The sequence below is a fragment of the Pseudomonas sp. Sample_10 genome, from assembly GCF_004321495.1.
In the GTDB taxonomy this organism is placed as follows: domain Bacteria; phylum Pseudomonadota; class Gammaproteobacteria; order Pseudomonadales; family Pseudomonadaceae; genus Aquipseudomonas.
On record NZ_RCOE01000085.1, the window covers coordinates 1 to 55114 of the forward strand.

The window sequence follows — 55114 nt, forward strand, 5'->3', positions numbered from 1 at the left end:
ACTCATCGTTGGTCTTGGTCGTTTTCAGCTTGTCGACCAGGAACTCGATGGCAGCAACTTCGTCCATCGGGTGCAGCAGCTTGCGCAGGATCCACATGCGCTGCAACTCGTCGTCGGCGGTCAGCAACTCTTCGCGGCGGGTGCCGGAACGGTTGATGTTGATGGCCGGGAACACGCGTTTTTCAGCGATGCGGCGATCCAGAGGCAGTTCCATGTTGCCGGTACCTTTGAATTCCTCGTAGATCACTTCGTCCATCTTCGAGCCGGTTTCAACCAGCGCGGTGGCGATGATGGTCAGCGAGCCGCCTTCTTCGATGTTCCGCGCAGCACCGAAGAAACGCTTTGGCTTCTCCAGGGCGTGGGCATCGACACCACCGGTGAGCACTTTGCCGGAGCTCGGGATCACGGTGTTGTAGGCACGGGCCAGACGGGTGATGGAGTCGAGCAGGATCACCACGTCTTTCTTGTGCTCGACCAGGCGCTTGGCCTTCTCGATCACCATTTCGGCCACCTGTACGTGACGGGTTGGCGGCTCGTCGAACGTCGAGGCAACCACTTCGCCGCGCACGGTGCGCTGCATTTCGGTCACTTCTTCCGGACGCTCGTCGATCAACAGCACGATCAGGTGAACTTCAGGATTGTTACGGGCGATGTTCGCTGCGATGTTCTGCAGCATGATGGTTTTACCGGCTTTCGGCGGTGCAACGATCAGACCGCGCTGGCCTTTGCCGATCGGGGCGCACAGGTCGATAACACGACCGGTCAAGTCTTCGGTGGAACCGTTGCCGGCTTCCATCTTCATGCGCACGGTCGGGAACAGCGGGGTCAGGTTCTCGAAGAGAATCTTGTTTTTCGCGTTTTCCGGACGGTCGAAGTTGATCGTGTCGACCTTGAGCAGCGCGAAATAACGCTCGCCTTCCTTCGGAGGGCGGATCTTGCCAACGATGGTGTCACCGGTGCGCAAGTTAAAGCGACGGATCTGGCTCGGCGAGACGTAGATATCGTCCGGGCCGGCGAGATAGGAGGCGTCTGCAGAGCGGAGGAAGCCGAAGCCGTCCTGGAGAATCTCCAGCACGCCATCACCGGAGATTTCCTCGCCGCTTTTCGCGTGCTTTTTCAGCAGGGAGAAAATCACGTCCTGCTTGCGCGAACGGGCCATATTTTCTATGCCCATCTGTTCGGCCAATTCGAGCAGTTCGGTAATCGGCTTTTGCTTGAGTTCAGTCAGATTCATATAGGAATGACGTAATCATTTATGGAGGGGGGAAAATTAAGCTTTTGGCTTAATGAGGCCGCGCCGCGGAGAAGGCGACAGGATCGCGTACTTATTCGAAAAGGAGAGCGTCGGCGACGGCTAGCAGGGGGCACTGGAGAAACCAGCGCGGGGCCGAATGTAACACCTGAGTTTCGGAGCGTCTAGCCCTCATAACGAAAAAGGCCCCGCGAATTGCGGGGCCTTTATTTGACACGCTGCGACGACGCTTAGATGTTGGCGTCGAGGAAGGCTGCCAGTTGCGACTTCGACAGTGCGCCGACCTTGGTCGCTTCAACGTTGCCGTTCTTGAACAGCATCAGCGTCGGGATACCACGCACGCCATGCTTGGCCGGGGTTTCCTGGTTTTCGTCGATGTTCAGTTTGGCAACGGTCAGCTTGCCTTTGTAAGTCTCGGCAATTTCGTCCAGAACAGGAGCGATCATTTTGCAAGGGCCGCACCACTCAGCCCAGTAATCGACCAGTACAGCGCCTTCAGCCTTGAGTACGTCGGCCTCGAAGCTAGCGTCGCTAACGTGTTTGATAAGATCGCTGCTCATGGAATTCTCCAGGGTTGTAAGCAAAAAAACGTGGCCCATCATAGCTGCCCTTCCCGTGTTCAGGAAGGTGCAGATGATTGAGTCTCGCTATGGTGGTCCATGAGTTTGGGTATAGCCCAGGTCACGCTGTGGCGGGAGCGACGAAGGCGATTCCGGTGCGCAAGGCGGCATTGCGCACATGTTCGTGCATGGCTTTCTGTGCGGCCCCTGAGGCTCGGCGTGCCAGTGCGCGAAGGATTTTGCGATGTTCCTGCCAGGTTTCCATGGCCCGTTCGGCCCGGATGAACGGTAGCTTCTGGCTCTCCAGGAAGATGTCGGCGCTGGCGGTGAGGATGCTCAGCATCGCCTGATTGCCGCTGGCCAGCAGAATTCGACGGTGAAATTCGAAGTCCAGGCGCGCCGCCGCTTCAAAGTCGCCAGACTTCAATTCGTTGCGCATGGCGGCGACATTGTCTTGCAGCGCATCGAGCTCATCGGTACTCAAGGTCACGGCCGCCAGCCCTGCGGCAAACCCCTCCAGCGCATAGCGCAACTGAAAAATGTCCAGCGGCGAAGCCTGCGCCGCGAATGGCCAGCCCGGCGCCGCATCGCCTCGCGGCAGCTCCACTGGTGATTGCACAAACACGCCTTTGCCCGGCTGGATACTGATGACCCCCAGTGCGCTCAGGGACGACAACGCCTCGCGCAACGATGCCCGACTGACCCCCAATTGCACCGCCAGATCCCGTTGCGAGGGCAAGGCATCCCCGGGCCCGAAGCCCTGTTCGGTGATCAGTTTGCGGATGGCTTGCAGCGCCACTTCGGGTACGGCACGGGAGATCGAGTTCATGATTTTCCAGACGAACCAGGCCAATGTGCGGCCAGTTGTAAAGCTATTCGCGGCGTCCGGCAAGTCGTGCCCCATGGGGGTTCGGGAATTTTAACGGGTGCGCTATCGAGGTGCGAAACGCGACTCGACTGTTCAGACCAGTAAGACCTTCCGACACCAGTAAAACCGCGCGCTGGCACCCCCATGGCCCGAGGTTGGCATGGCCCATGCTCTGTCGATCCGCAGACATTCCTTCTCGTCGATTCGGAGATCTGCCATGACCCAGCGTTACAGCGCACTCATCAAAGTCTTGTTCGCTAGCCTGATGCTGAGCCAGGCACCCGCCCACGCCGACGGTCTGGAGGATGTGGTCAAGCGCGGCGTCCTCAAGGTTGCCGTGCCCCAGGACTTCCCGCCCTTCGGCTCGGTCGGCCCGGACATGAAACCTCGCGGCCTGGATATCGATACTGCAAAACTGCTGGCCGACCAGCTCAAGGTCAAACTCGAACTGACTCCGGTCAACAGCACCAACCGCATCCCGTTCCTGACCACCGGCAAGGTCGACCTGGTGATTTCCAGCCTTGGCAAAAACCCCGAGCGGGAAAAAGTCATCGACTTCTCCCGCGCCTATGCACCGTTCTACCTCGCCGTGTTCGGCCCGCCAGAAGCCGACATCAAAGGCCTGGACGACCTCAAGGGCAAGACCGTCAGCGTCACCCGTGGCGCCATCGAAGACATCGAGCTGAGCAAGGTCGCGCCCGAAGGCGTGACCATCAAGCGCTTCGAAGACAACAACTCGACCATCGCCGCGTACCTGGCCGGGCAGGTCGACCTGATCGCCAGCGGCAACGTGGTCATGGTCGCCATCAGCGAAAAGAACCCGAAACGCGTGCCGGCGCTGAAAGTGAAGCTCAAGGATTCGCCGGTCTACGTCGGCGTGAACAAGAACGAGCCGGCGCTGCTGGACAAGGTCAATCAGATCCTCGTGACCGCCAAGAGCGACGGCGCATTGGAGAAGAACGCATTGACCTGGCTCAAAGAGCCGCTGCCGGCCGACCTCTGACACGGCGCGCAGGAGACACGCTATGGCTTATCAGTTCGATTTCTTGCCGGTGGTTCACAACACCGATCTGTTGCTGCGCGGTGCATTGTTCACTCTGGAGCTGACGGCCATCGGTGCGGTGCTCGGCGTGGGGCTGGGCATTGTCGGCGCCCTGGTGCGGGCCTGGAACATTCGCCCGTTCGCCGGGATCTTCGCGGTCTACGTCGAATTGATCCGCAACACGCCGTTCCTGGTGCAGCTGTTTTTCATCTTTTTCGGCTTGCCGTCGTTGGGCGTGCAGATTTCCGAATGGCAGGCGGCGGTATTGGCGATGGTGATCAACCTCGGTGCCTATTCCACCGAAATTATCCGCGCGGGCATTCAGGCGATCCCGCGAGGTCAACTGGAAGCCGCGGCGGCATTGGCGATGACGCGTTTTGAGGCGTTCCGTCACGTGGTGCTGTTGCCGGCCCTGGGCAAGGTCTGGCCGGCCTTGAGCAGCCAGATCATCATCGTGATGCTCGGCTCGGCCGTCTGCTCGCAGATTGCCACCGAAGAGCTGAGCTTCGCCGCCAACTTCATCCAGTCGCGCAACTTCCGCGCCTTCGAAACCTACGCCCTGACCACGCTGCTGTATTTGTGCATGGCCCTGTTGATTCGCCAGCTCTTGAACTGGATCGGAACACGCTACATCTCCAGGAGCAGCCGATGAGCGATTTCACTTTCTGGGACATCCTGCGCAACCTGCTCACGGGCCTGCAATGGACGCTGGCGTTGTCGCTGGTGGCGTTCATCGGCGGTGGCGTGATCGGCCTGCTGATCATGGTCATGCGCATTTCGAAAAAAGCCCTGCCGCGCAGTTTCGCCCGCACTTACATCGAACTGTTCCAGGGCACGCCGCTTTTGATGCAACTGTTTCTGGTGTTTTTCGGCGTGGCGCTGGCCGGGGTTGAGATTTCGCCGTGGATGGCGGCGGCGATTGCGCTGACGCTGTTCACCAGCGCTTACCTGGCAGAGATCTGGCGCGGTTGCGTCGACTCGATTCCCAATGGCCAGTGGGAAGCTTCGGCGAGCCTGGCGCTGAACCCGTTGGAACAGCTGCGCTACGTGATCCTGCCGCAGGCGCTGCGCATCGCCGTGGCGCCGACCGTGGGCTTCTCGGTGCAGGTGGTCAAAGGCACGGCTGTGACTTCGATCATCGGCTTCACCGAACTGACCAAGACCGGCGGCATGCTTGCCAACGCCACTTTTGAACCGTTCATGGTCTACGGTCTCGTCGCCCTCGGCTATTTCCTGCTCTGTTATCCCTTGTCCCTCAGTGCGCGCTACCTGGAAAGGAGACTGCATGCCTCTGCTTAGAATTTCCGCCCTGCATAAATATTACGGCGATCACCATGTGCTCAAAGGCGTCGACCTGAGCGTGGAGGAAGGCCAGGTGGTGGCGATCATTGGACGCAGCGGCTCGGGTAAGTCGACCTTGCTGCGTACCCTCAATGGCCTTGAGTCCATCAACGATGGCGTGATCGAAGTCGACGGTGAATACCTCGATGCTGCCCGTGCCGATCTGCGCAGCCTGCGGCAGAAAGTCGGCATGGTGTTCCAGCAGTTCAACCTGTTCCCGCACCTGACCGTCGGTGAAAACGTCATGCTTGCACCGCAGGTGGTGCAAAAAGTATCAAAAGCCAAAGCGATCGAACTGGCGCGGCAAATGCTGGAAAAGGTAGGGCTGGGTGAGAAGTTCGATGCCTTTCCCGATCGGCTGTCCGGCGGACAACAACAGCGGGTGGCAATTGCCCGGGCGCTGGCGATGTCGCCGAAGGTTTTGCTGTGTGACGAAATCACTTCGGCGCTGGACCCGGAGCTGGTCAACGAAGTGCTGAGCGTTGTTCGGCAACTGGCCAAGGAAGGCATGACGCTGATCATGGTCACCCATGAGATGCGTTTTGCCCGGGAGGTGGGGGATAAGTTGGTGTTCATGCATCACGGCAAGGTGCATGAGGTGGGGGACCCGAAAGTCCTGTTCGCCACCCCGCAAACGGCGGAACTGGCGAACTTCATTGGGACAGTGGCAGCATCAAGCTAAATCCCTGTGGCGAGGGAGCTTGCTCCCGTTCGACGGCGCAGCCGTCGCAAAATCTGAGGACCGGTTTTTCCTGACTCACCGCGTTGGATGGTTTTAGGGCCGCTACGCAGCCCAGCGGGAGCAAGCTCCCTCGCCACATGGACCCCATGTAGTCCATGCGCTGGATCAAGGCTTTGAACCGAACGCGTTGGCGCCAGCCTTTGATCGTGGCACGATGTCGAGGTTATCGACCGAGACCCCCAGACCATGCCGCAATCCCAAGCCAAGAATCTGTCCCTGATCGCCGCAATCGACCTGGGCTCCAACAGCTTTCACATGGTCGTGGCCAAGGCCCAGAACGGCGAAATCCGTATTCTCGAGCGTCTCGGGGAGAAGGTTCAGCTGGCGGCCGGCATCGACGACGAGCGTAAACTCAGCGAAGAATCCATGCAGCGCGGGCTCGATTGCCTCAAGCGTTTTGCCCAACTGATCAACGGTATGCCCCTCGGCGCCGTGCGTATCGTTGGTACCAACGCCCTGCGTGAAGCTCGTAACCGCGCCGAATTCATCCACCGCGCCGAAGAAATCCTCGGCCACCCGGTGGAAGTCATCTCCGGCCGAGAAGAAGCGCGCCTGATCTACCTCGGCGTGTCCCACACCCTCGCCGACACCCCGGGCAAGCGCCTGGTGGCGGACATCGGCGGCGGCAGTACCGAATTCATCATCGGCCAGCGTTTCGAACCGCTGCTGCGCGAAAGCCTGCAAATGGGTTGCGTCAGCTACACCCAACGCTATTTCAAGGACGGCAAGATCACCCCGGCCCGCTATGCCCAGGCGTACACCGCGGCGCGGCTGGAGATCATGAGCATTGAACACGCCCTGCATCGCCTGACCTGGGATGAGGCCATCGGCTCCTCGGGCACCATCCGCGCCATCGGCCTGGCGCTGAAGGCCGGTGGTCACGGCACCGGCGAAGTGAACGCCGAAGGCCTGGCCTGGCTCAAGCGCAAGCTGATGAAGCTCGGCGATGTCGAGAAAATCGACTTCGAAGGCATCAAGCCCGATCGTCGGGCGATCTTCCCGGCGGGCCTGGCAATCCTCGAAGCCATCTTCGACTCCCTCGAACTGCAACGCATGGACCACTGCGAAGGTGCCCTGCGTGAAGGCGTGCTGTATGACCTGCTCGGCCGCCATCATCACGAAGACGTGCGCGAACGCACCCTGACCTCGCTGATGGAGCGTTATCACGTCGACCTGGAACAGGCGGCGCGGGTCGAACGCAAAGCCCTGCATGCCTTCGATCAGGTGGCAAGCGACTGGGACCTGGAAGATGGCGTCTGGCGCGAACTGCTCGGCTGGGCGGCGAAGGTCCATGAGGTGGGCCTGGACATCGCTCACTACCAGTACCACAAGCACGGCGCCTACCTGATCGAACACTCGGACCTGGCCGGGTTCTCCCGCGAAGACCAGTTAATGCTCGCGCTGCTGGTGCGTGGCCACCGTCGCAACATTCCCAAGGACAAATTCGCCGACTTCGGCGATGACGGCATCAAGCTGATACGCCTGTGCGTGTTGCTGCGCTTCGCGATCCTGTTCCACCACATCCGCGGTACTCAGCAAATGCCTCAGGTCGAGCTCAACGCCATGGGCAATCATCTTGAAGTGGTGTTCCCGGAAAACTGGCTGGATGAAAACCAGCTGACCCAGGCCGACTTCGCTATCGAAGCGGAATGGCTGACCCGAGTGGATATCGTTCTCAGCGTGCGCTGATACGCATTGCTCCTGTAGGAGCACGGCTTGCCGGCGATGGCAATTTTAGAGACGCCATCGCATGTGGCGGGAAACAAAAATGGCGATCCGCAGGGATCGCCATTTTTACTGCCCGACGTTTTAACGCACAGTCAGAATAGGGCTGCCCAATCGCTCCAGCAACGTCGCCTGGGCGCTGCGCGGGTTCTGGTTGCCGGTCGGCGTGTTGCGGATGTAACGACCGTCCGACTGCAGGCTCCAGCTGTGGGTGTTATCGGTCAGGTACAGCTCCAGCTCCTTCTTCACCCGCATGATCAGCTTCTTGCCCTCGACCGGGAAGCAAGTCTCGACGCGCTTGTCGAGGTTGCGCTCCATCCAGTCGGCACTGGACAGGAACATCTGCTCATCGCCGCCGTTGAGGAAATAAAACACCCGGGTGTGTTCCAGGAAACGCCCGATGATCGAACGCACGTGAATGTTGTGCGAAACCCCGGCAATGCCCGGCCGCAGGCAGCACATGCCACGCACCACGAGGTCGATGCGCACGCCCGACTGGCTGGCCTTGTACAACGCACGGATGATCTTCGGATCGGTCAGTGAGTTGAACTTGGCAATGATGTGCGCCGGTTTGCCATCGAGGGCGAACTGGGTCTCGCGGGCAATCATGTCGAGCATGCCCTTCTTCAGGGTGAACGGCGCATGCAGCAACTTCTTCATGCGCAGGGTCTTGCCCATGCCGATCAACTGGCTGAACAGTTTGCCGACGTCTTCGCACAAGGCGTCGTCGGAGGTCAGCAGGCTGTAGTCGGTGTAGAGGCGAGCGTTGCCGGCGTGATAGTTACCGGTACCGAGGTGCGCATAACGCACGATTTCACCGGCCTCGCGGCGCAGGATCAACATCATCTTGGCGTGAGTCTTGAAGCCGACCACGCCGTAGATCACCACCGCACCGGCCGCTTGCAGACGGCTGGCCAGTTGCAGGTTGGACTCTTCGTCGAACCGCGCGCGCAACTCGATCACCGCGGTAACTTCCTTGCCGTTACGCGCCGCATCCACCAGCGCATCGACGATTTCCGAGTTGGCGCCGGAGCGGTACAGGGTCTGGCGCACCGCCAGCACGTGCGGGTCCTTGGCAGCCTGGCGCAGCAAGTCGACCACCGGGGTGAACGACTCGAACGGGTGCAGCAGCAGGATGTCCTGCTTGCTGATCACACTGAAAATGTTCTCGCTGTTTTGCAGCAGCTTCGGGATCTGCGGGGTGAACGGCAGATATTGCAGCTCGCGCTGGCTGTCCAGACCGGTGATGCTGAACAGACGCGTCAGGTTCACCGGACCGTTGACCTGGTACAACTCGGTCTCGCTCAGGTTGAATTGCTTGAGCAAGTAGTCGGACAAGTGTTTCGGGCAGGTATCGGCGACTTCGAGACGCACCGCATCACCATAGCGACGCGAGAACAGCTCACCACGCAGGGCGCGGGCAAGGTCTTCGACGTCTTCGGAATCCAGCGCCAGGTCGGCATTTCGGGTCAGGCGGAACTGGTAGCAGCCCTTGACCTTCATGCCCTGGAACAGGTCATCGGCGTGGGCGTGGATCATCGACGACAGGAACACATAATTGTCGCCGGCGCCGCCGACTTCCTCCGGCACCTTGATGATGCGCGGCAGCAGGCGCGGGGCCGGGATGATCGCCAGGCCGGAGTCGCGACCGAAGGCGTCGATGCCTTCGAGCTCGACGATGAAGTTCAGGCTCTTGTTCACCAGCAACGGGAACGGGTGCGTCGGGTCGAGACCGATCGGGGTGATGATCGGCGCGATCTCGTCGCGGAAATAACGGCGCACCCAGGTTTTCAGCTTGGTCGTCCAGTGACGACGACGGATAAAGCGGACCTGATGTTTTTCCAGCTCCGGCAACAGAATGTCGTTGAGAATCGCGTACTGGCGGTCAACGTGGCCGTGCACCAGTTCGCTGATGCGCGCCAGGGCCTGATGCGGCTGCAAGCCATCGGCCCCCGCCTGCTCACGGGCGAAAGTGATTTGCTTCTTCAGGCCGGCGACGCGAATTTCGAAGAACTCGTCCAGGTTGCTGGAGAAGATCAGCAGAAACTTCAGCCGCTCCAGCAACGGATAGGTCTCATCCAGCGCCTGTTCCAGTACGCGGATGTTGAACTGCAGTTGCGACAACTCGCGATGGATGTACAGGCTGCTGTCATCCAGGCCGGGAATGGCAATCGCCGGCGCCGCCGGGGCGGGCTCGGTTACCGCCGCGGGTGGAGCAGGCTCCAGCTCCGGCGGGGTCTCGGCGATTTGCTCGACCACAGGTTGAGCGTCTTGTACGGCAACTTCCGTGAGTCCTTCGGTATTCATCACATGTTCCTGGGAGGGCTATTTTTGCTCTCGTAACAATTGAGCGGCACGAACGGCAAAGTACGTCAGGATGCCATCAGCGCCTGCACGTTTAAAGGCGGTCAGGGATTCGAGGATAACCCCTTCGCTCAACCAGCCGTTCTGGATCGCGGCCATGTGCATGGCGTACTCGCCGCTGACTTGATAAACAAAGGTCGGCACTTTGAACTCTTCTTTGACCCGGCACAGGATGTCCAGGTACGGCATGCCTGGCTTGACCATGACCATGTCTGCGCCTTCTGACAAGTCAGCCGCCACTTCGTGCAGGGCTTCGTTGCTGTTGGCCGGGTCCATCTGATAGGAGGCCTTGTTGGCCTTGCCCAGGTTCAGTGCCGAACCGACCGCATCGCGGAACGGGCCGTAGTAGGCGCTGGCGTACTTCGCCGAGTAGGCCATGATCCGCACGTTGACGTGACCGGCCACTTCGAGCGCTTCGCGGATCGCCTGGATGCGCCCGTCCATCATGTCCGACGGGGCGACCACCTGCGCACCGGCTTCGGCATGGGACAAGGCTTGCCTGACCAGTGCATCGACGGTGATGTCGTTCTGCACGTAGCCTTCTTCGTCGAGGATACCGTCCTGGCCATGAGTGGTGAACGGGTCCAGAGCGACGTCGGTGATCACACCCAGCTCAGGGAATTGCGCACGCAGGGCGCGGGTGGCGCGCTGGGCGATGCCTTCAGGGTTCCAGGCTTCGGCGGCGTCCAGCGACTTCAGCCCTGGCGGGGTCACCGGGAACAGTGCCAGCGCCGGAATTCCCAGCTCGACCCACTTGGCCGCTTCTTCGAGCAACAGATCAATGGTCAGGCGTTCGACGCCCGGCATCGACGCCACCGCTTCACGACGGTTTTCACCGTCCAGCACAAATACCGGCAGAATCAGGTCATCGACGCTCAGCACATTTTCACGGACCAGTCGGCGCGAGAAATCATCGCGACGGTTGCGGCGCAGGCGGGTTGCAGGGAACAAACGGTTGGCGGGGGTAAAGCTCACGGCAGACTCCTGAGCCCGCAGGCGTGCGAGCGTGACAGTTATAAGCGGCCATTATGACGAACGTGTGACAGTTGTGCGCACACCGCGACATGTAGCCGCATTCCATTGTCCTTGTAGGAAATGTTCACGTCGAGACACATTTGGACACTTTCATGAATGTGCCCGAAGGGTTAGGCTGCGCGTTCATTTCGCCAGCACCCAGACAATGCTCCAACAATTTCTGCATGACTTCGGCTACTTTGCCTTGTTCCTCGGCACGTTTTTCGAAGGCGAAACCATTCTGGTGCTCGCAGGCTTCCTCGCGTTCCGTGGATACATGGACATCAACCTGGTGGTGGTCGTGGCGTTCTTCGGCAGTTATGCCGGCGATCAGCTGTGGTATTTCATGGGGCGCAAGCATGGGCGCAAGTTGCTGGCGCGCAAACCACGCTGGCAAATGATGGGTGATCGGGCGCTGGAACACATCCGCAAGCACCCGGACATCTGGGTCCTGAGCTTCCGTTTCGTCTATGGACTGCGCACAGTGATGCCGGTGGCGATCGGCCTGTCGGGCTATCCACCGGGACGCTACCTGTTGCTCAACGGAATTGGCGCGGCGATCTGGGCCACTGCATTGGCGGCGGCCGCCTATCACTTCGGCGCGGTGCTGGAGGGCATGCTCGGCAGCATCAAGAAATACGAACTGTGGGTCCTCGGCGCCCTGCTCATCCTTGGCCTGGGCTTGTGGTTGCGCCGGCGCTTCAAGAACGCCCGCCTGGCCAGACAGGTCTACGCCGACGAGCAGGCCCTGAAAGCCGAACAGGCGAAAACCGGCGAAACTAAGCCAATCGAGTGAAGCGGTTTCGACAGCAGTAAAGACCGATTCCGCTCAGCAGGCTGTAACTGAGCAGGCCGATCCAGCCCACCGCGCTGGCCGGCCACAGCCCCACCCACGGCGCCAGCCACACCAGCGGCACGTTGGACGCCAGCCGCAACAGTTCCACCTTCAATGCCCAAGGGCGATTCTCCAGGGCCACGCCCAGCACGAACAATCCCAGCGCCACAGCGCCCCAGCCAAGCACCAGCGCAGTCGTCGGCAGGCTCGGCTCAAGGTTCATCAAATAGCTGCCCAGCGCGACGTAGACGCAGAATTGCAGCAGCACATAGAGCTGCTGACGCCCGTCCAGCGGCACTTCGAACTTACGGAACTGGCTCAGATCCGGCTTGTTCATCGGGTATTTGGCGGCCACGTCCGCCGGCCGCCAACCGGTGCGCATGAACCAGATCCGCAGCTTGTCCCAGGTGCTTTCGGCACGCCGCGCGTCGGCCCACAACTGCGCGTAGAACTGCACGTTCGCCCACAACGGATTCCAGCTCGCCAGCGGCGTGGTCACGCCGAAAATCACCGGCTCGTTGTCGTCCTCTTCCTGGAACGAGCCGAATAGACGGTCCCAAATAATGAACACCCCGCCGTAGTTGCGATCCATGTAGAGAGCGTTCTGTGCATGGTGAGCCCGATGATTGGATGGCGTGACGAAGAACCACTCGAACCAGCCGAGTTTGGGAATATGCCGGGTGTGCACCCAAAACTGGTACAGCAGGTTCAGCGCCGCGACGCTGACAAACACCAGCAACGGCACGCCCGCGACGGCCATGGGCAGGTAGAAGATCCAGCTCAGCAGAAACCCGGTACTGGTCTGGCGCAGGGCGGTGGAAAGGTTGTAGTCCTCGCTCTGGTGATGCACCGAATGCGCAGCCCAGAGAATATTGCGTTCATGGCCCATGCGGTGAAGCCAGTAATAGCAGAAGTCATAGAACACGAAAGCGAACACCCAGACCCAGACACTGTCGGCCGAGAGTTCGAACCGTGCCAGGTGCTTGAGGGCAAATGCGTAAGTCAGCAACCCCACGCCTTTGGTCAGCAGACCCGTGGTGGTGGACAGCACGCCGGTGCTGATGCTGTTGATGGCGTCTGCCAGCCGATAGTTGCTCACCCCGCGCCAGCGGTCGGCCGCCAGTTCGATGGCAATCAATACAAAGAAAAACGGCACTGCATACAGAATGAAGTCCATGACGCGCCCTGGTCGGAATCCTGAGGACAGATGCTAGGTGTACCCGCGAATTAACCCTATGGCAACGAGTGACAAATTAGTGGACATTTAACGCCATGAATCTGGAGAAAAAGCCCATGAGCAAAAAAGTTGCAGTGATCCTTTCCGGTTGTGGTGTGAACGACGGCGCCGAGATCTACGAGAGTGTGATTACCCTGCTGCGCCTGGACCAGCGCGGCGCGCAGGTGCAGTGTTTCGCGCCAAACATTGCACAACTGCATGTGATCAACCACCTGACCGGCGAAGAAATGCCCGAATCGCGCAATGTGCTGGTGGAGTCGGCGCGCATCGCCCGCGGCGAAATCAAGGACATCCGCGAAGCCGACGCCGAAGACTTCGATGCGCTGATCATTCCCGGCGGCTTCGGCTCGGCCAAGAACCTCTCCAACTTCGCCATCGAGGGCACCGGCTGCACCGTGCAGCCCGACGTGCTGGCGTTGACCGAAGCCTTTGCCGAAGCCGGCAAACCAGTGGGGCTGATCTGCATCTCGCCAGCCCTGGCGGCAAAGATTTATGGCCCCGGCGTGACCTGCACCATCGGCAACGATGCCGACACGGCGACGGCGCTGAACAAGATGGGCGCCACCCACCAGGAATGCGCCGTCAGTGACATCGTTGAAGACAAGGCGCGCAAACTGGTGAGTACCCCAGCCTACATGCTGGCGCAATCGATCAGTGAAGCGGCTTCAGGGATCAACAAACTGGTCGACCGCGTCCTCGAACTGACCCACGAAAACGACGCTTGACCCGTCGCGGCGATTGACTCCTGTGGCGAGGGAGCTTGCTCCCGCTCGACTGCGCAGCAGTCGCAAAACCGATTGCTGCGATTTTTCTGAAAACTGTCGCGGCAGGTTTGGGGGTTGCTTCGCAACCCAGCGGGAGCAAGCTCCCTCGCCACAACGACTGCATTCGCTCAAGACTGGCGCGATAGCCGCGTCAAGATCCGGTCCAGCGCATTGGCAAACGCCTGTTTCTCGCGCTCGCCAAACGGCGCCGGCCCGCCGCTCATCTGCCCTTGCTCGCGCAAGTCGGTGAACAGGTTGCGCACCGCCAGCCGGTCACCCATGTTCTGCGAGTCGAATTCCTTGCCTCGCGGGTCCAATGCCGCAACGCCCTTTTTCACCAACCGGTCGGCCAGCGGCACATCGCTGCAAATCACCAGCTCACCGGGGACTGCATGCTCCACCAGATAGTCGTCGGCGGCATCCGGGCCGCTTGGCACCACGATCAACTTCACCAGCGCCAGGCCTGGCTTGATCTGCGGCTGTCCGGCCACCAGCACCACTTCGAAACGGCGCTTGAGGGCAAACTTCACCACCAGATCCTTGGCCGCCCGCGGGCAGGCGTCGGCATCGATCCAGACACGCATTGTGTTTTCCTCGTTAAAAGCATCGCGGGCAAGCCATGCTCTACAGGATAGCGCCGTCTGTAGGAGCAAGGCTTGCCCGCGATCATGAGCGCAGCGAATGCTGTTTAAGAAACCGCCAACCGACGCTTCTCGACTACCCAGCTACGACCATACAACACGACGATCGCAATGATCGCCACAGCCTGCGCACTCAACGAATACGCATCGGCATGAATACCCAGCCAGTCGAACTCAAAGAACGGCACCGGTCGCGTGCCGAAGATCCCGGCCTCCTGCAACGCCTTCACGCCATGCCCGGCAAACACCACCGACAACGCACACAACAAAGCGGCATTAATGCTGAAAAACAGCGCCAACGGCAGTTTTGCCGAGCCGCGCAATATCACCCACGCCAGGCCCACCAGCAGCACCAGTGCCGTGGCACCACCCGCCAGCACCGCATCATGGCCAGCAGGACCTGCCTGCAACCACAGGGTTTCGTAGAACAGAATCACCTCGAACAGCTCGCGATACACCGAGAAGAACGCCAGGATCGCAAAGCCGAAACGCCCGCCACCGCCCACCAGGCTGCTCTTGATGTAATCCTGCCAGGCCGCGGCGTGACGACGATCATGCATCCACACCCCGAGCCACAGCACCATGACGCTGGCAAACAGCGCCGTCGCGCCTTCGAGCAATTCACGCTGGGAACCGCTGACATCAATCACATACGCCGCCAGCGCCCAGGTGGCCAACCCCGCGACCAGCGCCAGCCCCCAACCGACGTTGACGCTGCGCACGGCCGATTGCTGGCCGGTGTTACGCAAGAAGGCGAGAATCGCCGCCAGCACCAGGATCGCTTCCAAACCTTCGCGCAATAGAATCAGCAGGCCGGAAATGTAGCTCAGGGACCAGCTCAAGCCATCGCTGCCCAACAAACCGGCGGAGATTTTCAGTTTGGCCTTGGCCGCCTCCAGACGCTGCTCGACCTGCTCTACCGGCAAGCCATCCTGCAACGACTGACGGTAAGCCATCAGCGATTTTTCCGTGTCTTTGCGCACGTTGGCATCGACGTTGTCGAGGGAGCTTTCGACCAGTTCGAAGCCTTCCAGGTAGGCCGCCACCGACAAGTCATAGGCCTGATCGTGTTCGCCGGCACGATAGGCTGCAACGCTCTTGTCCAGGGTCGCGGCGGTGTAATCGAGCAATTGCGCCGGGCCACGCTTGACCTGCGGCGGTTGTGCCCGTTGGGCACGGAATAGCGCCGCCGCTTGCGCACCGTCCACGGCCTGCACTTCGGCCGGAGTCTGGCGGGCCAGATCGGCAATGTTGTAGGACTTGTCACTGCTGACGGTCGCCGGATCGGCGCTGAAGCTGGCGATGTACGTGGCCAGGTCCCAACGCTGACGATCATCGAGTTGATCGCCGAAGGCGGGCATATCGGTGCCTTCCACCCCCAGATTCAAGGTGTTGTAGATCGCGTAAAGACTCAGGTGATCCAGGCGCGCGTTATCGCGCAGATTGGCGGGTGGCGGGGTCAGACCGACGCCCGCAGGACCGTCACCCGCGCCGGTATCGCCATGGCACACCGAGCAATGCTGGGCGTACAGCGGCGCCCCTCGGGTCGGATCCGGAGTGATGATCGGTGCCTGGCTGACCTCATAGGCCACTGCCAGTTTTGCCCCCAGTTGCCGCGCCAGACGGGCAACCTCGGCCCCCTCCTGACGCGCAGCAATGGCGCTGTGCAGCTTGCCGATGCCCTGCACCAGCTCAGCCTTTTCCGGTTTCGCTGGCATGGCCGCCACCAATCCTTGCAAGACCTGGACGAATTCCAGCTGCTCGCGGTACTCGGATTCGCTGACGACGTTGCCTGCTTGTACCGCACCCGGGTAGTCCGCACCGATATAGTCGAGTAAATGCAGTGCTTGCGGTGCGCCTTCCACCGTGTCCGCCAGCAGATTGAAACTGCACAGGGCAAACACAGGCGCTATCAGCCAGGCCAGGAAACGGGACGGGGCACTCATGAATGATTCTCAGCTGGAAATACGAAGTAACATATTGTTCCCTCCCAATCACTTTCACTCAAGCTTTGTTGTGCTGTTTTGACAAACATCCTGCGCGAGCCAGCCCCTGACAAGCGTGTCGCGGGTACCGAATCCCTGAAACGAAAAAGGCGACCCGCAAAGGTCGCCTTTTTTGTACTGACGGGTGTCTACACCGCTGTTTTACGCAAGGTGGCCATGAACGCCGCCGCGCCAATGAACAGTCCGGCAAAGGTGCGGTTCATGCGCTTCTGCTGTTTTGGTGTACGCAACAGACGCAGCACTTTGGAGGCCAGCCCGGTGTACCCGGCCATGACGATCAGGTCGACGCAAATCATGGTGACGCCAATGATCACGTACTGGATCAGTAGCGGCGCGTGCGGGTCGATGAACTGCGGCAACACCGCGAGCATGAACACCAGCGCCTTGGGGTTGCTGATGTTTACCAGAAACCCGCGGAACACCAGCGCCATCGGTTTGCCGATCTGCCGCACTGCCGCGTCATCGCTCATGTCGCTGGGCAGCGCGCGCCATTGCTTGATGGCGAGATACACCAGGTACGCCACGCCAAACCATTTGATTGCGTAGAAGGCTGTGGCGGAGGCGGTGAGAATCGCGCCGACACCGGCGCCAACAATCGCGATCTGCACCGCAAGACCCAGTTGCAGGCCCAAGGCGTTCCAATAGCCGCGCCAGAAACCGTATTGCAGGCCGCTGGACATCGACGCAATGGCGCCGGCGCCCGGTGACAGGCTGATCACCCAGCAGGCGGCAAAAAACGCCAGCCATGTTTGAAGCTCCATTGCACACCTCGACTCGAACTCGTGACAGACGTCTAAGCTAATGCGGCTTTGGGCTGGTGACTACCGATTTTTTGCATGTGAAAAGGCTGCGATCCCAAGCCGGCTTACTTTTCGAACCCGCTCGAAGGGAACATGTCGGTCCCCCGCCAACGCCGAACCGAACGCTGGAAGAACAAACTGTTGGGCACCTGCACCATCGCGCTGCCGGTGCCGAGCTCTTCGGATTCGATCAATGTGGTGTAGAGCAGATTGATCGCCACGACACGGCCCTTGACCCCGGGTTTGTCGGTGGTGTCCACCAGCTCGACCACATCGCCCAGGCGAAACGGGCCAACGGTGAAAATCAGGATCGCGCACAGCAGGTTCGACAACACACTCCACATGGCGAAAAACGCCACCGCCGCTACCGCGACAAAACCGGACAACGCCGTCCACAGCACCGTGGCCGACACTCCCAGGCGTTCCAGTACGAAAATCAGGGCACTGCCCATGATCAGCCAACGCAGGCCACCGCGTAGCGGCATCAGCAACTGTGGCGGGAACGGGTAGCGCTCGCCGAGGCGGGTCAGGCACTTGGCGACAAAACGCTGGGCCAGGTAACCGGCCAGCAGGATCAGCAGGATTTGCACGCCGAGCCATATCGGTTCGGCCCACATGGCCGGCAACGGAAGTCTGAAGGCCTCCATCAGGACAGCGCCTCCAGCTCCGCCTGCATGCTTTCCAGCAGTTCCAAAGCTTCCATCCAGGCCTCTTCCAGCTCCGCTTCGCGTACTTTGAGCTTGGCTTGTTCGGCCAGCAGATCACGCAAGTCGTTCTTGCGCGCCGGCTCGTAGATGTCACTGTCACCGAGGCTGGCATCGATCTTCGCCAGTTTCTCGTGCAGCTTGCCCAGCTCGGCTTCGAGCTTTTCCGCTTCACGCTTGTGCGGCGCCAGTTGCTGACGCAACGCGGCTGCAGCCTGACGCTGGGCCTTCTTGTCGGTTTTGTCCGGATTGACCGGCGTATTGCTCACCGGCGCATTGCGCTGGCGGTAATCCACCAGCCAGCGGGTGTAGTCTTCCAGATCGCCGTCGAACTCTTCGACCTTGCCGTCCGCCACCAGATAAAAATTGTCGGTGGTGCTTTTGAGCAGGTGACGGTCGTGGGAAACCACCAATACCGCGCCACTGAATTCCTGCAAGGCCATGGTCAGCGCCAGGCGCATTTCCAGGTCCAGGTGGTTGGTCGGCTCATCGAGCAGCAGCAGGTTCGGCCGATCCCAGGCGATCAACGCCAGCGCCAGGCGCGCCTTCTCGCCACCGGAGAAATTCAGCACCGGCTCGTCGATTCGCGCGCCTCGGAAGTCGAAACCACCGAGGAAGTCGCGCAGGGTTTGTTCGCGTTCGGTGGGTGCCAGGCGCTGCAAATGCAGCAACGGACTGGCTTTGGAATCCAGCGAGTCCAACTGATGCTGGGCGAAGTAACCGACCACGGTGTTCTCACCACGGGTCAACCGACCCGCCAGCGGCGACAGCTCGCCTGCAAGGTTCTTGATCAGGGTCGATTTGCCGGCACCGTTCGGCCCGAGCAAACCGATCCGTGCACCGGGGGTCAGTTGCAGCTTGACCTTCTCCAGCACCGCTTTGTCGCCGTAACCCAGGCGAGCATCAGACAGGTCGATCAGTGGGCTGGAAATTTTCTGCGATTCGCGGAACACAAAATCGAACGGCGAATCGACGTGAGCCGCGGTCAGCTCTTCCATCCGCTCCAGCGCCTTGATCCGGCTCTGGGCCTGACGGGCCTTGGTAGCCTGAGCCTTGAAGCGGGCGATGTAGCTTTCCATGTGCGCACGTTGCGCCTGCTGCTTCTCATAGGCCTGCTGTTGCTGGGCCAGGCGTTCGGCGCGGGCGCGTTCGAAGGCACTGTAGCCACCGCGATACAGCGTGATCTTGCGCTGATCGACGTGGGCCACGTGATCGACCACGGCATCGAGGAAATCCCGGTCGTGGGAAATCAGCATCAAGGTGCCGGGGTAACTTTTGAGCCACTCTTCGAGCCAGATAATGGCATCGAGGTCCAAGTGGTTGGTCGGTTCGTCGAGCAGCAGCAGGTCCGATGGACACATCAAGGCCTGCGCCAGGTTCAGACGCATCCGCCAGCCACCGGAGAAATCCCCGACCTGACGATCCATCTGCTCGTTAGTGAAGCCCAGACCGGCCAGCAACTTGCGCGCCCGGGCATCGGCGGTGTAACCGTCGGCGCTGTCGAGCTCGGAGTGCAGGCGGGCCTGCGCGGCACCGTCATGGGCCGCTTCGGCTGCCGCCAGGTCTCGCTGTACCTGGCGCAGGCGCAAGTCGCCATCGAGCACGTAGTCGACCGCCAGGCGATCGAGCGTGTCGACCTCCTGGCGCATGTGGGCGATACGCCAGTCGCCCGGCAGCAAGCAATCACCCGAATCCGGGTGCAGTTCACCCCGAAGCAAGGCGAACAGGCTCGATTTGCCGGCGCCGTTGGCACCGATGAGGCCGGCTTTCTGGCCGGCGTGCAGGGTCAGCTCGGCGTCTTCTAGCAGACGTTGCGGGCCACGCTGTAAAGTCAGGTTCTGAAGTCGAATCATAATGGCGGCGGAGTCTACCAGCTTCGCTCGCAACTGGCGCGAGTAGCACTATGTCCTCTGACCTGTGGAGCTTTTCCCTCACTACCTACGCCCGCCCGGGTGTCGAGCAGGCGTGCCTGCAATTGCAGGCGGCGGGAGTCAATGTCTGCCTGCTGCTGTGCGCGGCTTGGCTGGAGGAGCGAAGAATCAGCTGTAACGAACAGCGCTTGCAGCAACTTCGAGAGATAGCCCGAACCTGGGATGCGGATGTCGTGCGACCGTTACGGGCGCTGCGCATGCAATGGAAAGACGCTGCAGCAAGAGACGCCGGGTTGCATACGTTGCGCGAGCAAGTGAAGACGTTGGAGCTGGAAGCCGAACGGCATTTGCTACAGCGACTGGAGCAAACGACCCAAAACTGGCCGCAGGAAGAGACGGCCGATCTATCGGCCTGGCTGGAAGGCGTGACGGCAGACGCCGCCCACCTCGACCGCAACGCGCTGCATCAGCTGCGCGTCGCGGTAACCGGCACTTAGGAAGCGCTGGTAGGCGTGGAGGTTGCTGCGCTCGGAACAGCGGCCGGCGTTGGTGCTGGCGCAGTTGTCGAGGTGCTGGCCGTCGAAGCAGGTGCTGCAGCGGGAGCCGGAGTGGCTGGCTTGGCAACAGGTGCGGTCGCGGGCTTGGCGGCAACCGGTTTTTTCACTGCTGGTTTGGCGGCTGGTTTAGCAGCAGGTTTGGCCGCTGGTTTTGCTGCAACTGGTTTGGCAGCGGGTTTGGCGGCGGCCGGTTTGGCGGCGCTGGCAGTTGCCGGTTTGGCGGCAGTGGCAGGTTTTGCCGCAGCCGTTTTAGCGGCCGGTTTGGCAGCGGGTTTAGCCGGTGCTTTCGCCGCAGGTTTTGCTGCAGGTTTTGCTGCTGGTTTAGCCGCAGGCTTGGCTGCGGTTTTGGCCGCAACCGGTTTGGCTGCCGGCTTGGCAGCAGGCTTCGCCGCGGCGGTTCTGGCAGCAGGTTTTGCAGCGGATTTAGCGGCTGGTTTTGCGGCTGGTTTAGCGGCAGTTTTTACCGCCGGTTTTGCGGCTGGTTTTGCTGCAGCGGTTTTTGCCGGGGCAGGTTTTGCAGCCGCTGTTTTTGCAGCAGCCGGCTTGGCAGCGACAGGTTTGGCAGCAGCAGTTCTCGCAGCAGGTTTTGCAGCTGGTTTGGCAGCCGCCGTTTTAGCGACAGGTTTGGCGGCAGGTTTGGCCGGTGCTTTTGCGGCAGCCGGTTTGGCAGCGGCTTTCTTCGCAGGGGCCGCGGCTGACTTGGCCGAACGCAGGGTCAACGCCTTGCCGACAGCCTCTTGTACACGACCAATGCCCTGAGCCAGTTTCAGGCTCTCTTGAGCGTCGCGCTTGAGTTGCAGAATGTAGCCACGAGTGTCCGACTGGCGCTCTTTGAGAGCATCAAGCAGGTCTTCGAGTTCCTTCACTCCTTCCTTGGCTTTGGCTTGCGCCTTGGCCTTGCCGGCTGCCGCGGCGTCCTGCAATTTGGTGCGGGATTTATGCAATTTTTCCTGCGCTTTTCCGCGCTGCTTTTCCAGCTTGGCGAGCAGTTTTTCAGCATCAGCCAAGGCTTCGGAACAAGCGTTTTCCAGATGCTCGAGCAAGCTGCCCGAGAGTTGTTGAAGCAGGTGCAACGGAGTGTTTACTGGCTTCTTGGTGGCCGACATGGTTTACCTCCTGGCTGAAGTGAGTTGCGGCTCATACTAGACCTCTGCTGCAACCGCCGCTAGGGCATGTTGACACTATCGAAAGCGGTGCGTTGCAAACCAGCGAAAATCTTCTTCGTCGACGCAAAAAGCAGTTCACCTTTCAGTCTCTTCACACTGGCATAATCGCCCGCATTCCAGGTTGGAGAGTGCCCATGTCGCGCTACCTTTTTTTATCGCTGTGGGTAATTTTTTCGGCGGCTCATGCTGCTGAAAAAGCCCAGGAAAATGACGCCCACGATCTCGCATACAGTCTGGGCGCGAGCCTGGGCGAGCGCTTGCGCCAAGAGGTTCCCGACCTGCAACTCAAGGCGTTGGTCGAAGGCCTTCAACAAGCCTACCAAGGCAAACCACTGGCGTTGAAAGAGGAGCGAATCGAGCAGATTCTCACCGAGCACGAAGCCCGGGTCGCCATGCAATCGCCTGCGCCGCAGAGCGAACTGGCACTGGAAAACGAGCAACGATTTCTCGCCGATGAAAAAGCCAAACCCGGTGTTCGCGAATTGGCCGATGGCATTCTGCTGACCGAGTTGGCACCCGGGACTGGCGTCAAGGCCGGGCCGAACGGCAAGGTGCAGGTGTTGTACATCGGTCGCCTTCCCGACGGCACAGTGTTCGACCAGAACAGTCAGCCGCAGTGGTTCAGTCTTGATAGCGTGATCAGTGGCTGGCGCACTGCGTTGCAGCAAATGCCGGTCGGCGCAAAATGGCGCCTGGTGATTCCTTCGGCACAAGCCTATGGCGCCGAGGGTGCTGGCGACCTGATCGCGCCTTTCACACCACTGGTCTTCGAAGTCGAGTTACGCGGCGCTACCGGTTGAAAGCAGAAATGAAAACGGCGTGCCTTGGCACGCCGTTTCGGGTTTTGCACGAAGCGCTTCAGGCCTGGACCGAATCGGCTTCCTTGTGAGCGGTGTGCAGCACTTCGATCAGGCAGTCTTCCAGTTCGAAGCGTTCATGCAACAGGCCGCCGAGCTCCTTGAACTTCTCTGCGACGCACTTGCCTTCATCGCACAGGTCGTTGAACGCGAGGAGTTTCTCGGTGATGACATCGATGCGTGGGTAGAGGGTCTCGGCAAGCTCCAGACCACGCTTGTCGTTGAAGGCCTTGGCCTCGCCGGTCAGCTGTTCGTAGATCTCGAAGTGCCCGGCAGAAACGTAGTCGACCAGCACGCCGCAGAATTCCTGCAAAGGTTTTCTGTTTTCGCCCAAAGCTTCAGGCTTTGCACCGAGCTTGTCGTAGGCGTCGATCAGCTCCTTGCGCTCCTGCAACCAGCGATCGATCAACAGGTGCACTCCACCCCAGCGTTCCTGAGCATTCTGACAACTTTCGAGCATGGTGATCTCTCTTCCCTTGTGGGTCAGCTGCTCTATGCCTGTTCGCCTCTTGTAATGGGCGGTCAGGCAGAGCGTCATCGAGCAACATAATTCCAATGACACGTGCGGGCCAGATTATGCCCGCACGACTGTGGCTTCAAGGTACGCACGCGATAAAGTTCATACAAGTGTTTAATCGCGTGCCAGGGCGTGATGCGACGAATCGCCGCCGAGTGGTCGCCGCACGCTGATCCGCACAAGTCGCAACAGCTGGTAAACCGCGAGAATCATCATTGCCACGAAGAACAGCAAACTCCATTCAGGAAGGCTCAGGTCGAACAAGGTCCAGGCGACTTGTCGGCAATCGATCGAGCCGTTGAACATCAGGCGCAGGATGCACGTCCAGGGCGCATTGGCGAATACCTCAGGCAGATCCGGAACACATGTCGAGAGCTGATGCGCCGGATCGCTCTGGAGCAAAACCTGCCGCCACGCAGTCACGGTACCGGCCAGGCTGCAGACAAGATTCAGCAACCAATAGAGGAATGCCCCGAGACGGCCCGGCCCATGCACCGCCGCGATCAGGCAGACGCCCGTCAGCAACGCCAGGCAGAGTCGCTGCAACAGGCACAACCCGCAAGGCTTCAGACCCACGGCATATTGCAGATAGTAAGACACGCCCAGCACCAGGGCGCCCGCAATGAAAAGTGCAAAAAACAAGGAGCGTGAGCAGGCCAACGACATGGCTTTTCCGTAACAATTAAGGACAGATAGCTACGGTAGAGGAAAGCGCGCAAGCCTTTCAAGGCAGGTGGACAGCGACACTTCAGCAAGGACGTAGGGAATTCCCGACAGAAGCTAGAAGATTAGGTGTAGTCCTTTGTAGGACTATGCTTAAGATGCGATAGGAAGACAAAAACAGACTGGTTTTCGCCATTCTGTATTGCCTTCCATGCAGAATTCGCCAACGGACAAACGCGACAACTCCCCGCCATCAAGCGTGAGCGAGTACCGGTAACGGCGCTGCCAGCAAGCGCTCGTCCAGCAAGCCCAAGCCCTCCTGGAACAACTGGTTGCTGCGTTCGGTGTCGCCCATTTGCGCCAGCAGCCGCGCCAGCTCGGCGCAGGCTTCCGGATTGCGCTGCACACGCAGGCTGCTCTCCAGATAATCCCGCGCCTTGCCCCACAGGCTGGATTGCAGACACAGACGCCCCAGGGTCAGTAACAGGCTCGGGTCGGCGGGATGATCCTTGAGCCAGCCTTCGGCGATTTGTAGCTGACGCGCCGGATCATTGCCACGCACCAATCCGTAGAGACGCGCCAAGTGGCTGTCGTAGCTGCGCTTGAGCGCCGTGCGCAAGACCTCTTCGGCCTCAGCCTGAGCGCCCAACTGACGGAGTTGCTCAGCATAGGCCAGCACCAGCTGCGGCTCCTGGCGTTGAGCAGACGTCAGTTGCTGCCAGGCGCGTTCGAGCGCTTGCAAACCGACGGTTCCATCCGCTTCCCGATGCGCTGCCAGGGACAGGTTTTCACCCCAGGCACGACGCTCCAGTTCGGCCAGTTCAGCCTTGGGCAGGACTTTATCCTTGCGCAACTCCGGCAACAGGCGGATTACCGCCGACCAATCGCCTCGTTGCTGGTGCAGGCGCTGCAACTGGCGCAGCATCTGTGCGTTATGCGGATGGCGCTCATGCATCGCTTGCAGGGTGGCCAGGGCACCCTCGGTATCACCACGGTCGGTCTGCAATTGCGCGTGATTCAGGGCAATCGCCAACTCGGCCTGAGGTTGACGCTCCAGAGCGCGCTCCAGCAGGTTGTCGCTCTCTTCATATAAGCCTTGTTCGTTGGCTGCGCGGGCAGCGCCGAGGTAGTACAGCAACGGTTGGCGCTCGGCCTCCGCGGCGCGATGCAAATGCCGCTGCGCACTGGCCCAGCGACCTTCGGCCAGATCGAGTTGCCCGTGCTCGATAGCGACCTGCACCCGACGACTGCGATTGCGTCGCGACCAGGGATTGACCACGCCACCGGAAGTCGTCACCAACTCGATCAACGCCTTGATGCCCCAGAACACCAGCCAGAGCACCGCAATCAACGCCAGCGTTGCCCACAGGCTCGATTCGAAGCGGAAGCTCTTGTAGGCAATCAGCACGTAACCGGAATGTTCGGCGATCGCCAGTCCCAGCGCAGCGGCGGCAGCGATGACCAGAAACACGATCACATAGAGACGCTTCATGGCGTAGCCTCCTGCGCGGTATTCGCGGCAGGTTTGGCCAGCGGCTTGATCGAATCTTCGGCATTGACGTTACGTCGCTGCAGGTAACCCTGCACCGCACTCAGGGTCCCGGTCAGATCCGGGGTGACCACCGTGACGGGCTGCGTACTCAGTTCGGCCACCTGTTCGAGCATCACTTTGCTTTGCGGGTTGTCCGGGTTGAAATTGCCCTTGAGCACATCCCGCGCCTCGTCCAGCGCCTGGCTGTAAACCGCGGCCTGGCCATTGAGCGCAGCCCATTGTGCCTGTTCAAGTGCCAGGCTCAGCGCCAGGCGCACCTGGCTCAGGCTCTGGCCTGCCAGCAACGGACGAACATTCTTGTCGGCGTTGAAATCGATGCGGATGTAGCGCGAGATCTGATCCCACCATTGCGCCCAGCGACTGGCGCCGTCGCCATCTGCAGTCAGCCCGAGCAGGGATTCGCCGCGGTCCTTGTACTCGGGTGCGAGCTCGGTGAGGCTGATCACTTGATCGCGCAATGCGCCCAACCGCAGGAACAAACCGGTGCGATCGGGCTGCTCAGTGCTGCGCAAGGCCACCAGGGTTTTCGCTACTTGTTCGCGCGCGGCAAACGAACCCGGATCATTCTGTTCGCGGAGAATCTCATCGGCACCCTCCACCAGCGCCTGGGCACTGCTGATGTCCTGCAATGCCGACAGCCGCAGGCTGGCCAGGCGCAACAAGTGTTCGGCTTCGGCCAGACGCCAGTCCTTGCGACTGGCACCGAGAACCGTTTCCAGACGTTGATTGAGTCGCTGTTGATCACCCTGCAACTGAATCACCAGACGGCTGCGCTCTTCCAGCACATCGGCGCCGGGCAGTTGTTCCAGACGCGCGCTCAGGCGCTGTTCATTGAGCTTCAGGCTCTGCGCCTCGTCACTCAACGCCTGCACCTGGCTCAGTTGTTGTTGGTTGGTCGCCTGCAGGTGACGCACCTGCCAGACACCCCAACCACCTACCGCAATGCCGGCGGCACCCAGCAGTATGGCGACGATCGCCAGTCCATTGCCTCGGCGCGGCTCGGCAGCAGGAGGCAGCGCTTCATCAAGAGGAGTATCAACCGGCGCATCTGGCACAGGCCGCGAGTCATTTTTTGGCAAGGCTGTTTCGCTCACGTATCCATCCTTTGCATTAGAGAACGGGCACGGGATGCTCCCGTAACGCCGTCAGCAAAGCCGCGGCGCTCGCACCACGACAATCCACAACTTTGAGGGCTCCGGCGGCACGTGCCAGCTCGGCGACCCTGGGGCTTGGTACAAACAACGGCAACTGCGCCAATTGCGGCCAGGCATCGCCAGCCAATTGATGCAGGTGCTCAAAACCCTGTCCACTGCTGACCACCAGTGCGTTCAGGCGTTCCGCTTCGATCCGGTCCTGCAGCGCTGCCGACGGGTACATCGGCAACTGGCGGCGGTACAACTCCAGATACTCGACACTAGCACCTCGCTCACGCAAGCGCTCGGCCAGCAGTTCGCGCCCGCCCTCGCCGCGCAGGATCAGAACCTCGGGATCCGGCCGGGCAAGAGCCTCGCGCAGCGCTGCAAGCTCAAGCAAGGCTTCGCTGTCATCCCCTTCATCCGGGAAGCTCACGTCCAGGCCTTGATCTTCAAGGATCTGCGCCGTCGCGGCACCGACACTGAACCACTTCACACCCATTGCTTGCGAGCCGGAGCGTTCGAGCAATTCGACGCCGATTCGCGCAGCAGGCTTGCTGACCACGATCACCGCGCAAAATCGTTCGAGGTTCTGAATCACGCCTAGCATTGTGTCAGAGGCAGGGATCGGCACGATGTCCAAAAGCGGCAAGCTGCTGCTGAAAATCCCCTGCCCGGCCAGAAAACGGCTCAGGGCTGCCGACTCATCCGCTGGACGCGTCAGCAGCAAGCGCCAGCCAGTCACTCGTGACCTGCCTCGCCGTAGACCGCTTTGAGAATGTCGGCGGCGCCCTGGCTCAAGAGATCCTCGGCCACTTGCACACCCAAGGCTTCGGCAGCACCACGTGGCGCACGCGCCTGGGCGCTGAGCAGCAGGCCACCGCTCGGATCGCCCACCAGGCCACGCAGCCAGACCTGCTCGCCTTCAAGCACGGCGTAACAGGCGATAGGCACCTGGCAGCCGCCATTGAGGTGTTTGTTGAGAGCACGCTCGGCGGTCACGCGGGTGGCGGTGTCCTGGTGATGCAGCGGCGCCAGCAGCGCATGAATTTCGCTGTCGGCAGTCCGGCACTCAATGCCCACGGCGCCCTGGCCACCGGCCGGCAGGCTGTCGTCGACGCTGATGGCCGAGGTGATGCGATCTTCAAAGCCCAGCCGGATCAACCCGGCAGCGGCGAGAATAATGGCGTCGTATTCGCCGGCATCCAGTTTGGCCAGACGCGTATTGACGTTGCCACGCAGGAAACGGATTTCCAGGTCCGGACGACGGGTCAGCAACTGAGCCTGGCGGCGCAGGCTCGACGTGCCGACAATGCTGCCTTGCGGCAACTCGTCCAGGCTGGAATAGGTATTGGAGACGAATGCATCACGCGGGTCTTCGCGTTCGCAGATGCAGAAAAGGCCGAGCCCTTCGGGGAAGTCCATCGGCACGTCTTTCATCGAATGCACAGCGATGTCGGCTTCGTTTTCCAGCAGGGCGGTTTCCAGTTCCTTGACGAACAGGCCCTTGCCACCGATTTTCGACAATGGCGAGTCGAGAAGCTTGTCGCCTCGACTGACCATCGGCACCAACGTCACGAGCAAACCCGGGTGGGCCTGTTCGAGACGGGCTTTGACGTATTCGGCCTGCCACAGGGCGAGAGCACTTTTGCGGGTGGCGATGCGGATTTGGCGAGAGGACATGGATCAATCCGTACTGAAAAGATACGACGGATAATAACAGCTCAGCCAAATCCACTTTGACTTGTATCAGAAACTACTCGGCCTCCCTGGCCCCGGATATCCGGCAATCGGGTGTGAAACTCGCCTGCGAACAGCGAATCAAAGCTGTTGCATCATTTTCCGCACGCCGGCCACATGGCGTCGACTGACGATCAATGCGTCACCGTTCAGGCCTTTGAGAAACAGCTGGAAATGCCCAAGCGGTGTGCGTTGCAAGCGTTCGATGCGTTCACGGGCAACCAGCGCGTTACGATGGATCCGCACGAAACGGTCACCGAATTCGTCCTCAAGCGCTTTGAGCGGCTCATCGAGCAACACTTCGCCCGCTTCATGGCGCAAGGTCACGTATTTGTGATCGGCGATGAAGTAGACCACCTGGTCCAGCGGAATCAGCTCGATCCCTTTACGGGTGCGGGCGCTGATGTGGCTGCGGGGACCACTGCCGCTTTCGGCAGCCGGACGGGTCAGGGCCGAGAGTTGAACACGATTGGGGCGCTCGGCTTTTTTTAATGCGTCTTGTAAATGTTCAGTTCTCACAGGTTTCACCAGATAGCCTACGGCGCTGGCCTGTAAGGCTTCCACGGCAAATTCATCGGGCCCGGTGCAAAACACCACGGCGGGCGGAGTTTCACGTTCGCACAATCGTGCGGCCACCTGCAGGCCATCGAGGCCCGGCATACGGACATCGAGCAGCACGATGTCCGGTTTGTGGCTGTCGATCAGTGCCAACGCTTCTTCGCCATTCGTGGCGCTGGGCTCCAGGACACTGTATCCCTCGAGTTCGCCAACCATTCGGCTCAGGCGCTCGCGGGCCAGGGGTTCGTCATCAACGATCAGGACATTCATATTGCGCTGGATTCCTGCGTGAGTCTCGCACAAGGATAGCGTAGACAGGTGAAGTGACGTCCGTCACCGCGATCCACGCTAAGACTAGCGCGAGCGTCAAAAAGTGCCGCTTGTCGGGCAGCTAAATTTTCATCTGCCGGGCGATTGGCGGCCCAGGCCCGCTTTGGCGACACATCGCCACAGGGTTTGCTGATACGCAATACGGACACCCCTCTTCTTATAGTCAGCTTTGGCACCAGGAAGTGCGCTGATCCTATTGTCCAACTGTAGACGGTTGCCGAGACGATATTGCTCAATTGAAAAATATCGTTGTGCAATTCGTCCAAGGCTTGACCTGACACAACTCACGACATGAAAAACCAGTCGACCAGTGTCACCGACACGATTGGCAACCCTGTTATTATCCGCGCCAGTTTCAACGCCATTTTTCTTCAGCCGATACGAGCGAATTCATGAGCACTGACAAGACCAATCAGTCCTGGGGCGGCCGCTTCAGTGAACCCGTCGACGCCTTCGTCGCCCGCTTCACCGCCTCCGTCACCTTCGACCAGCGCCTGTATCGCCACGACATCATGGGCTCGATCGCCCACGCCACCATGCTGGCCAAGGTCGGCGTGCTGACCGATGCCGAGCGCGACAGCATCACCGATGGCCTGAAGACCATCCAGGCTGAAATCGAGGCCGGCCAGTTCGACTGGCGCGTCGATCTCGAAGACGTGCACATGAATATCGAGGCGCGTCTGACCGACCGAATCGGCGTGACGGGCAAAAAGCTGCACACCGGCCGCAGCCGCAACGACCAGGTCGCTACTGACATCCGTCTGTGGCTGCGTGACGAGATCGACCTGATCCTGAGCGAAATCACCCGCCTGCAAAAAGGCTTGCTGGAACAGGCCGAGCGCGAAGCCGGCAGCATCATGCCCGGTTTCACCCACCTGCAGACGGCTCAGCCGGTTACCTTCGGGCACCACATGCTGGCCTGGTTTGAAATGCTCAGCCGCGACTATGAGCGCCTGGTCGACTGCCGCAAGCGCACCAACCGCATGCCGCTGGGCAGCGCTGCGCTGGCGGGCACCACCTACCCGATCGACCGCGAGTACACCGCGCAACTGCTGGGCTTCGACGCCGTCGGCGGCAACTCGCTGGACAACGTGTCCGATCGCGATTTCGCCATCGAATTCTGTTCCGCCGCGAGCATCGCGATGATGCACCTGTCGCGCTTCTCCGAAGAGCTGGTGCTGTGGACCAGCGCGCAGTTCCAGTTCATCGATCTGCCGGACCGTTTCTGCACCGGTAGCTCGATCATGCCGCAAAAGAAAAACCCGGACGTGCCAGAGCTGGTACGCGGCAAAAGCGGCCGGGTATTCGGGGCGCTGATGGGCTTGCTGACCTTGATGAAAGGCCAGCCGCTGGCCTACAACAAGGACAACCAGGAAGACAAGGAGCCGTTGTTCGACGCCGCCGATACCTTGCGCGACTCATTGCGCGCCTTTGCCGACATGATTCCGGCGATCAAGCCCAAGCACGCGATGATGCGTGAGGCGGCGCTGCGCGGTTTCTCCACCGCCACCGACCTTGCCGATTACCTGGTGCGTCGTGGCCTGCCGTTCCGGGATTGCCACGAAATCGTCGGCCATGCCGTGAAGTATGGCGTTGAAAGCGGCAAGGACCTGGCGGAAATGAGCCTGGAAGAATTGCGCAAGTTCAGCGACCAGATCGATCAGGATGTATTCGCCGTGCTGACCCTCGAAGGCTCGGTCAATGCGCGCAACCACATCGGCGGCACCGCGCCGGCGCAGGTCAAGGCAGCCGTGGCACGCGGTCAGGCATTGCTCGCCAGCCGCTAAAAGTATCGCGGGCAAGCCCGCTCCCACAGGATTGGCGCCGAGTCACCATCTGTTGACCGACACAATACTGTGGGAGCGGGGCTTGCCCGCGATGGCTGACTCAGGAGCGCTGCAAATCTACTTCTTGGCTGCAATCATCGCCATGAACGCCGGCATCGCCGCGTCCTTGTCCGCAGCAATCCGTTGCACATTCGGATTCTGCTCCAGCCGCTGCAACAGTGCCTTCGCTGCCGGCAGCTCGGCCAACAAATCGATATCGAACAGTTTCTTGGCGACCCCGCACGCCAACGGCACGCTGTACAGGAAATACAGATCCGCCACGCTCAAACTGTCGCCCGCCACGTAAGGGCTGAATTTGCCGTGTCGGCCCAGGGACGCCATGCCCAGCAGCAGCTCGGTGCGGGTCTTTTCCTTGATGGCATCCGGCAATGTCGTGCCGAAAAACGCTTCGCCATAGCAGGCACGGCCCGGCAGTTCGATATACAACTCGATCTCCTTGGCCAATGCCAGCACCTGCGCCCGCTCGTAAGGATCGCTGGGCAGCAGCGGCGTGCCTTTCTGGCTTTGCTCGATGTATTCGAGAATGACGCTGGTTTCATTGATGAAACCCTGCTCGACGGCCAGCACCGGTACTTTTCCACGCGGGCTGATGGCGAGCGCTTCCGGGGTTTGCCCGGCGTAAAACGGCACTTCTTCGAAGGGCAGGCCTTTTTCCAGCAGAGCCAGTTTGACCATGTTGTAGTAGTTGCTGACAGCAAATCCGTAAAGCTTGAGCATCACATAGCCTCCAGGCCGTGCGGGGTGGGCAGTGCCTGTTTATAGAACGCTGCGGCGTTTCTTGCCAGCAGCATCACGGGCATGAATGCGGGTAAACTGGCCATCTTTCCCCAAGGAGCCTGCCATGAGCGAGCCAACCGATATCGATGCCGACGAAGAAGAGTTCGCCGAAAATACGCTGGTCGAAGCTATCGAAAACCAGATCGAAAGCGACAACCCGCCAGCAGCCAAGGCAACGTTCAACAAGTTGACCCTGGTAGGTTACGAGCGCGAAGAAATCCTCAATCTGATGGCTCACGTTCTAGCGGTAGAAATCGACGCAATCCTCGAAGAAGACCGCGCATTCAACACCCAATGGTATGAAGCAGCGCTGCGCGCATTGCCGGAACTGCCACCGGAAAAGAAATAAACCAGCGTGTGTGCCCGTGTAAGCCTCGCCGCGGTTTATCTGAAAACCTCGTCACGGCTCTTCGCGGGCAAGCCTCGCTCCTGCGGCACCCCGCAGCCGGGGAAAGCCGCCCCAGGCAAAAAAACCCTGCCGCCAGCACTGGACATGCCGCACGAGTGAGATCACCTTAGGGGCGCTGTCGTCCAATTCCTAGAAAGTCTGGAGTCCTTATGTCGCTTACCCCTGAGTTGGTTGCCGAACTGGAAGTCCTCGCACTCTTCAACCTGGACAGTTCCCAGGAAGGTTTGAAAATTCATCAGACCGCTGCCCCGAAACACATTGCCGCTGCCAAACGCCTGCATGAAAAAGAATTGATCGACCAGCCCGATGGCGGTTATCTGACCAGCCTGGGCCGTGATGCCGCTCAAAGCGTACAAACAGTCCTGACCATTCTGAGCGTCCAGGAAACAGCCTGAATCGCCCCTTCGCCCACGGAAACCCCTGCCATGGGATTTCCGCGGGCCAGCCGGGTTGCCCGTTTCTGCCGAGCGCTGTCGCCAGGCGATAGAAATCTGACGTCAAAAAACAAATTCAGCTTAAAAATCCCGTGGCCGAGGCGCTAAACTGCCCCTCACCCGAGAGCCCCACACCCGAGCCCCGCGAGCCGGTTTGAGCTGACATGACCCGCACCCATGAAATCCGCCCCGATCTGGAAGAGGGAATCGACCGAAAGGTTCTCAGCCAGCTGCGCGCACGTTTTCTGAAGCTCAATGACGGCCGCCTGGCCCGTGCCATAGAAGGCTTGTCCACTCGCCAGCAATTGGTATTGAGCCTCTTGCCGTTGTTCTTCCACGTCAATCATCCACTGTTGCCAGGCTACGTTTCCGGCAACACGCCGGCCGGCGTGTCGAATTACGAGCCGGACACCCACGTCCTGGCCGAAGCCCAGCGCCTGACCCGATCGTTTTCCTACAAGCCGCGCCACGGCAGCAATCCGCCCAGGCCGATTCACGGATTGTTTCTGATGGGCAGCCTCGGCACGCTGGCCCAGGCGGATCAGAGTGATATGGACGTGTGGGTGTGTCACAGCCCGGACTTGACCGAAAACGAACTCATTGAGCTGCGCAAGAAGTGCCAGCTGCTTGAAGCCTGGGCGGCGAGCCAGGGTGCGGAGGCGCATTTTTTTCTGATTGATCCGGTTCGTTTCGTTCGCGGCGAGCGCGATACACAGCTGAGTTCGGAAGACTGCGGCACCACCCAGCACTATCTGCTGCTCGACGAGTTCTATCGCACTGCCATCTGGTTGGCAGGGCGCACACCGATCTGGTGGCTGGTGCCGGTCTACGAAGAGGCGAGTTACGACCGCTACACTCACACGCTGCTCTCCAAGCGCTTCATCCGCGCCGACGAAAGCCTGGACTTGGGGCATCTGGCCTTTATTCCACCCGGCGAGTTTGTTGGCGCCGGCCTGTGGCAGCTGTTCAAGGGCATCGAGTCGCCGTACAAATCGGTGCTCAAGCTGCTGCTGACCGAGGTTTACGCCAGCGAACACCCCAGGGTCCAGTGCCTGAGCCTGCGCTTCAAGCAAGCGGTGTTCGCCAATCAGCTCGATCTCGATGAGCTGGATCCATATGTCGTGGTTTACCGGCGCATCGAAGAATATCTCGTCGCCCGAAATGAACCGGAACGCCTGGAACTGGTGCGTCGCGCGCTGTACCTGAAGGTCAACCGCAAACTGACCGGCAGCGGCGGCCGCACCCAGGGCTGGCAACGCTCGCTGCTTGAACGCCTGGCCCATGAATGGAAGTGGGACCAGCGACAACTGGCGCTGCTCGACAGCCGCAGCCAGTGGAAAGTCAGGCAAGTTGGATCGGAGCGCCGCGCCCTGGTCAACGAACTGAACTACAGCTACCGCTTCCTGACCCAGTTCGCCCGCAACGAACAAACCGTCAGCCTGATCAACAAACGCGACTTGAGCGTGCTCGGCCGTCGTCTCTACGCGGCGTTCGAGCGCAAGGCCGACAAGGTCGAGTTCATCAATCCGGGCATTGCCCCCGACCTGGCCGAAGACACCCTGACGCTGGTGCACTCGCCCGACAAGAAAGAATCCGGACAAAGCCAATGGGGCTTGTACAACGGCAGCCTCAATGCCCTCGAATGGGAGCATTTCGCGCCGATCAAGCGCAGCCGCCATCTGCTTGAATTGCTCACTTGGTGCCACCGCAACGGCGTGATCGACAGCAGTACGCGCCTCGCCTTGCACCCCGGCAGCAGCGATATGAGCGAATTCGAACTGTTCAATCTGCTTGGCAGCCTGCAACAAAGCATTCCCTTGCCGCTGCCAACCGTTGCCGAAGAGCCTTTGCTGCGCGCCAGCGTGCCCAGCGAAGTGCTGATTCTGGTGAACGTCGGCATCGACCCGCTCAAGCATCACCGCGACTTGAACATCCTGATGACTACCGAGCGCACCGACTCACTGAGCTATGCAGGGGTCCGCGAAAATCTGGTGTTGACCCTTGACCAGGTCACGCTCAACAGCTGGAACGAAGTGCTGGTCAATCGTTACGACGGCCCTCACGCCCTGCTCGACTGCCTGCGCGATTACCTCAACAACCTGCCGGATGGTCCGTTGCAGCCAACGTTGCGCGTACGTTGTTTTTGCCATAACCGCGCGCAATTCATAGCCCAGCGCGTCGAGGAAATTCTCGACACCGCGCAGAACTTGCTGCTCAGCCAACTCAATTTGCGCTACCTGATCCAGGTCCAGCAGCATTACCACGCTCTGGAGCTGGTGCCTGGCAAGGTTAAACATGCCGCCCTCACATCGATGCCGGCCCTGTTCGAATACCTGGCACAGGAGCAATCCGGTTACAGCCCGCTGCAGCTGGACCCGATGGCGCTGCAAGACCATGATCTGTCACTGCTGCTGCCCATGGGCCAGCCTGACAGCATTCAGGTGTTCTACCGGGTGAATGAAGGCTTGGCTGATCTGTACGTCCTCGATGAATTCAATGCCATGTGGCATCAGCGGTTGCCCTGGCATGACGAGCAGAGCCTGCTGGTGCCCTTGCAACGGTTTTTGCTGTCGATCCAGTACCGGCGCGACGCTGCACTGCCGATGGATTCGGCGCAACCGAAGAACCCGGACATCCTTTACTACCAACTCTCGCCCCACGGCCAGGGTCGGGCGCGCCGGGTCGAAGCCCGGCCAGCACCGCAAACCCCGGCCAACAAACCGTTCTATGACGTACAGGCGATCGTCGGCAAAGCCGCACCGGGCGAGGTGCAGGTCACGCTGTATTGCAATCAACGGGAGTTTTCAGAGCTGGAATACGGCGACCAACTGTTCAGCGTGGTCGCCCGGGAAATCGTCGAGCAGCGCCGCGAGAGCGAACGGTACCGTTGCTACATCACCGACCTGGATCTGTCGGGCCTGCTCGGTGATGGTCACGGCTCAAGCAATCTTTATTTGCGCTACAAGGCCGACCTGGAGCGTGCATTGAACGCCGCGCTCGAGCAGGTCTGAGACGCGGTCAGATGTTGTAATCGCCACCGTTGGCCGGTTGCGATTCGACTTCCAGCAAGGTCAGCTTCAATGTCTTGCCGCCCGGTGCCGGCCAGTCGATATGTTGACCGACCTTCAACCCCAGCAGCGCACTGCCGACCGGCGCCAGGATAGAGATTTTGCCTTCGTCGGCATTGGCATCCTTCGGGTACACCAAGGTGAGGTGGTAATCCTTGCCACTGCTTTCTTCGCGGCAGTGCACACGGGAGTTCATGGTCACGACATCGGCGGGCACTTCATCGTGGCCGACCACGGTATCGGCGCGATCCAGTTCGGTTTGCAGCGCGATAACGCCCGGCAGCGTGTCATCCAGGCTGTCGATCAGGCGCTCCAGACGTTGTACGTCCAGACGGGTAAGGGTGATGGAAGGTGCGGTCATGATCAGGGCAGACTCCTTTCTTCTGCACGAAAAAAGCAAAACCCCGCCAGAAGAAGGCGGGGTTTTCACGAGCCTCGATGGGTTGAGGCGTACCCGGACACTATCACAGCTCAAAAAATATACAAGCTGGGCGATCCGGCTTCCGTGCGGTCCATTGTGGCGAGGGAGCTTGCTCCCGCTGGGCGCAAAGCGCCCCCAAAAGCATGCGGCTGCTTCGCAACCGAGCGGGAGCAAGCTCCCTCGCCACAACAGCCTTTATCCCGAGGATTTGCGGTGAGCAGCCTCGGCGCAAATCACCCGCCGGCGCTGATCATCCGCCGAGCGCCATTCACGGATGTCTTCGACATGGCGAAAGCAGCCCAGGCAGACTTTTTGCTCATCCAGACGGCACACACCGCTGCACGGCGACGGCACCGCTGGGCTGACATTGCTGTAGAGCGGCTTTGGCGGACGGACGGGCGCTGGCTGTGTCACGCTTTTACAGACCTTCGAAATCGAGTTCGACGTCTGCCTGCGCCTTGACGATGCGCTCAAGCATTTCACCCAGTTGCTCCTCGCTCTTGTCGCACATCCAGCGCTCGCTCTCTTCGTCGTAGTCGAAGTGGAAACCACCGGAAACAGCCGCCAGCCACAACTGACGCAGCGGCTCCTGGCGGCTGAAGATCAGCTGAGTGCCATTCTCGAACTTGACGGTCAGCACACCGGCCGAGCTCTCCAGATCGATATCCAGATCGCTTTCGTCAAAGATGTCTTCCAGCTTTTCCTGGGTTTCATCGACCAGATCGTGAAAACGGGCTTCGGACAAACTCATTGCGGCAACCTCAAAAATTGTCTGATCAGGCTCAAGCGCCGCAAGATACGGGCGAGCCCTGTCGATTGCAAAGGATAACGACCAAGCGATGCCATAGGTACATCAAACACTGTTCCTGTGGGAGCGAGCTTGCGTGGCGAGGGAGCTTGCTCCCGCTGGGTCGCCAAGCGCGCCCAAAGCATTGCGTCTGCTTCGCGGCCGAGCGCGAGCGAGCTCCCTCGCCACACAAGCCCTCTCCCACAATGCATTCACACGACTTGCCTGCAGCAAGCCAAGCCCCGCCGGACGGGAGCCCCCTCGCATAGGCAAGCTGCCGGGTGGCCGGTATACTCCGGCGCAATTAATGCATTTTCAAGGATTTCGCCATGAAGCGCCTGATCTCTTCCCTTGCCGCGCTCCTCGCGGTCGCCTGCCTCGTGTCGGCCTGTGGTCAAAAAGGCCCGCTGTACCTGCCGGACGATAGCCAGGACCCTGCAGAGCAGGCACAGTCCTCGCAAAAGCAGCCGTCCAAGTCGCACAAGCACGACGTCTACCAATAAGGGAACCTCATGGACGCTTTTAACTACCGTGACGGTGAACTGTTCGCGGAAGGTGTTGCCCTGTCTGCCATCGCAGAGCGCTTCGGTACACCGACCTACGTTTACTCGCGCGCGCACATCGAAGCCCAATACCTGGCGTACGCCGATGCGCTGGCCGGCATGCCGCACCTGGTGTGCTTTGCGGTCAAGGCCAACTCCAACCTGGGCGTACTGAATGTCCTGGCGCGTCTGGGCGCCGGTTTCGACATCGTTTCCCGTGGCGAACTGGAACGCGTACTGGCTGCCGGCGGCAGTGCCGACAAGATCGTGTTCTCCGGCGTCGGCAAGACCCGTGACGACATGCGTCGCGCCCTGGAAGTCGGCGTGCACTGCTTCAACGTCGAATCCACCGACGAGCTGGAACGTCTGCAGATCGTCGCCGCCGAGCTGGGCGTTCGCGCGCCGATTTCGCTGCGCGTCAACCCGGACGTCGATGCCGGCACCCACCCGTACATTTCCACCGGCCTCAAAGAGAACAAGTTCGGCATCGCCATCGCCGACGCTGAAGACGTCTACGTGCGTGCCGCGCAACTGCCAAACCTGGAAGTGGTCGGCGTCGATTGCCACATCGGCTCGCAACTGACCACCCTGCCGCCATTCATCGACGCCCTCGACCGCCTCCTGGGCCTGGTCGACCGTCTCGGCGATTGCGGCATCTACCTGCGCCACATCGATCTCGGTGGTGGCCTGGGCGTGCGTTATCGCGATGAGGAGCCGCCATTGGCTGCCGACTACATCAAGGCCGTGCGTGAGCGTCTCGACGGTCGCGACCTGGCGCTGGTGTTCGAGCCGGGCCGCTTCATCGTCGCCAACGCCGGCGTGCTGCTGACCCAGGTCGAGTACCTCAAGCACACCGAGCACAAAGACTTCGCCATCGTCGATGCGGCCATGAACGACCTGATCCGCCCGGCGTTGTATCAGGCCTGGATGGACGTCACCGCCGTGCGCCCGCGTACCACCGCTGCCCGCGCCTACGACATCGTCGGCCCGATCTGCGAGACCGGCGACTTCCTGGCCAAGGAGCGTGAACTGGCCCTGGAAGAAGGCGACCTGCTGGCCGTGCATTCGGCCGGCGCCTATGGGTTTGTCATGAGTTCGAACTACAACACCCGCGGCCGCGCCGCTGAAGTGTTGGTGGACGGTGATCAGGCATTTGAAGTGCGTCGCCGTGAAACGGTAGCCGAGTTGTTTGCTGGCGAAAGCCTGCTGCCGGAGTAAGCCATGCTGCTGCGTTTTACCAAAATGCACGGCCTGGGCAATGACTTCATGGTCCTCGACCTGGTCAGCCAGCACGCGCATATTCTGCCCAAGCACGCCAAGCAATGGGGTGATCGGCACACCGGCATCGGCTTCGATCAATTGCTGATCGTTGAAGCACCGAGCAACCCGGATGTGGATTTCCGCTATCGGATCTTCAACTCCGATGGTTCCGAAGTGGAGCAATGCGGCAACGGTGCGCGCTGTTTCGCCCGCTTCGTTCTCGACAAGCGCCTGACCGCCAAGCGGCAGATTCGCGTCGAGACCAAAAGCGGCATCATCGAGCTGGACGTTCGCAGTGACGGCCAGATCGGCGTGAACATGGGCGCCCCGCGCCTGGTACCGGCCGATATCCCGTTCCAGGCATCGGAACAGGCGACGAGTTATCAGGTTGACGTCGACGGTACGCCAGTGGAGCTGGCTGCCGTGTCGATGGGAAATCCCCATGCCGTCGTGCGGGTCAGCGATATCAACAATGCACCGGTGCATGAACTGGGGCCGAAAATCGAACATCACCCGCGCTTTCCGGCGCGGGTCAACGTCGGTTTTCTCCAGGTCATCGACCGGGGCCGAGCGCAGTTGCGCGTATGGGAACGCGGGGCCGGGGAAACCCAGGCCTGCGGTACCGGCGCCTGTGCCGCTGCAGTAGCGGCGATCAGCCAGGGGTGGATGGATTCGCCGCTGTTGATCGACCTGCCGGGTGGGCGGCTGTCCATCGAGTGGGCAGGCCCTGGCCAACCGGTGCTGATGACCGGCCCGGCAGTCCGCGTATACGAAGGACAAGTACGTCTTTGAGTGAGCCAACGTCATGACCGATAAGCCTCAGGTACCCGCCCGACAGTCCGACGAAACGCCGTCCGAGAGCCTGGAGGCGGCGGCGATTGCCGCGTACCTGGAGGCTCACCCGGACTTCTTCGTCGAGCACGAAGAACTGCTGCCGGCAATGCGCATTCCCCATCGGCGCGGCGACACCGTGTCCCTGGTGGAGCGGCAGATGACCATCCTGCGCGATCGCAACATCGAACTGCGCCATCGTCTTTCGCATTTGATGGATGTGGCCCGCGACAACGATCGACTCTTCGACAAGACCCGCCGCCTGATTCTCGCGCTGATGGACGCCACCAGCCTGGAAGATGTGGTGATCTGCGTCGAAGACAGCCTGCGCCAGGATTTCCAGGTGCCCTTCGTCAGTCTGATCCTGCTTGGCGACAACGCCATGCCGGTGGGCCGCTGGGTCACCCACGCCGAGGCACAGGTGGCCATCGGCGGCCTGTTGCTGGAAGATAAAAGCGTCAGCGGCAGTCTGCGTGAACATGAGCTGGACTTTCTATTCGGCGAAGAACAGCGCAAGCAGATTGGCTCCACTGCCGTCGTCGCCATCAGCCATCAAGGCATCCACGGCATCCTGGCCATCGCCAGCCGTGATCCGCAGCACTACAAAAGTTCGGTGGGCACGTTGTTCCTCAGCTACATCGCCGAAGTCATGGGCCGCGTGCTGCCACGGGTCAACAGCTCCCTGCGCTCGGTACGCTGAACATGGAACGGCAACTGGACGCTTACTGCGAACACCTGCGCAGTGAGCGGCAGGTGTCGCCGCACACGCTGTCGGCTTATCGCCGCGACCTCGATAAGGTGCTGGGCTGGTGCGTCAAACAGAATATCGGCAGCTGGGCAGCGCTGGATATCCAGCGCTTGCGCAGCCTGATCGCCCGTCTGCATGCCCAGGGCCAATCCTCGCGCAGCCTGGCGCGCCTGCTTTCAGCCGTGCGCGGGCTCTATCATTATCTGAACCGCGAAGGCCTGTGCGACCACGACCCGGCCAATGGCCTGGCACCGCCCAAGGGCGAGCGACGCCTGCCGAAAACCCTCGACACCGACCGCGCGTTGCAATTGCTTGAAGGGGGTGTGGAGGATGACTTTCTCGCGCGTCGCGATCAGGCGATTCTCGAACTCTTCTACTCTTCCGGTTTACGGCTGTCCGAGCTGACCGGGCTCAATCTTGAGCAGCTCGACCTTGCCGACGGCATGGTCCAGGTGCTCGGCAAAGGCAGCAAGACACGGCTATTGCCGGTGGGCCAGAAGGCTCGCGAGGCATTGGAACAGTGGTTGCCCTTGCGCGCACTGGCCAACCCGGCAGATGACGCGGTATTTATCAGCCAGCAAGGCCGACGTCTCGGCCCCCGGGCGATACAGGTGCGGGTCAAAGCGGCCGGTGAACGTGAACTGGGGCAAAACCTGCACCCGCACATGCTGCGGCACTCCTTTGCCAGCCATTTGCTGGAGTCCTCCCAGGACCTGCGAGCGGTGCAGGAACTGCTCGGCCATTCGGACATCAAGACCACGCAAATCTACACCCACCTGGACTTCCAGCACCTGGCCACGGTCTACGACAGCGCCCATCCACGGGCCAAACGCATGAAAGGCGATGATTCATGAGTATTCAGTTGATCACCTTCGATCTCGACGACACCCTTTGGGACACGGCCCCGGTGATCGTCAGCGCCGAAGCCGTTTTGCGTGAATGGCTGACCGAGCACGCGCCCAATCTGGGTGCGGTGCCGGTGGAGCATTTGTGGGCCATTCGCGAACGCATTCTGAGCAGCGAGCCGGGACTCAAGCATCGGATCAGCGCCTTGCGTCGGCGCGTCTTGTTCCAAGCGCTGGAAGAGTCCGGATACACCCACGCAGAAGCCTCGGATCTGGCGGACAAGAGTTTTGAAGTGTTCTTGCACGCCCGGCATCAGATCGAGGTATTTCCCGAAGTCGAACCCACCCTGGAAATCCTCGCCAACCATTACGCCCTCGGCGTGGTTACCAACGGCAACGCCGATGTGCGTCGGCTAGGCCTGGCGGACTACTTCAAATTTGCGCTATGCGCCGAAGATATCGGCATCGCCAAACCTGACGCGCGCTTGTTCCATGAAGCTCTGCAGCGCGGTGGTGCAGTGCCGGAATCGGCGGTGCATATCGGTGATCATCCGGGCGACGACATTGCCGGTGCACAACAGGCTGGATTGCGGGCAATCTGGTTCAACCCGGCGGGCAAGGACTGGGAGGCCGAGCGCCTGCCGGATGCCGAGATTCGCAGCCTGACCGAGTTGCCGGCGTTGCTCGCTCGCTGGAACACCACCTGCGCCTGACACAATCCTCGTTCTTTGTGGCGAGGGAGCTTGCTCCCGCTCGGCTGCGAAGCAGTCGCACAACATTAGGGGGTCGCTACGCTACCCAGCGGGAGCAAGCTCCCTCGCCACAATGACCGCGTCGCAACATCCCTGTTTTTTTCAGACATGAAAAAGCCCGCGGCGACGGCGGGCTTTTTCAGCAAGCGCGAAGCAGGCTCAGATAGGCCGGCTGCCGTACTTGTTGTCTGGCTTCTTGGGCGGATCGGCGACCACGTTGGCCTCCACTTCCTGCACCTTGCCACCACGCGCAAGGAACTCTTCCATGGCCTTGGCCAGGGCATCGCGCTCCTTGTTCTTGGCTTCGACACTCGGCAGTTCATCAACCGATACCGCGGCCTTGGCCTTGCCTTTGGCAGTCGGCGCGGGCGCATCACCGCCGTCGTCGTCAGCAACGTCTTCCGCTGCTGCTTCCAGGCCTTCTTCGGCCTCGTCTTCGTCGCCTACTTCGAGGTCGTCGTTTTCCAGATCATCGTCGCTCATGTTCTACCTCATGACTTGCGAAAAGCAGATTAGTTATAGCCCAGCTTTGCCCTCTGTCGAAGGCTGCCGGAAAAAAATCAACAGCCGCTGCTGACCAGCGGTTATGCCCCATCACCGTACAAGGTGGCGAGGACTTTACGAGCACCGCCATGATCACGGTGCTCGCCCAGATAAACACCTTGCCAGGTCCCTAACGCCAATCGGCCTGCCGAGATCGGCAAACTGAGCTGACAGCCAAGTACGCTGGCCTTGAAGTGCGCCGGGAGGTCGTCCAGGCCTTCGTCGTTATGCTCATAGCCGTCTGTTCCTTGTGGGATCAGACGATTGAAAAATCGTTCGAAGTCGCGACGTACCGCCGGATCGGCGTTCTCGTTGATGGTCAACGACGCCGAGGTATGCTGCAGCCACAAATGCAACAGACCGACCCGACACGCCTTGAGTTCAGGCAAGCCGGCGAGTAACTCGTCCGTTACCAGATGAAAGCCCCGGGGCCTTGCCCGCAGGGTTATCAGAGTCTGTTGCCACATACAGTTCTCCGCACGTTCGGGGCGCATTCTAGCGCGCTCTGGGAAAAAACAAAGGCCCTAATAATCCTCCAGTCATGTAAGCCATCGACGGTACAAAAACACGTGTCGTAAACACCGCCAAAGCTGTAAGAAAAAACCTTTCAGCGCTTACTTCAATGACAAATTGCAGACAAAAAAATGCCCGGCAAGCCGGGCAAGTTTTTCAATGCGCGTGCTTACAAGTTGTAGCCGCGTTCGTTGTGAAGCGCCAGATCGATGCCGACAGCCTCTTCTTCTTCGGTGATACGCAGGCCCATGACGGCGTCGAGTACCTTGAGAATGATGAAAGTGACGATCGCGGTGTAGATCACCGTGAAGCCCACGCCTTTGCACTGAATCCACACTTGTGCGGCGATGTCGGTCACGGTGCCGAAGCCACCCAGCGACGGTGCAGCGAACACACCGGTCAGGATCGCGCCGAGGATACCGCCGATACCATGCACGCCAAAGGCGTCGAGGGAATCGTCATAACCGAGTTTGCGCTTCAGGGTGGTGGCGCAGAAGAAGCACACCACGCCTGCAGCCAGACCGATCACCAGTGCGCCCATCGGGCCAACGGTGCCCGCGGCCGGAGTGATGGCGACCAGGCCGGCAACCACACCCGAGGCGATGCCCAATGCGCTTGGTTTGCCGTGGGTGATCCACTCGGCGAACATCCAGCCCAGTGCGGCGGCGGCGGTGGCGATCTGGGTCACCAGCATCGCCATGCCGGCAGTGCCGTTGGCCGCAGCGGCGGAACCAGCGTTGAAACCGAACCAGCCGATCCACAGCATGGCCGCGCCCATCAGGGTGTAACCGAGGTTGTGCGGCGCCATCGGGGTGGTCGGGAAGCCTTTGCGCTTGCCCAGTACCAGGCAGGCGATCAGACCGGCCACACCGGCGTTGATGTGCACCACGGTGCCACCGGCGAAGTCGAGTACGCCCCAGTCCCACATCAGGCCGCCGTTGCCGGACCAGACCATGTGCGCGATCGGCGCATAAACCAGGGTGAACCAGATGCCCATGAAGATCAGCATCGCGGAGAACTTCATCCGCTCGGCGAATGCACCGACGATGAGCGCCGGGGTGATGATGGCAAAGGTCATCTGGAAGGTGATGAACACCGCTTCAGGGAATAGCGCCGCCGGGCCGGTCAGGCTGGCTGGCGTGACCCCGGCGAGGAAAGCCTTGCCCATGCCGCCGAAGAACGAGTTGAAGTTGACGACGCCCTGCTCCATGCCGGTGGTGTCGAACGCGATGCTGTAGCCATAAATGACCCACAGGACGCTGATCAGACCGGTAATGGCGAAGCACTGCATCATCACGGAAAGAATGTTTTTCGACCGAACCATGCCGCCGTAGAACAGCGCGAGGCCGGGAATGGTCATGAACAGCACGAGGGCTGTCGAGGTCATCATCCAGGCGGTGTCGCCGGAGTTGAGGACTGGGGCTGCCACTTCGTCTGCCGCCATGGCCAGGCCGGGCATTACGAGGGACAACAGGGCTCCTAGCCCTGCGATTTTACGCAGAGTCATATTGTTTTCTCCTGGGGCGTTGGGTTTGTGGCGGCTTAGATTGCGTCGGTATCGGTTTCGCCGGTACGGATGCGAATCGCCTGTTCCAGATTGACCACGAAGATCTTGCCGTCACCGATCTTGCCGGTGTTGGCGGCCTTGGTTATCGCTTCGATAACCCGGTCGAGATCCTTGTCGTCAATGGCGACATCAATCTTCACCTTTGGCAGGAAATCGACCACGTACTCCGCGCCACGATACAGCTCGGTGTGACCCTTCTGCCGACCGAAGCCTTTGACTTCAGTAACGGTAATGCCCTGCACGCCGATCTCGGACAACGACTCGCGCACGTCGTCCAACTTGAACGGCTTGATGATGGCAGTGACTAGCTTCATGAAAACTCTCTCCCGAATTGGTGGACTTGCCCCAGGAAAACAAACCCGTCTCAAGTCTAAGCGCAGTGCCTGGCTTTGTAACGCATCGTCGGCTCTGACTTGCCCGTCCGACGCCAGTTAACCGCTCCTTGCGAAACACTTCCCCCGTTTCGCCTGGCGCACTGCATTCGTCACAGCGACTGCATCAGTGCATGGGTCACTAGCGTCTAAGCAGAAAGCTTGCCATCTCCGCAAAATCCTCTGTTTTCAAGCCCTTGCTCGCAGATGACCAGATCATCACCACAACGCCCGACGCGATACGCACAACAACGGTGCGATGCCGTCCGTCCGCATGCGCGAAAAGCGTGCATCCATTGCCCACGAAAATGACTATAGACACTGCGTGATACACTGCCTGCCATTGTTATCAGGACCTCTTCCCATGCTCGCGCCCAAAGACTTCCTCGACGCCCTGACCGGCACCGCCTCCCGCCTCTTCAGTGGCGACACGCCTCTGCCGAAAGCTGAAATCGAAAGTCAGTTCAAAATGTTGCTGCAGAGCGGCTTCAGCAAACTGGATCTGGTGAGTCGCGAAGAGTTTGATAGCCAGATGGTGGTGCTGGCGCGCACGCGGGCACGGTTGGAAGCGCTTGAAGCGAAGGTTGCGGAACTGGAAGCGAGGCTCACTCCTCCAGCCGAGTGACGCCGCAAGCCCTGTAAGAGCGAGCCTGCTCGCGATTGAAGGTCGGAACGACCTTCCGCTTCGCTTGCAGGAGCTGCTGCAGGCTCCGATCTATTGATCCCAAACCCGGCATCCCAGAATGGCTCGCAACATCCCGTGAAATTTTGCCTTCACTCCCGCCACGCGAAACTCTCATCTCCTGACTACCCTTGAAGAACCGCAGGAAGCGGCCCCTGTACATTTCAAGGAACACCATGTCCCTCTCAATCGTCCACAGTCGCGCCCAGATTGGCGTGGAAGCCCCCGCTGTCACCGTCGAAGTCCACCTGGCCAACGGCTTGCCCTCCCTGACCATGGTCGGGCTGCCCGAGGCGGCGGTGAAGGAGAGCAAGGATCGGGTGCGCAGCGCGATCATCAATTCCGGGCTGCAGTTTCCGGCGCGGCGGATCACCTTGAATCTGGCTCCGGCGGATCTGCCCAAGGATGGCGGGCGGTTTGATCTGGCGATTGCTTTGGGGATTCTGTCGGCGAGTGTGCAGGTGCCATGTCTGACACTGGACGAGGTGGAATGCTTGGGCGAGTTGGCGTTGTCAGGAGCGGTACGGCCGGTACGCGGCGTGCTGCCGGCAGCACTGGCGGCGCGCAAGGCTGGTCGTGCGCTGGTGGTACCGCGAGCGAATGCCGAGGAGGCGTGTCTGGCCTCGGGGTTGAAGGTCTACGCCGTGGATCATTTGCTGGAAGCGGTGGCGCATTTCAACGGGCATACGCCGGTTGAGCCGTATGTGTCTGACGGGTTGATGCATGCCAGCAAGCCTTATCCCGACTTGAATGAAGTGCAGGGGCAACTGGCTGCCAAACGGGCATTGCTGATTGCTGCTGCGGGGGCGCATAACCTGTTGTTCAACGGGCCTCCGGGAACCGGTAAAACATTGTTGGCCAGCCGGTTGCCGGGGCTGCTGCCACCCCTGGCCGAGAGCGAGGCTTTGGAGGTGGCGGCGATTCAGTCAGTTGCCAGTGGCGCGCCGCTGACTCATTGGCCGCAGCGCCCATTCCGTCAACCGCACCACTCGGCATCGGGGCCAGCCTTGGTTGGTGGCAGCTCGAAACCGCAACCCGGCGAAATAACCCTGGCCCACCACGGCGTGCTTTTTCTGGACGAACTGCCGGAATTTGATCGCAAGGTATTGGAGGTATTACGCGAGCCGCTGGAGTCCGGGCATATCGTCATTGCCCGGGCCAAGGATCGCGTACGTTTTCCGGCACGCTTCCAGTTGGTAGCGGCGATGAATCCGTGCCCCTGCGGATATCTTGGCGAGCCGAGCGGCAAGTGTTCGTGCACGCCGGACATGGTGCAGCGCTATCGCAACAAGTTGTCAGGACCGCTGCTCGACCGAATCGATCTACACCTGACGGTGGCGCGTGAAGCGACGGCGTTGAACCCGCAGGTGAAGCCTGGAGAAGACAGTGCCAGCGCCGCTGCTTTGGTGGCAGAGGCTCGAGAACGACAGCAGAAACGCCAGGGTTGTGCCAACGCGTTTCTCGATCTGCCGGGGCTGAAGCGACACTGCCAGTTATCCACAGCTGATGAGAAATGGCTGGAGTCAGCCTGTGAACGGCTGACATTGTCGCTGCGTTCGGCGCATCGTTTACTCAAGGTCGCCCGGACACTGGCCGACCTTGAGCAAGTCGATACCATCAAACGTGAGCACCTTGCCGAAGCGCTGCAATACCGGCCAGCGACGCCTTAATGTTCGGTCAGGTCAACCAGCGGTGTCTGCCGCAATTCGGTTTCTCTCCCGGCCTGAATCTCGGTCACACGCTTCAAGGCGTTATCCACAGCGTCTTTGTCCGCGAGCAGGCTGTAGCTGATCTGAAACTGTTTGTGTTCCTTCGATGCAATGGTAGGCACCAGATTTAGCGGTCGCTGATAGCGACGGTTGTAGGAAAAACTGGTACCCGGTTCAAGGCCGGTGACATAGCCCTGCCCTTGGGTATCGGTGTTTTTCCAAAGGGAAAATACGGGCAACTGCTGGGTATTGAAGCCAACGGAAACACCGAGGCTTCCAGCCTGGTTGTGCAAAACAGTCAGGGTTTCGCCTTTGGCGTCAGCATAGGGCACGACGTTATAGACGGTTTCGTCGTAATCCTTGGTCGGCCCGCGATATGTATTCCAGTCCGCCAGATCGCCCTTGGCCTTGTCGTTGAAGGGCGAAACCTGTTTAACCGGCGCGGCAAAACGTGCGCCCTGCTCAAGGAACGGCCTACTGAAGTTGCTGTGGTAAAGCGTCTGGTATTCCTTTGGATAATCGCCGTTGTTGGTCAGCGTATCGTTGAGTACGAAACGCACGCTGCCGGGCTGGGTGACCAGTTCAGTGACAACCGAAAAGTCGACTTTCTTGAAGGCCTGCTCTTTCAGCTCGCCGCGAAGGCTGATGGCGTAGGGTGGTTTTTCGTCGATGTGCAGCGTGACGGTACTGGCCGGGATGTTGGCAGCGCGACCGTGCAACGTCAGCAGCTCACCATTGTCCATGCCGGGATGGCCGACCCATTCGTAACCGCAGCGGGTCACCAGTTCATTGAAGCCTTCCAGCCAGCCCAGACCACCGCGCCCGCTGAGTTCGATGAAGGCCGGATTGACCACGTCCTTGACGGGCGAATCCCAACCCATGCGCACGTTGCCAACAGAGGCGTGCAGGACATTCATGCCCCGGGTCGGCACCACCGAGAGTTTCATTGTGCCGTTATCGATATCAACGATGCTGACACCTTCCTGCCGCCCACCGTGCAACGTGCGCAGGCTCACGGAAAAGGGTTTATCGATTTTCACGCCAAGCTGCTCACTGGTGATGGTCCAGTTTTGCGCGGGCTTGTCAGCATCGAGAAGGACGTAATCCCAGGCCATGGCGTGGGTAGCAGCGGACAGCGCGCCGAGGGCGACGGCAAGTTTGAGCGGGGACATGGCAGCAGCCTTTATTGGAGTTGTGCCATTTTTATAGCGCTGCGGAAACGTTTCAGCAAGTAAGAAAAACAGGTTTGACGCTGCGATAACTCAACAATCGACACTGATGCCTTCGCGAGCAGGCCCTCAGCCTATCCTGTGTAATACGGACGGTGTGAGGGCGAGTTCGCACGCAAAGTCTATGTCAGCAACACCTCACCGAAACCGATCAACCTCGGAACGCAGATCCGCCGCCAGTTTCTCCAGCTCTTTGGCGGTCACTGCCAGATTGGCCACCACTTCACGCTGTTCACTGTTGGCCAACGCAATGCTCTGCAAATTGCTGCTGAGCAAGGTCGCGGTGCTGCTCTGCTCTTGGGTCGCCGTGGTGATCGCAGCGAATTGCTGGCCGGCCGAGCGACTTTGTTCGTCGATGCGCGCCAATGCCGTAGCGACGTTGGCGTTACGCGACAAGCCTTCCTGCATCAGCACGTTGCCCTGCTCCATGGTGCTAATGGCATTGCCGGTTTCCTGCTGGATGCTCTGGATCATGCCGGAGATTTCGTCAGTCGCCTGGCGGGTACGGGATGCCAGGTTACGGACTTCGTCGGCCACCACGGCAAAGCCACGACCCTGCTCGCCGGCGCGGGCGGCTTCGATCGCCGCGTTCAGCGCCAGCAGGTTGGTCTGTTCGGCAATCGAGGTAATCACGCCGACGATGCCGCCGATTTCCTGGGAGCGCTGACCCAGGGTGTTGATCACCGTTGCAGTGCTGTTCAATGCCCCGGCGATTTGCTCCAGAGACGAGGACGCTTCATCCATCGACGTGCGACCAATTTGCGTCTGTTGCGCATTTTCCTGAGCCAGACGCTGGGTGTTGCCCATGTTGTCGGCGATGTTCAGGGACGTGGCGCTGAATTCTTCGACGGCACCGGCCATGCTGGTGATCTCGCCCGACTGCTGCTCCATGCCTTCGTAGGCACCACCGGACAGCCCCGAGAGCGCCTGGGCACGACTGTTGACCTCTACCGAGGCCTTGCGGATGTGCTCGACCATCGTCGACAGCGCCTGGCTCATTTGGTTGAAGGCGCGGGCCAGTTGACCGATCTCGTCGTTGCTCGACACGTTCAAGCGCACGCTCAAATCACCGGCACCCAATGCTTCGGCCTGACGCACCAGATCACCCAACGGCGCGAGTTTGCTGCGCAACAACCAGACCGCCGAACCCACCGCAATCAGCATCGCCAGCAAACTGCCGATTGCCAACTGAATACCGACGCTCCAGGTCACGGCGCTGATTTCGGTTTTCGGCATGCTCGCCACCACCGACCACGGCCCCCCCTCGAACGGCACGGCGATGCTGTAGAAGTCTTCGGTCTTGTCGCTCCAGAACTCGCCTTTACCCGGGGTTTTCGCCAGCTCATTGATGGCCGGGACAGCCTGGTCCAGGGCTTCTACACCGGCAATCGGCACCAGCCATTTGTTTTGCTCATCCAGCAGCGCCAGCGAACCGGTCTGGCCGATGCGGAAGCGCTTGAGGTTTTCGAACTGGGCCTTCTGCGCATCGGTGTAATCAAAACCTACGTACAACACCGCGAACACCTTGCCGCTGCTGTCACGCAGCGGCGTGTACTGCGACATGTAAAAACGTTCAAAAAGCAGGGATCGACCGACGAAGCTCTGCCCCGCCATCAATCGAGCATAGGCCGGGTTCGCATGATCGAGCACCGTACCGATGGCGCGGCTGCCGTCCTGCTTGGTGACGTTGGTGCTGACGCGAATGAAGTCTTCGCCGCTGCGCACGAACACCGTGGCCACACCCGCGGTCATCTGCTTGAACTCATCAACTTCCTTGAAGTTGTTGTTGAGCACTTCGCTTCCCAGGTGCAGGCCCGGCGTCTGCGTGCCCGCCACATTCACCGGTTCATCCGGGTGCACGGTAAGGCCCGCGCTGAAGCGCTTCTCGAACAGCCCTGCCAGGCGTTGGGTGCTTTCGCGCAATGTGCCGTGGAAAGTACTCAACTGATCGGCCAGCAATCGGGCCTCACTGGCCAAGTGCTCTTCGCGGGTCGCCAGGTTGGCCGTGTCCAGCGAACGCAGGGCGAACAAAGTACTGCCGGTGATGACAATGGCCAGTATCACGGCAAGCGCGAGACCAAGCTGTGAGGCGATCCGGGCACGAGGTTGAGACATGACAGCTCCTGGCCGAGCGACTGGATCATCCCGACCCCAATGCTCAGCAACATTTCTAATAATGGACAATATGTCGAACCTGCACGAAGGTCCTAACATGCAGATTTTCGGCGGCAAATCGAGATACTTGAGTAATTCGCCGGGATATAGCTTAAAGCCATCATCCAGGCAGCTCTATCGATTCAGCTCAATCGGTGGACATCCGGCAATTCCATGGCTCGTACTTCGCTCTGCAGGAAGTCGCCAAGACGGCGCAAACGTTCGCCTCCCGGGCGCGTTTTTGGCCAGACAAGGTAATAATGCTCACCGCTGGCGACGGCCGTCGGCCACGGCAGACTCAACCGCCCCTGGGCGACATCTTCCGCCACCATCAGCAGATCCCCCATGGAAACACCGTATCCTCGAGCGGCGGCGATCATGCCCAACTCCAGCGTGTCGAAGACCTGCCCACCCTTGAGCGACACTTGATCGGTCAGGCCCATATGCTCCAGCCAATTGCGCCAGTCGCGCCGATCGGGCGTTGGATGTAAGAGTTCGGCACTGGCCAGACGCGCTACGTCCCAGGGTTGATCCTTCAGAAGATTCGGTGCGCCCACAGGAATGAGTTCTTCAGGGAACAGGAAACTTGCCTCCCAGTCCGGAGGAAAGTTCCCGTTGCTGAGGATGACAGCGCAGTCGAACGGTTCATGGTTGAAATCCACCGAATCAACGTCCATCCAGGCACTGGTCAATTGCACTTCATTACCCGGTTGCAGGTGCCGAAATCGACTGAGCCGCGCCAGCAGCCAGCGCATGGTCAGGGTCGACGGCGCCTTCATGCGCAGGATGTCATCTTCGGCGCGCAGGGTATTGCAGGCTCGCTCAAGTGCTGTGAAGCCCTCGCGTATGCCCGGCAGGATCAGTCGCGCCGATTCGGTCAGTTGCAAGTTGCGGCCACTGCGATGGAACAAGCGACAGGCAAAATGCTCCTCGAGGGTACGAATATGCCGACTCACGGCACTTTGGGTAATCGACAGTTCTTCGGCTGCGCGGGTAAACGAACTGTGCCGCGCCGCCGCTTCGAATGCGCGCAGGGCATACAAGGGAGGAAGACGACGTGACATTGGGAATGCTCCTACAGCGGGACTTGGCCACCCTAGCAGAAACTCTGCAGCATGAGTTTGAATCATGCCATCCATCCTTTTTATCCCTTTGTGCAAACCCCGTGAAGCGCCGAGAATCGGTGCTTTCCTCTTCACGTTGATGATCGAGCCTGATGACCATGCAGCATCCAGCACGAACTGAACTCTGGGCCATCCTGCGGCTGGCGGGGCCGTTGATTGCCTCACAGTTGGCGCACATGCTGATGGTGCTCACCGACACCTTGATGATGGCCCGCCTGAGTCCCGAGGCGCTGGCCGGTGGCGGGCTGGGTGCGGCGACCTATTCGTTCGTGTCGATTTTCTGCATTGGCGTGATCGCGGCGGTCGGCACACTGGTGGCGATCCGTCAGGGCGCGGGCGACATTCTTGGCGCGGCCCGACTGACCCAGGCCGGAGTGTGGTTGGCCTGGCTGATGGCGCTGGGCGCCGGGTTACTGCTGTGGAACCTCAAACCGGTGTTGCTGCTGTTCGGCCAGACCGAGAGCAACGTACAAGCGGCGGGGCAATTTCTGATCTTTTTGCCGTTCGCCCTGCCCGGTTATCTGAGTTTCATGGCCTTGCGCGGCTTTACCAGCGCCATCGGCCGCGCGACACCGGTGATGGTTATCAGCCTGGGCGGCACGGTGGCCAACTTCCTGCTCAACTACGCGTTGATCACCGGCATGTTCGGCCTGCCGAAACTCGGTTTGATGGGCATCGGCCTGGTCACCGCGATTGTCGCCAACCTCATGGCCCTGGCGCTGGCATGGCACATTCGCCGGCATCCTGCGTACGAGGCGTATCCGCTGCGCCAGGGGTTGCTGCGGCTCAACCGACAGTATCTGAAGGAACTGTGGCGACTGGGTCTGCCGATTGGCGGCACCTATGCAGTGGAAGTCGGACTGTTTGCGTTCGCGGCGTTGTGCATGGGCACCATGGGCAGCACGCAACTGGCGGCGCACCAGATTGCCCTGCAAATCGTCTCGGTGGCGTTCATGGTCCCGGCGGGCATTTCCTACGCCATCACCATGCGTATCGGTCAGCATTACGGCGCCGGGCAATTGCTCGATGCGCGACTGGCCGGCCGGGTCGGCATCGCCTTCGGTGCGGCGGCGATGCTGTGTTTCGCAATGGTCTTCTGGCTGCTGCCGAATCAGTTGATCGGCCTGTTCCTGGACCACAACGACCCGGCGTTCCGTGAAGTCATCAATCTGGCCGTGAGCCTCTTGGCGGTAGCGGCGTGGTTCGAGCTGTTCGACGGCACGCAAACCATTGCCATGGGCTGCATTCGCGGGCTCAAGGATGCCAAGACCACGTTCCTGGTCGGCCTGGGATGCTATTGGCTGATCGGCGCACCGGCCGCATGGTGGATGGCGTTCCATTTGAACTGGGGGCCGACGGGCGTCTGGTGGGGCCTGGCGCTGGGACTGGCTTGCGCGGCGGTCAGTTTGACGCTGGCGTTTGAGTGGAAGATGAAGCGGATGATTCGGCGGGAGCCAACACTTGAGGAAGGTTTCCGGATGGCTCAACCTGACTGAAATCCCCGGGGATTGTGTGGCGAGGGAGCTTGCTCCCGCTCGGCTGCGCAGCTGTCGCAAAGCTTTTGGGGTCGCTGCGCGACCCAGCGGGAGCAAGCTCCCTCGCCACCCAAAGCGCGTTCCTGCAAACGGTTACACCACCACTTCCAGCGCCGGCTGCTGACTGCTACCAAACATCAGGTACTCCACCAGATCCGCCAGCGCCAACGGCTTGCTGATCAGATAGCCCTGCACTTGATCGCATTCGAACCCGCGCAACAATTCCAGTTGCTCTGGCGTTTCCACGCCTTCGGCGACGACTTCGAGATTGAGGTTGTGCGCCAGGTTGATCATCGCGTGGACCAGTTTGCGGTTCTCTTCGCGCTGTTCCATGCCGCCGACAAAGCTCTTGTCGATCTTCAGCAAAGTGATCGGCAGGCTGTTGAGGTGCACGAACGATGAGAACCCGGTGCCGAAGTCGTCGAGGGAGAAGCGCACGCCCAGACGCCCGAGGGCATCCATGGTTTGCTTCACCAGATCGCTACGACGCATCACCGCGGTTTCGGTCAATTCGAATTCCAGCCACTGTGCCTCGACGCCGCGCTCGGCAATCAACCGGCTCAAGGTCGAAAGCAACTGGCTGTCCTGGAATTGACGGAACGACAAGTTGATCGCCATGTGCAACGGTGGCAAACCCAGCTCCAGCAATGCCTGCATGTCACGCAGGGCACGGGAAATCACCCAGTAACCCAGCGGCACGATCAGGCCGCTTTGTTCGGCCAGCGGCACGAATTCGCTTGGCGGCAACAACCCGCGTTCAGCGTGACGCCAGCGCACGAGCGCTTCGAGACCGACGATCTGCCCGTCCTCAAGGTTCAGGCGTGGCTGGTAATGCAGTTCCAGCTCATCGCGGCGCAACGCCCGGCGCAGCTCGGTTTCGAGATCGGCAATGCTGCGGGCATTGCGATTGATGCGTTCGTTGAAGATGTGGAAGGTGCAGCCTTGAGTGCTCTTGGCCTGCTGCATGGCAATGTGCGCGTGCCACATCAACGGGTCGGCACCGGCTTGGGCACGGGCGTGGGCGATGCCCAGGCTGGAGCCGATCAACAGGCTTTCGCCATCGACCCAATAGGGCTCGGCCAGCGCTTCGGTGATGCGTTCGGCCATCCACTCGGCGCGTTGAGGGGCGCGGCGGGTGTCGATCAGCAGCGCGAACTCATCGCTGCCCAGCCGCGCCAGTTGATCACCGGCTTCGAGCTGGCTTTTGAGCCGGGCGACCACTTGCAGGATCAACCGGTCGCCCGCCTGATGGCCGAGGGCGTCGTTGGCATGACGGAAGTTATCGAGATCGAGATGCCCGAGCGCCAGGCCGCGACCGTCGTTTTCCGCCAGGCGCGCCGTCAGGAGGGTCTGGAAGCCCTGGCGGTTGGCGATGCCGGTGAGCGGATCTTGCTCGGCCAGGCGTTGCAGAGTGGTCTCCAGCACGCCGCGCTCACGCACATGCCGCAAGCACCGGCGCAGCATGCCGGGGTCGAGATGGTCGCGAACCAGCCAGTCGCTGACGCCGTCGGGCGGTGTGAGCGGCTCGTGCTCAAGCAGCAACACCGTCGGCAGACAGCAACGGCCCGGCGCCGGCTGAAGAGCCGGGATCGTCAATAACACCGCACTGCGGTTGTCATCGAACAGACTGCTGACCGACTCCCAACTCGGCGCGCTGATGAGCACGGCCGAGCTCCCCATCGGAGCCAGACACTCGCGCAACAACGCTGCCCACGCTGGCTCTTCGGCCAGTAGCAGCAAACGCAAGGGTTCGACAGGCGTAGACAAGCTAGCTCCCTAGACTCTGCAAAGATGTAGGCGACGGGCATTATGCCGTGCCGACAACTAATGACAATGACATCAGTTATCAAACGAGGTCTTTGTATCCGGAATTACGAACATTAGACGCAAATCCGTTGCGCATCCTGCGTGAAAGTAACAAAAGCGGCAATTAGAGATCGCGTGTTGCGTCACAAGTCGGAGAGAGCAGCACAATTTGCTGAGCCTGTTAAAATGCCGGCCCATTTCGTGACTGACTCCTGAATTTACCTATGTCCCGACTCAATCCCCGGCAGCAAGAAGCCGTGAGCTACGTCGGCGGCCCTCTTTTGGTGCTCGCCGGTGCAGGCTCCGGCAAGACCAGCGTGA

Annotated in this window: 53 protein-coding genes; 22 read left to right on the forward strand and 31 right to left on the reverse strand. The window is 60.4% G+C overall.

Annotated elements, in window-relative coordinates:
* From rho to D8U18_RS08160, 3 genes are all read right to left on the reverse strand, one after another.
* Window positions 1-1234, reverse strand: a 1234-nt coding sequence (rho, locus tag D8U18_RS08150; RefSeq protein WP_131107424.1) for a transcription termination factor Rho, incomplete at its 3' end; no start/stop codon positions are given.
* A 248-nt stretch (window positions 1235-1482) separates the two neighbouring features.
* Complete coding sequence (gene trxA / locus D8U18_RS08155; RefSeq protein WP_003206727.1) at window positions 1483-1812, reverse strand: thioredoxin TrxA; 330 nt, start codon at window positions 1810-1812, stop codon at window positions 1483-1485.
* A gap of 121 nt (window positions 1813-1933) precedes the next feature.
* Entirely contained in the window at window positions 1934-2641 is a 708-nt protein-coding gene (locus D8U18_RS08160; protein WP_056854091.1) for a FadR/GntR family transcriptional regulator, read from the reverse strand.
* A gap of 256 nt (window positions 2642-2897) precedes the next feature.
* Between D8U18_RS08160 and D8U18_RS08170 the strand changes: the two genes are divergently transcribed.
* From D8U18_RS08170 to ppx, 5 genes are all read left to right on the forward strand, one after another.
* Window positions 2898-3683 (forward strand): transporter substrate-binding domain-containing protein, encoded by a 786-nt coding sequence (locus D8U18_RS08170; protein WP_056854092.1) that lies wholly within the window; start codon window positions 2898-2900, stop codon window positions 3681-3683.
* 22 nt (window positions 3684-3705) lie between these two features.
* On the forward strand, window positions 3706-4374 hold the full coding sequence (locus tag D8U18_RS08175) for an amino acid ABC transporter permease (protein WP_130903829.1): 669 nt from the start codon (window positions 3706-3708) through the stop codon (window positions 4372-4374).
* On the forward strand, window positions 4371-5021 hold the full coding sequence (locus tag D8U18_RS08180) for an amino acid ABC transporter permease (protein ID WP_130903828.1): 651 nt from the start codon (window positions 4371-4373) through the stop codon (window positions 5019-5021). Before D8U18_RS08175 ends, D8U18_RS08180 begins: the two co-directional genes overlap by 4 nt.
* Window positions 5008-5745 (forward strand): amino acid ABC transporter ATP-binding protein, encoded by a 738-nt coding sequence (locus D8U18_RS08185; protein WP_130903827.1) that lies wholly within the window; start codon window positions 5008-5010, stop codon window positions 5743-5745. The genes D8U18_RS08180 and D8U18_RS08185 overlap by 14 nt, the downstream gene beginning before the upstream one ends.
* Window positions 5746-5991: 246 nt before the next feature.
* On the forward strand, window positions 5992-7494 hold the full coding sequence (gene ppx / locus D8U18_RS08190) for an exopolyphosphatase (protein ID WP_056854096.1): 1503 nt from the start codon (window positions 5992-5994) through the stop codon (window positions 7492-7494).
* A gap of 120 nt (window positions 7495-7614) precedes the next feature.
* Here the strand turns inward: ppx and ppk1 are convergent, their stop codons facing one another.
* Both ppk1 and hemB read right to left on the reverse strand, forming a co-directional pair.
* Entirely contained in the window at window positions 7615-9837 is a 2223-nt protein-coding gene (gene ppk1 / locus D8U18_RS08195; protein WP_056854097.1) for a polyphosphate kinase 1, read from the reverse strand.
* Between the two features lie 18 nt (window positions 9838-9855).
* On the reverse strand, window positions 9856-10869 hold the full coding sequence (gene hemB / locus D8U18_RS08200) for a porphobilinogen synthase (protein WP_056854098.1): 1014 nt from the start codon (window positions 10867-10869) through the stop codon (window positions 9856-9858).
* Window positions 10870-11074: 205 nt separating this feature from the next.
* On the opposite strand from hemB, the gene D8U18_RS08205 reads away from it, so the two are divergent.
* Window positions 11075-11704 carry a DedA family protein gene (locus D8U18_RS08205; RefSeq protein WP_056854099.1) on the forward strand — a complete coding sequence of 210 codons (630 nt, stop codon included), beginning with the start codon at window positions 11075-11077 and terminating at the stop codon, window positions 11702-11704.
* On the opposite strand, the gene D8U18_RS08210 is transcribed toward D8U18_RS08205, so the two are convergent.
* Entirely contained in the window at window positions 11688-12920 is a 1233-nt protein-coding gene (locus tag D8U18_RS08210) for a sterol desaturase family protein (RefSeq protein ID WP_131107426.1), read from the reverse strand. The two genes, D8U18_RS08205 and D8U18_RS08210, sit on opposite strands and share 17 nt — an antisense overlap.
* 116 nt (window positions 12921-13036) lie before the next feature.
* Between D8U18_RS08210 and elbB the strand changes: the two genes are divergently transcribed.
* Window positions 13037-13705, forward strand: a complete 669-nt coding sequence (gene elbB, locus D8U18_RS08215) for an isoprenoid biosynthesis glyoxalase ElbB (RefSeq protein WP_131107427.1) — start codon at window positions 13037-13039, stop codon at window positions 13703-13705.
* Window positions 13706-13872: 167 nt separating this feature from the next.
* Here elbB and D8U18_RS08225 read toward each other — a convergent pair whose 3' ends face one another.
* The 5 genes from D8U18_RS08225 to D8U18_RS08245 all read right to left on the reverse strand — a co-directional run bounded on the left by D8U18_RS08225 (window position 13873) and on the right by D8U18_RS08245 (window position 19748).
* Complete coding sequence (locus D8U18_RS08225; RefSeq protein ID WP_056854102.1) at window positions 13873-14328, reverse strand: YaiI/YqxD family protein; 456 nt, start codon at window positions 14326-14328, stop codon at window positions 13873-13875.
* A 104-nt stretch (window positions 14329-14432) separates the two neighbouring features.
* On the reverse strand, window positions 14433-16331 hold the full coding sequence (locus D8U18_RS08230; RefSeq protein WP_131107428.1) for a cytochrome c/FTR1 family iron permease: 1899 nt from the start codon (window positions 16329-16331) through the stop codon (window positions 14433-14435).
* 188 nt (window positions 16332-16519) lie between these two features.
* On the reverse strand, window positions 16520-17152 hold the full coding sequence (gene rhtB, locus D8U18_RS08235) for a homoserine/homoserine lactone efflux protein (protein ID WP_056854104.1): 633 nt from the start codon (window positions 17150-17152) through the stop codon (window positions 16520-16522).
* A 104-nt stretch (window positions 17153-17256) separates the two neighbouring features.
* Window positions 17257-17838, reverse strand: a complete 582-nt coding sequence (locus D8U18_RS08240; protein WP_131107429.1) for a mechanosensitive ion channel family protein — start codon at window positions 17836-17838, stop codon at window positions 17257-17259.
* Window positions 17838-19748 carry an ATP-binding cassette domain-containing protein gene (locus tag D8U18_RS08245; protein WP_130903821.1) on the reverse strand — a complete coding sequence of 637 codons (1911 nt, stop codon included), beginning with the start codon at window positions 19746-19748 and terminating at the stop codon, window positions 17838-17840. The genes D8U18_RS08240 and D8U18_RS08245 overlap by 1 nt, the downstream gene beginning before the upstream one ends.
* 50 nt (window positions 19749-19798) lie before the next feature.
* Between D8U18_RS08245 and D8U18_RS08250 the strand changes: the two genes are divergently transcribed.
* Window positions 19799-20263 carry a TIGR02444 family protein gene (locus tag D8U18_RS08250; protein ID WP_056854107.1) on the forward strand — a complete coding sequence of 155 codons (465 nt, stop codon included), beginning with the start codon at window positions 19799-19801 and terminating at the stop codon, window positions 20261-20263.
* Here D8U18_RS08250 and D8U18_RS28845 read toward each other — a convergent pair.
* Window positions 20260-21429, reverse strand: a complete 1170-nt coding sequence (locus D8U18_RS28845; protein ID WP_131107430.1) for an AlgP family protein — start codon at window positions 21427-21429, stop codon at window positions 20260-20262. The two genes, D8U18_RS08250 and D8U18_RS28845, sit on opposite strands and share 4 nt — an antisense overlap.
* A 194-nt stretch (window positions 21430-21623) precedes the next feature.
* Here D8U18_RS28845 and D8U18_RS08260 point away from each other — a divergent pair, with 194 nt between their 5' ends.
* Entirely contained in the window at window positions 21624-22289 is a 666-nt protein-coding gene (locus D8U18_RS08260; RefSeq protein WP_056854109.1) for an FKBP-type peptidyl-prolyl cis-trans isomerase, read from the forward strand.
* A 58-nt stretch (window positions 22290-22347) separates the two neighbouring features.
* On the opposite strand, the gene D8U18_RS08265 is transcribed toward D8U18_RS08260, so the two are convergent.
* From D8U18_RS08265 to D8U18_RS08295, 7 genes are all read right to left on the reverse strand, one after another.
* A complete protein-coding gene (locus tag D8U18_RS08265) occupies window positions 22348-22806 on the reverse strand; it encodes an Rsd/AlgQ family anti-sigma factor (protein WP_056854110.1) in 459 nt (152 codons plus the stop codon).
* A 171-nt stretch (window positions 22807-22977) separates the two neighbouring features.
* Entirely contained in the window at window positions 22978-23529 is a 552-nt protein-coding gene (locus tag D8U18_RS08270) for a disulfide bond formation protein B (protein ID WP_056854111.1), read from the reverse strand.
* Window positions 23530-23779: 250 nt separating this feature from the next.
* Window positions 23780-25018, reverse strand: coding sequence for a heme biosynthesis protein HemY (locus D8U18_RS08275; RefSeq protein WP_056854112.1), 1239 nt, complete (start codon window positions 25016-25018; stop codon window positions 23780-23782).
* Window positions 25015-26172, reverse strand: coding sequence for a uroporphyrinogen-III C-methyltransferase (locus tag D8U18_RS08280; RefSeq protein WP_056854113.1), 1158 nt, complete (start codon window positions 26170-26172; stop codon window positions 25015-25017). Before D8U18_RS08280 ends, D8U18_RS08275 begins: the two co-directional genes overlap by 4 nt.
* 16 nt (window positions 26173-26188) lie before the next feature.
* Entirely contained in the window at window positions 26189-26956 is a 768-nt protein-coding gene (locus tag D8U18_RS08285; protein WP_131107431.1) for a uroporphyrinogen-III synthase, read from the reverse strand.
* On the reverse strand, window positions 26953-27894 hold the full coding sequence (gene hemC, locus D8U18_RS08290) for a hydroxymethylbilane synthase (RefSeq protein WP_056854115.1): 942 nt from the start codon (window positions 27892-27894) through the stop codon (window positions 26953-26955). The genes D8U18_RS08285 and hemC overlap by 4 nt, the downstream gene beginning before the upstream one ends.
* 138 nt (window positions 27895-28032) lie before the next feature.
* Entirely contained in the window at window positions 28033-28779 is a 747-nt protein-coding gene (locus D8U18_RS08295) for a LytTR family DNA-binding domain-containing protein (RefSeq protein ID WP_131107432.1), read from the reverse strand.
* Window positions 28780-29231: 452 nt separating this feature from the next.
* On the opposite strand from D8U18_RS08295, the gene argH reads away from it, so the two are divergent.
* Window positions 29232-30626 carry an argininosuccinate lyase gene (gene argH, locus D8U18_RS08300; protein WP_056854117.1) on the forward strand — a complete coding sequence of 465 codons (1395 nt, stop codon included), beginning with the start codon at window positions 29232-29234 and terminating at the stop codon, window positions 30624-30626.
* A gap of 117 nt (window positions 30627-30743) precedes the next feature.
* Here the strand turns inward: argH and D8U18_RS08305 are convergent, their stop codons facing one another.
* Window positions 30744-31403 (reverse strand): glutathione S-transferase, encoded by a 660-nt coding sequence (locus D8U18_RS08305; protein ID WP_131107433.1) that lies wholly within the window; start codon window positions 31401-31403, stop codon window positions 30744-30746.
* 124 nt (window positions 31404-31527) lie between these two features.
* Here D8U18_RS08305 and D8U18_RS08310 point away from each other — a divergent pair, with 124 nt between their 5' ends.
* From D8U18_RS08310 to D8U18_RS08320, 3 genes are all read left to right on the forward strand, one after another.
* Window positions 31528-31812, forward strand: coding sequence for a hypothetical protein (locus D8U18_RS08310; RefSeq protein ID WP_056854119.1), 285 nt, complete (start codon window positions 31528-31530; stop codon window positions 31810-31812).
* A 209-nt stretch (window positions 31813-32021) separates the two neighbouring features.
* Window positions 32022-32267, forward strand: coding sequence for a TIGR02647 family protein (locus D8U18_RS08315; protein ID WP_056854120.1), 246 nt, complete (start codon window positions 32022-32024; stop codon window positions 32265-32267).
* A 203-nt stretch (window positions 32268-32470) separates the two neighbouring features.
* Window positions 32471-35317 carry a class I adenylate cyclase gene (locus D8U18_RS08320; protein WP_131107434.1) on the forward strand — a complete coding sequence of 949 codons (2847 nt, stop codon included), beginning with the start codon at window positions 32471-32473 and terminating at the stop codon, window positions 35315-35317.
* A gap of 7 nt (window positions 35318-35324) precedes the next feature.
* On the opposite strand, the gene rnk is transcribed toward D8U18_RS08320, so the two are convergent.
* The 3 genes from rnk to cyaY all read right to left on the reverse strand — a co-directional run bounded on the left by rnk (window position 35325) and on the right by cyaY (window position 36546).
* Complete coding sequence (gene rnk, locus D8U18_RS08325) at window positions 35325-35735, reverse strand: nucleoside diphosphate kinase regulator (protein ID WP_056854122.1); 411 nt, start codon at window positions 35733-35735, stop codon at window positions 35325-35327.
* Between the two features lie 255 nt (window positions 35736-35990).
* Window positions 35991-36209, reverse strand: a complete 219-nt coding sequence (locus tag D8U18_RS08335; RefSeq protein ID WP_082557569.1) for a DUF1289 domain-containing protein — start codon at window positions 36207-36209, stop codon at window positions 35991-35993.
* Window positions 36210-36213: 4 nt separating this feature from the next.
* On the reverse strand, window positions 36214-36546 hold the full coding sequence (cyaY, locus tag D8U18_RS08340; protein ID WP_056854123.1) for an iron donor protein CyaY: 333 nt from the start codon (window positions 36544-36546) through the stop codon (window positions 36214-36216).
* Between the two features lie 365 nt (window positions 36547-36911).
* Here cyaY and D8U18_RS08345 point away from each other — a divergent pair, with 365 nt between their 5' ends.
* The 6 genes from D8U18_RS08345 to D8U18_RS08370 are packed head-to-tail and all read left to right on the forward strand — an operon-like array spanning window position 36912 to window position 41521.
* Entirely contained in the window at window positions 36912-37085 is a 174-nt protein-coding gene (locus D8U18_RS08345) for a lipoprotein (protein WP_082557570.1), read from the forward strand.
* 9 nt (window positions 37086-37094) lie between these two features.
* Window positions 37095-38342, forward strand: a complete 1248-nt coding sequence (gene lysA / locus D8U18_RS08350) for a diaminopimelate decarboxylase (RefSeq protein WP_056854124.1) — start codon at window positions 37095-37097, stop codon at window positions 38340-38342.
* Between the two features lie 3 nt (window positions 38343-38345).
* Window positions 38346-39176, forward strand: coding sequence for a diaminopimelate epimerase (dapF, locus tag D8U18_RS08355; protein ID WP_056854125.1), 831 nt, complete (start codon window positions 38346-38348; stop codon window positions 39174-39176).
* 13 nt (window positions 39177-39189) lie between these two features.
* On the forward strand, window positions 39190-39915 hold the full coding sequence (locus D8U18_RS08360; protein ID WP_130903813.1) for a DUF484 family protein: 726 nt from the start codon (window positions 39190-39192) through the stop codon (window positions 39913-39915).
* 2 nt (window positions 39916-39917) lie between these two features.
* On the forward strand, window positions 39918-40817 hold the full coding sequence (xerC, locus tag D8U18_RS08365) for a tyrosine recombinase XerC (RefSeq protein WP_056854127.1): 900 nt from the start codon (window positions 39918-39920) through the stop codon (window positions 40815-40817).
* Window positions 40814-41521, forward strand: coding sequence for an HAD-IA family hydrolase (locus tag D8U18_RS08370; protein ID WP_056854128.1), 708 nt, complete (start codon window positions 40814-40816; stop codon window positions 41519-41521). The genes xerC and D8U18_RS08370 overlap by 4 nt, the downstream gene beginning before the upstream one ends.
* A gap of 198 nt (window positions 41522-41719) precedes the next feature.
* Here the strand turns inward: D8U18_RS08370 and sutA are convergent, their stop codons facing one another.
* The 4 genes from sutA to glnK all read right to left on the reverse strand — a co-directional run bounded on the left by sutA (window position 41720) and on the right by glnK (window position 44497).
* Window positions 41720-42043: a transcriptional regulator SutA gene (gene sutA / locus D8U18_RS08380; protein WP_034147693.1), complete on the reverse strand. Its 324-nt coding sequence runs from the start codon at window positions 42041-42043 to the stop codon at window positions 41720-41722.
* Between the two features lie 101 nt (window positions 42044-42144).
* On the reverse strand, window positions 42145-42570 hold the full coding sequence (locus D8U18_RS08385; protein WP_056854129.1) for a secondary thiamine-phosphate synthase enzyme YjbQ: 426 nt from the start codon (window positions 42568-42570) through the stop codon (window positions 42145-42147).
* A gap of 215 nt (window positions 42571-42785) precedes the next feature.
* Complete coding sequence (locus D8U18_RS08390) at window positions 42786-44123, reverse strand: ammonium transporter (RefSeq protein ID WP_056854130.1); 1338 nt, start codon at window positions 44121-44123, stop codon at window positions 42786-42788.
* A 35-nt stretch (window positions 44124-44158) separates the two neighbouring features.
* The gene (glnK, locus tag D8U18_RS08395; RefSeq protein ID WP_002555808.1) at window positions 44159-44497 is read right to left on the reverse strand and encodes a P-II family nitrogen regulator; all 339 of its coding nucleotides are present in this window, start codon (window positions 44495-44497) and stop codon (window positions 44159-44161) included.
* Between the two features lie 421 nt (window positions 44498-44918).
* Between glnK and D8U18_RS08400 the strand changes: the two genes are divergently transcribed.
* Together D8U18_RS08400 and D8U18_RS08405 are read left to right on the forward strand one after the other, a co-directional pair.
* The gene (locus D8U18_RS08400) at window positions 44919-45179 is read left to right on the forward strand and encodes an accessory factor UbiK family protein (RefSeq protein WP_130903811.1); all 261 of its coding nucleotides are present in this window, start codon (window positions 44919-44921) and stop codon (window positions 45177-45179) included.
* A gap of 233 nt (window positions 45180-45412) precedes the next feature.
* Window positions 45413-46906: a YifB family Mg chelatase-like AAA ATPase gene (locus D8U18_RS08405; RefSeq protein ID WP_056854139.1), complete on the forward strand. Its 1494-nt coding sequence runs from the start codon at window positions 45413-45415 to the stop codon at window positions 46904-46906.
* Here D8U18_RS08405 and D8U18_RS08410 read toward each other — a convergent pair.
* From D8U18_RS08410 to D8U18_RS08425, 3 genes are all read right to left on the reverse strand, one after another.
* The gene (locus tag D8U18_RS08410; protein WP_131107435.1) at window positions 46903-48117 is read right to left on the reverse strand and encodes an aldose 1-epimerase family protein; all 1215 of its coding nucleotides are present in this window, start codon (window positions 48115-48117) and stop codon (window positions 46903-46905) included. The two genes, D8U18_RS08405 and D8U18_RS08410, sit on opposite strands and share 4 nt — an antisense overlap.
* A 195-nt stretch (window positions 48118-48312) precedes the next feature.
* Window positions 48313-50289: a methyl-accepting chemotaxis protein gene (locus D8U18_RS08415; RefSeq protein ID WP_131107436.1), complete on the reverse strand. Its 1977-nt coding sequence runs from the start codon at window positions 50287-50289 to the stop codon at window positions 48313-48315.
* 182 nt (window positions 50290-50471) lie between these two features.
* Entirely contained in the window at window positions 50472-51392 is a 921-nt protein-coding gene (locus D8U18_RS08425) for a LysR substrate-binding domain-containing protein (RefSeq protein ID WP_056854142.1), read from the reverse strand.
* 158 nt (window positions 51393-51550) lie between these two features.
* Between D8U18_RS08425 and D8U18_RS08430 the strand changes: the two genes are divergently transcribed.
* Window positions 51551-52948: a NorM family multidrug efflux MATE transporter gene (locus D8U18_RS08430; RefSeq protein ID WP_056854373.1), complete on the forward strand. Its 1398-nt coding sequence runs from the start codon at window positions 51551-51553 to the stop codon at window positions 52946-52948.
* 132 nt (window positions 52949-53080) lie between these two features.
* Here the strand turns inward: D8U18_RS08430 and D8U18_RS08435 are convergent, their stop codons facing one another.
* Complete coding sequence (locus D8U18_RS08435) at window positions 53081-54754, reverse strand: bifunctional diguanylate cyclase/phosphodiesterase (RefSeq protein WP_130903808.1); 1674 nt, start codon at window positions 54752-54754, stop codon at window positions 53081-53083.
* Between the last annotated feature and the right edge of the window lie 360 nt (window positions 54755-55114).

What these genes read in the sequence shown, in the direction of transcription:
- dapF (WP_056854125.1), top strand. Translation starts at nt 38,346, where the DNA reads ATGCTGCTGCGTTTTACCAAAATGCACGGCCTGGGCAATGACTTCATG.
- cyaY (WP_056854123.1), bottom strand. Translation starts at nt 36,546, where the DNA reads ATGAGTTTGTCCGAAGCCCGTTTTCACGATCTGGTCGATGAAACCCAG.
- D8U18_RS08410 (WP_131107435.1), bottom strand. Translation starts at nt 48,117, where the DNA reads ATGTCCCCGCTCAAACTTGCCGTCGCCCTCGGCGCGCTGTCCGCTGCT.
- glnK (WP_002555808.1), bottom strand. Translation starts at nt 44,497, where the DNA reads ATGAAGCTAGTCACTGCCATCATCAAGCCGTTCAAGTTGGACGACGTG.
- D8U18_RS08265 (WP_056854110.1), bottom strand. Translation starts at nt 22,806, where the DNA reads ATGCTCGAAAGTTGTCAGAATGCTCAGGAACGCTGGGGTGGAGTGCAC.
- D8U18_RS08400 (WP_130903811.1), top strand. Translation starts at nt 44,919, where the DNA reads ATGCTCGCGCCCAAAGACTTCCTCGACGCCCTGACCGGCACCGCCTCC.
- D8U18_RS08425 (WP_056854142.1), bottom strand. Translation starts at nt 51,392, where the DNA reads ATGTCACGTCGTCTTCCTCCCTTGTATGCCCTGCGCGCATTCGAAGCG.
- ppx (WP_056854096.1), top strand. Translation starts at nt 5,992, where the DNA reads ATGCCGCAATCCCAAGCCAAGAATCTGTCCCTGATCGCCGCAATCGAC.
- D8U18_RS08345 (WP_082557570.1), top strand. Translation starts at nt 36,912, where the DNA reads ATGAAGCGCCTGATCTCTTCCCTTGCCGCGCTCCTCGCGGTCGCCTGC.
- rhtB (WP_056854104.1), bottom strand. Translation starts at nt 17,152, where the DNA reads ATGGAGCTTCAAACATGGCTGGCGTTTTTTGCCGCCTGCTGGGTGATC.
- D8U18_RS08305 (WP_131107433.1), bottom strand. Translation starts at nt 31,403, where the DNA reads ATGCTCAAGCTTTACGGATTTGCTGTCAGCAACTACTACAACATGGTC.
- D8U18_RS08430 (WP_056854373.1), top strand. Translation starts at nt 51,551, where the DNA reads ATGCAGCATCCAGCACGAACTGAACTCTGGGCCATCCTGCGGCTGGCG.
- D8U18_RS08405 (WP_056854139.1), top strand. Translation starts at nt 45,413, where the DNA reads ATGTCCCTCTCAATCGTCCACAGTCGCGCCCAGATTGGCGTGGAAGCC.
- D8U18_RS08250 (WP_056854107.1), top strand. Translation starts at nt 19,799, where the DNA reads ATGTCCTCTGACCTGTGGAGCTTTTCCCTCACTACCTACGCCCGCCCG.
- D8U18_RS08275 (WP_056854112.1), bottom strand. Translation starts at nt 25,018, where the DNA reads ATGAAGCGTCTCTATGTGATCGTGTTTCTGGTCATCGCTGCCGCCGCT.
- ppk1 (WP_056854097.1), bottom strand. Translation starts at nt 9,837, where the DNA reads ATGAATACCGAAGGACTCACGGAAGTTGCCGTACAAGACGCTCAACCT.
- D8U18_RS08160 (WP_056854091.1), bottom strand. Translation starts at nt 2,641, where the DNA reads ATGAACTCGATCTCCCGTGCCGTACCCGAAGTGGCGCTGCAAGCCATC.
- D8U18_RS08370 (WP_056854128.1), top strand. Translation starts at nt 40,814, where the DNA reads ATGAGTATTCAGTTGATCACCTTCGATCTCGACGACACCCTTTGGGAC.
- D8U18_RS08415 (WP_131107436.1), bottom strand. Translation starts at nt 50,289, where the DNA reads ATGTCTCAACCTCGTGCCCGGATCGCCTCACAGCTTGGTCTCGCGCTT.
- D8U18_RS08270 (WP_056854111.1), bottom strand. Translation starts at nt 23,529, where the DNA reads ATGTCGTTGGCCTGCTCACGCTCCTTGTTTTTTGCACTTTTCATTGCG.
- D8U18_RS08295 (WP_131107432.1), bottom strand. Translation starts at nt 28,779, where the DNA reads ATGAATGTCCTGATCGTTGATGACGAACCCCTGGCCCGCGAGCGCCTG.
- xerC (WP_056854127.1), top strand. Translation starts at nt 39,918, where the DNA reads ATGGAACGGCAACTGGACGCTTACTGCGAACACCTGCGCAGTGAGCGG.
- D8U18_RS08180 (WP_130903828.1), top strand. Translation starts at nt 4,371, where the DNA reads ATGAGCGATTTCACTTTCTGGGACATCCTGCGCAACCTGCTCACGGGC.
- D8U18_RS28845 (WP_131107430.1), bottom strand. Translation starts at nt 21,429, where the DNA reads ATGTCGGCCACCAAGAAGCCAGTAAACACTCCGTTGCACCTGCTTCAA.
- rnk (WP_056854122.1), bottom strand. Translation starts at nt 35,735, where the DNA reads ATGACCGCACCTTCCATCACCCTTACCCGTCTGGACGTACAACGTCTG.
- D8U18_RS08260 (WP_056854109.1), top strand. Translation starts at nt 21,624, where the DNA reads ATGTCGCGCTACCTTTTTTTATCGCTGTGGGTAATTTTTTCGGCGGCT.
- D8U18_RS08360 (WP_130903813.1), top strand. Translation starts at nt 39,190, where the DNA reads ATGACCGATAAGCCTCAGGTACCCGCCCGACAGTCCGACGAAACGCCG.
- trxA (WP_003206727.1), bottom strand. Translation starts at nt 1,812, where the DNA reads ATGAGCAGCGATCTTATCAAACACGTTAGCGACGCTAGCTTCGAGGCC.
- D8U18_RS08385 (WP_056854129.1), bottom strand. Translation starts at nt 42,570, where the DNA reads ATGTGGCAACAGACTCTGATAACCCTGCGGGCAAGGCCCCGGGGCTTT.
- D8U18_RS08315 (WP_056854120.1), top strand. Translation starts at nt 32,022, where the DNA reads ATGTCGCTTACCCCTGAGTTGGTTGCCGAACTGGAAGTCCTCGCACTC.
- D8U18_RS08225 (WP_056854102.1), bottom strand. Translation starts at nt 14,328, where the DNA reads ATGCGTGTCTGGATCGATGCCGACGCCTGCCCGCGGGCGGCCAAGGAT.
- argH (WP_056854117.1), top strand. Translation starts at nt 29,232, where the DNA reads ATGAGCACTGACAAGACCAATCAGTCCTGGGGCGGCCGCTTCAGTGAA.
- D8U18_RS08320 (WP_131107434.1), top strand. Translation starts at nt 32,471, where the DNA reads ATGACCCGCACCCATGAAATCCGCCCCGATCTGGAAGAGGGAATCGAC.
- D8U18_RS08240 (WP_131107429.1), bottom strand. Translation starts at nt 17,838, where the DNA reads ATGGAGGCCTTCAGACTTCCGTTGCCGGCCATGTGGGCCGAACCGATA.
- sutA (WP_034147693.1), bottom strand. Translation starts at nt 42,043, where the DNA reads ATGAGCGACGATGATCTGGAAAACGACGACCTCGAAGTAGGCGACGAA.
- D8U18_RS08230 (WP_131107428.1), bottom strand. Translation starts at nt 16,331, where the DNA reads ATGAGTGCCCCGTCCCGTTTCCTGGCCTGGCTGATAGCGCCTGTGTTT.
- D8U18_RS08390 (WP_056854130.1), bottom strand. Translation starts at nt 44,123, where the DNA reads ATGACTCTGCGTAAAATCGCAGGGCTAGGAGCCCTGTTGTCCCTCGTA.
- D8U18_RS08175 (WP_130903829.1), top strand. Translation starts at nt 3,706, where the DNA reads ATGGCTTATCAGTTCGATTTCTTGCCGGTGGTTCACAACACCGATCTG.
- D8U18_RS08205 (WP_056854099.1), top strand. Translation starts at nt 11,075, where the DNA reads ATGCTCCAACAATTTCTGCATGACTTCGGCTACTTTGCCTTGTTCCTC.
- D8U18_RS08310 (WP_056854119.1), top strand. Translation starts at nt 31,528, where the DNA reads ATGAGCGAGCCAACCGATATCGATGCCGACGAAGAAGAGTTCGCCGAA.
- D8U18_RS08185 (WP_130903827.1), top strand. Translation starts at nt 5,008, where the DNA reads ATGCCTCTGCTTAGAATTTCCGCCCTGCATAAATATTACGGCGATCAC.
- D8U18_RS08245 (WP_130903821.1), bottom strand. Translation starts at nt 19,748, where the DNA reads ATGATTCGACTTCAGAACCTGACTTTACAGCGTGGCCCGCAACGTCTG.
- D8U18_RS08210 (WP_131107426.1), bottom strand. Translation starts at nt 12,920, where the DNA reads ATGGACTTCATTCTGTATGCAGTGCCGTTTTTCTTTGTATTGATTGCC.
- D8U18_RS08170 (WP_056854092.1), top strand. Translation starts at nt 2,898, where the DNA reads ATGACCCAGCGTTACAGCGCACTCATCAAAGTCTTGTTCGCTAGCCTG.
- hemC (WP_056854115.1), bottom strand. Translation starts at nt 27,894, where the DNA reads ATGTCCTCTCGCCAAATCCGCATCGCCACCCGCAAAAGTGCTCTCGCC.
- lysA (WP_056854124.1), top strand. Translation starts at nt 37,095, where the DNA reads ATGGACGCTTTTAACTACCGTGACGGTGAACTGTTCGCGGAAGGTGTT.
- elbB (WP_131107427.1), top strand. Translation starts at nt 13,037, where the DNA reads ATGAGCAAAAAAGTTGCAGTGATCCTTTCCGGTTGTGGTGTGAACGAC.